This window comes from Streptomyces sp. NPDC006733 (assembly GCF_040636125.1).
In the GTDB taxonomy this organism is placed as follows: domain Bacteria; phylum Actinomycetota; class Actinomycetes; order Streptomycetales; family Streptomycetaceae; genus Actinacidiphila.
Map to the genome: position 1 here is coordinate 56263 of NZ_JBEYJD010000034.1, position 56563 is coordinate 112825.

52 protein-coding genes and 1 pseudogene (1 of these 53 cut by a window edge) are annotated in these 56563 nt (G+C 71.8%); 34 read left to right on the plus strand and 19 right to left on the minus strand.

The window, feature by feature from the left end:
* Positions 1–22, minus strand: the 5' portion of a protein-coding gene (gene msrA, locus ABZ721_RS27635) for a peptide-methionine (S)-S-oxide reductase MsrA (protein WP_358791427.1). It extends 674 nt beyond the left edge of the window; the window shows 22 of its 696 coding nt (coding positions 1–22); the start codon lies at positions 20–22; the stop codon falls past the left edge of the window.
* A gap of 188 nt (positions 23–210) precedes the next feature.
* On the opposite strand from msrA, the gene ABZ721_RS27640 reads away from it, so the two are divergent.
* Positions 211–1374 carry a cystathionine gamma-synthase gene (locus ABZ721_RS27640; protein ID WP_358791428.1) on the plus strand — a complete coding sequence of 388 codons (1164 nt, stop codon included), beginning with the start codon at positions 211–213 and terminating at the stop codon, positions 1372–1374.
* 32 nt (positions 1375–1406) lie between these two features.
* Here the strand turns inward: ABZ721_RS27640 and ABZ721_RS27645 are convergent, their stop codons facing one another.
* The 3 genes from ABZ721_RS27645 to ABZ721_RS27655 all read right to left on the minus strand — a co-directional run bounded on the left by ABZ721_RS27645 (position 1407) and on the right by ABZ721_RS27655 (position 2939).
* A complete protein-coding gene (locus tag ABZ721_RS27645; RefSeq protein WP_358791429.1) occupies positions 1407–1655 on the minus strand; it encodes a hypothetical protein in 249 nt (82 codons plus the stop codon).
* Complete coding sequence (locus ABZ721_RS27650) at positions 1652–2233, minus strand: sigma factor-like helix-turn-helix DNA-binding protein (RefSeq protein ID WP_358791430.1); 582 nt, start codon at positions 2231–2233, stop codon at positions 1652–1654. The genes ABZ721_RS27645 and ABZ721_RS27650 overlap by 4 nt, the downstream gene beginning before the upstream one ends.
* A 184-nt stretch (positions 2234–2417) precedes the next feature.
* A complete protein-coding gene (locus ABZ721_RS27655; RefSeq protein ID WP_358791431.1) occupies positions 2418–2939 on the minus strand; it encodes a MarR family transcriptional regulator in 522 nt (173 codons plus the stop codon).
* 132 nt (positions 2940–3071) lie between these two features.
* On the opposite strand from ABZ721_RS27655, the gene ilvA reads away from it, so the two are divergent.
* The 3 genes from ilvA to ABZ721_RS27670 all read left to right on the plus strand — a co-directional run bounded on the left by ilvA (position 3072) and on the right by ABZ721_RS27670 (position 6341).
* Entirely contained in the window at positions 3072–4298 is a 1227-nt protein-coding gene (gene ilvA / locus ABZ721_RS27660; protein WP_358791432.1) for a threonine ammonia-lyase, read from the plus strand.
* 220 nt (positions 4299–4518) lie between these two features.
* A complete protein-coding gene (locus tag ABZ721_RS27665; protein ID WP_358791433.1) occupies positions 4519–5487 on the plus strand; it encodes an ATP-binding cassette domain-containing protein in 969 nt (322 codons plus the stop codon).
* Between the two features lie 59 nt (positions 5488–5546).
* A complete protein-coding gene (locus ABZ721_RS27670; RefSeq protein ID WP_358791477.1) occupies positions 5547–6341 on the plus strand; it encodes an ABC transporter permease in 795 nt (264 codons plus the stop codon).
* Positions 6342–6424: 83 nt separating this feature from the next.
* On the opposite strand, the gene greA is transcribed toward ABZ721_RS27670, so the two are convergent.
* Positions 6425–6922 carry a transcription elongation factor GreA gene (gene greA, locus ABZ721_RS27675; protein ID WP_358791434.1) on the minus strand — a complete coding sequence of 166 codons (498 nt, stop codon included), beginning with the start codon at positions 6920–6922 and terminating at the stop codon, positions 6425–6427.
* Positions 6923–7064: 142 nt separating this feature from the next.
* Complete coding sequence (locus ABZ721_RS27680) at positions 7065–7475, minus strand: DUF4307 domain-containing protein (protein ID WP_358791435.1); 411 nt, start codon at positions 7473–7475, stop codon at positions 7065–7067.
* 115 nt (positions 7476–7590) lie between these two features.
* On the opposite strand from ABZ721_RS27680, the gene mca reads away from it, so the two are divergent.
* Together mca and ABZ721_RS27690 are read left to right on the plus strand one after the other, a co-directional pair.
* Positions 7591–8463, plus strand: coding sequence for a mycothiol conjugate amidase Mca (mca, locus tag ABZ721_RS27685; protein WP_358791436.1), 873 nt, complete (start codon positions 7591–7593; stop codon positions 8461–8463).
* A gap of 14 nt (positions 8464–8477) precedes the next feature.
* Complete coding sequence (locus ABZ721_RS27690) at positions 8478–8759, plus strand: hypothetical protein (RefSeq protein WP_358791437.1); 282 nt, start codon at positions 8478–8480, stop codon at positions 8757–8759.
* A 138-nt stretch (positions 8760–8897) separates the two neighbouring features.
* Here the strand turns inward: ABZ721_RS27690 and ABZ721_RS27695 are convergent, their stop codons facing one another.
* Positions 8898–12149 carry a tetratricopeptide repeat protein gene (locus tag ABZ721_RS27695; protein ID WP_358791438.1) on the minus strand — a complete coding sequence of 1084 codons (3252 nt, stop codon included), beginning with the start codon at positions 12147–12149 and terminating at the stop codon, positions 8898–8900.
* A gap of 83 nt (positions 12150–12232) precedes the next feature.
* On the opposite strand from ABZ721_RS27695, the gene ABZ721_RS27700 reads away from it, so the two are divergent.
* Entirely contained in the window at positions 12233–14335 is a 2103-nt protein-coding gene (locus ABZ721_RS27700; protein WP_358791439.1) for a thioredoxin domain-containing protein, read from the plus strand.
* Here ABZ721_RS27700 and ABZ721_RS27705 read toward each other — a convergent pair.
* The 3 genes from ABZ721_RS27705 to ABZ721_RS27715 form a co-directional block, all read right to left on the minus strand.
* A complete protein-coding gene (locus tag ABZ721_RS27705; protein WP_358791440.1) occupies positions 14325–15020 on the minus strand; it encodes a TetR family transcriptional regulator in 696 nt (231 codons plus the stop codon). The genes ABZ721_RS27700 and ABZ721_RS27705 overlap by 11 nt on opposite strands.
* A 5-nt stretch (positions 15021–15025) precedes the next feature.
* Complete coding sequence (locus ABZ721_RS27710; RefSeq protein WP_358791441.1) at positions 15026–16582, minus strand: MFS transporter; 1557 nt, start codon at positions 16580–16582, stop codon at positions 15026–15028.
* 233 nt (positions 16583–16815) lie between these two features.
* On the minus strand, positions 16816–17514 hold the full coding sequence (locus tag ABZ721_RS27715; RefSeq protein ID WP_358791442.1) for a hemolysin III family protein: 699 nt from the start codon (positions 17512–17514) through the stop codon (positions 16816–16818).
* Between the two features lie 273 nt (positions 17515–17787).
* Here ABZ721_RS27715 and ABZ721_RS27720 point away from each other — a divergent pair, with 273 nt between their 5' ends.
* On the plus strand, positions 17788–19599 hold the full coding sequence (locus ABZ721_RS27720) for a phosphoenolpyruvate carboxykinase (GTP) (RefSeq protein ID WP_358791443.1): 1812 nt from the start codon (positions 17788–17790) through the stop codon (positions 19597–19599).
* A gap of 258 nt (positions 19600–19857) precedes the next feature.
* Here ABZ721_RS27720 and ABZ721_RS27725 read toward each other — a convergent pair whose 3' ends face one another.
* On the minus strand, positions 19858–21072 hold the full coding sequence (locus ABZ721_RS27725; RefSeq protein ID WP_358791444.1) for a pyridoxal phosphate-dependent aminotransferase: 1215 nt from the start codon (positions 21070–21072) through the stop codon (positions 19858–19860).
* A 90-nt stretch (positions 21073–21162) separates the two neighbouring features.
* Here ABZ721_RS27725 and ABZ721_RS27730 point away from each other — a divergent pair.
* Together ABZ721_RS27730 and ABZ721_RS27735 are read left to right on the plus strand one after the other, a co-directional pair.
* Positions 21163–22059 (plus strand): annotated as a pseudogene (locus ABZ721_RS27730) (P-loop NTPase fold protein); the annotation flags it as partial.
* Positions 22060–22405: 346 nt separating this feature from the next.
* The gene (locus tag ABZ721_RS27735; RefSeq protein ID WP_358791481.1) at positions 22406–23161 is read left to right on the plus strand and encodes a hypothetical protein; all 756 of its coding nucleotides are present in this window, start codon (positions 22406–22408) and stop codon (positions 23159–23161) included.
* Positions 23162–23176: 15 nt separating this feature from the next.
* Here the strand turns inward: ABZ721_RS27735 and ABZ721_RS27740 are convergent, their stop codons facing one another.
* On the minus strand, positions 23177–24796 hold the full coding sequence (locus ABZ721_RS27740) for a D-aminoacylase (RefSeq protein ID WP_358791445.1): 1620 nt from the start codon (positions 24794–24796) through the stop codon (positions 23177–23179).
* Between the two features lie 44 nt (positions 24797–24840).
* On the minus strand, positions 24841–26124 hold the full coding sequence (locus ABZ721_RS27745; RefSeq protein ID WP_358791446.1) for an amino acid deaminase: 1284 nt from the start codon (positions 26122–26124) through the stop codon (positions 24841–24843).
* A 175-nt stretch (positions 26125–26299) separates the two neighbouring features.
* Here ABZ721_RS27745 and ABZ721_RS27750 point away from each other — a divergent pair, with 175 nt between their 5' ends.
* From ABZ721_RS27750 to ABZ721_RS27765, 4 genes are all read left to right on the plus strand, one after another.
* A complete protein-coding gene (locus ABZ721_RS27750) occupies positions 26300–27316 on the plus strand; it encodes a sugar kinase (protein ID WP_358791447.1) in 1017 nt (338 codons plus the stop codon).
* On the plus strand, positions 27313–28074 hold the full coding sequence (locus ABZ721_RS27755) for an IclR family transcriptional regulator (RefSeq protein ID WP_358791448.1): 762 nt from the start codon (positions 27313–27315) through the stop codon (positions 28072–28074). Before ABZ721_RS27750 ends, ABZ721_RS27755 begins: the two co-directional genes overlap by 4 nt.
* Positions 28071–28487 carry a RidA family protein gene (locus ABZ721_RS27760; protein WP_358791449.1) on the plus strand — a complete coding sequence of 139 codons (417 nt, stop codon included), beginning with the start codon at positions 28071–28073 and terminating at the stop codon, positions 28485–28487. The genes ABZ721_RS27755 and ABZ721_RS27760 overlap by 4 nt, the downstream gene beginning before the upstream one ends.
* A 118-nt stretch (positions 28488–28605) precedes the next feature.
* The gene (locus ABZ721_RS27765; protein WP_358791450.1) at positions 28606–30090 is read left to right on the plus strand and encodes a gluconate:H+ symporter; all 1485 of its coding nucleotides are present in this window, start codon (positions 28606–28608) and stop codon (positions 30088–30090) included.
* Between the two features lie 62 nt (positions 30091–30152).
* Here the strand turns inward: ABZ721_RS27765 and ABZ721_RS27770 are convergent, their stop codons facing one another.
* Genes ABZ721_RS27770 through ABZ721_RS27780 form a run of 3 tightly spaced genes read right to left on the minus strand, consistent with a single transcriptional unit; the run spans position 30153 to position 32512 of the window.
* The gene (locus ABZ721_RS27770; protein WP_358791451.1) at positions 30153–30800 is read right to left on the minus strand and encodes a hypothetical protein; all 648 of its coding nucleotides are present in this window, start codon (positions 30798–30800) and stop codon (positions 30153–30155) included.
* Positions 30797–32200: a hypothetical protein gene (locus ABZ721_RS27775; protein WP_358791452.1), complete on the minus strand. Its 1404-nt coding sequence runs from the start codon at positions 32198–32200 to the stop codon at positions 30797–30799. Before ABZ721_RS27775 ends, ABZ721_RS27770 begins: the two co-directional genes overlap by 4 nt.
* Before the next feature lie 9 nt (positions 32201–32209).
* Positions 32210–32512 carry a hypothetical protein gene (locus ABZ721_RS27780; protein ID WP_358791453.1) on the minus strand — a complete coding sequence of 101 codons (303 nt, stop codon included), beginning with the start codon at positions 32510–32512 and terminating at the stop codon, positions 32210–32212.
* Positions 32513–32594: 82 nt separating this feature from the next.
* On the opposite strand from ABZ721_RS27780, the gene ABZ721_RS27785 reads away from it, so the two are divergent.
* The 3 genes from ABZ721_RS27785 to ABZ721_RS27795 all read left to right on the plus strand — a co-directional run bounded on the left by ABZ721_RS27785 (position 32595) and on the right by ABZ721_RS27795 (position 37052).
* Positions 32595–33089 carry a hypothetical protein gene (locus ABZ721_RS27785; protein ID WP_358791454.1) on the plus strand — a complete coding sequence of 165 codons (495 nt, stop codon included), beginning with the start codon at positions 32595–32597 and terminating at the stop codon, positions 33087–33089.
* Between the two features lie 25 nt (positions 33090–33114).
* On the plus strand, positions 33115–34275 hold the full coding sequence (locus ABZ721_RS27790; protein ID WP_358791455.1) for an epoxide hydrolase family protein: 1161 nt from the start codon (positions 33115–33117) through the stop codon (positions 34273–34275).
* A 110-nt stretch (positions 34276–34385) separates the two neighbouring features.
* Positions 34386–37052, plus strand: a complete 2667-nt coding sequence (locus ABZ721_RS27795; protein ID WP_358791456.1) for a YfhO family protein — start codon at positions 34386–34388, stop codon at positions 37050–37052.
* Positions 37053–37125: 73 nt separating this feature from the next.
* Here ABZ721_RS27795 and ABZ721_RS27800 read toward each other — a convergent pair whose 3' ends face one another.
* Entirely contained in the window at positions 37126–38595 is a 1470-nt protein-coding gene (locus ABZ721_RS27800; RefSeq protein ID WP_358791478.1) for a glycosyl hydrolase family 18 protein, read from the minus strand.
* A 339-nt stretch (positions 38596–38934) separates the two neighbouring features.
* Here ABZ721_RS27800 and ABZ721_RS27805 point away from each other — a divergent pair, with 339 nt between their 5' ends.
* From ABZ721_RS27805 to ABZ721_RS27860, 12 genes are all read left to right on the plus strand, one after another.
* On the plus strand, positions 38935–39867 hold the full coding sequence (locus tag ABZ721_RS27805; RefSeq protein ID WP_358791457.1) for a hypothetical protein: 933 nt from the start codon (positions 38935–38937) through the stop codon (positions 39865–39867).
* 12 nt (positions 39868–39879) lie between these two features.
* Entirely contained in the window at positions 39880–40596 is a 717-nt protein-coding gene (cpaB, locus tag ABZ721_RS27810; RefSeq protein WP_358791458.1) for a Flp pilus assembly protein CpaB, read from the plus strand.
* A gap of 91 nt (positions 40597–40687) precedes the next feature.
* On the plus strand, positions 40688–42250 hold the full coding sequence (locus ABZ721_RS27815; RefSeq protein ID WP_358791459.1) for an AAA family ATPase: 1563 nt from the start codon (positions 40688–40690) through the stop codon (positions 42248–42250).
* The gene (locus ABZ721_RS27820; protein WP_358791460.1) at positions 42247–42642 is read left to right on the plus strand and encodes a TadE family protein; all 396 of its coding nucleotides are present in this window, start codon (positions 42247–42249) and stop codon (positions 42640–42642) included. Before ABZ721_RS27815 ends, ABZ721_RS27820 begins: the two co-directional genes overlap by 4 nt.
* Positions 42639–43976: a CpaF family protein gene (locus ABZ721_RS27825; protein ID WP_358791461.1), complete on the plus strand. Its 1338-nt coding sequence runs from the start codon at positions 42639–42641 to the stop codon at positions 43974–43976. Before ABZ721_RS27820 ends, ABZ721_RS27825 begins: the two co-directional genes overlap by 4 nt.
* Complete coding sequence (locus ABZ721_RS27830) at positions 43973–44908, plus strand: type II secretion system F family protein (RefSeq protein WP_358791462.1); 936 nt, start codon at positions 43973–43975, stop codon at positions 44906–44908. Before ABZ721_RS27825 ends, ABZ721_RS27830 begins: the two co-directional genes overlap by 4 nt.
* 16 nt (positions 44909–44924) lie before the next feature.
* Positions 44925–45824: a DUF5936 domain-containing protein gene (locus ABZ721_RS27835; RefSeq protein WP_358791479.1), complete on the plus strand. Its 900-nt coding sequence runs from the start codon at positions 44925–44927 to the stop codon at positions 45822–45824.
* A gap of 305 nt (positions 45825–46129) precedes the next feature.
* Entirely contained in the window at positions 46130–46315 is a 186-nt protein-coding gene (locus ABZ721_RS27840; RefSeq protein ID WP_358791463.1) for a hypothetical protein, read from the plus strand.
* Between the two features lie 50 nt (positions 46316–46365).
* A complete protein-coding gene (locus ABZ721_RS27845; protein ID WP_358791464.1) occupies positions 46366–46893 on the plus strand; it encodes a pilus assembly protein TadG-related protein in 528 nt (175 codons plus the stop codon).
* 34 nt (positions 46894–46927) lie between these two features.
* On the plus strand, positions 46928–47521 hold the full coding sequence (locus tag ABZ721_RS27850; RefSeq protein ID WP_358791465.1) for a hypothetical protein: 594 nt from the start codon (positions 46928–46930) through the stop codon (positions 47519–47521).
* A gap of 42 nt (positions 47522–47563) precedes the next feature.
* A complete protein-coding gene (locus tag ABZ721_RS27855) occupies positions 47564–48172 on the plus strand; it encodes an OmpA family protein (RefSeq protein WP_358791480.1) in 609 nt (202 codons plus the stop codon).
* A gap of 214 nt (positions 48173–48386) precedes the next feature.
* Entirely contained in the window at positions 48387–48860 is a 474-nt protein-coding gene (locus ABZ721_RS27860) for a hypothetical protein (protein WP_358791466.1), read from the plus strand.
* A 60-nt stretch (positions 48861–48920) separates the two neighbouring features.
* On the opposite strand, the gene ABZ721_RS27865 is transcribed toward ABZ721_RS27860, so the two are convergent.
* Positions 48921–49316: a DUF192 domain-containing protein gene (locus ABZ721_RS27865; protein WP_358791467.1), complete on the minus strand. Its 396-nt coding sequence runs from the start codon at positions 49314–49316 to the stop codon at positions 48921–48923.
* A 75-nt stretch (positions 49317–49391) separates the two neighbouring features.
* Between ABZ721_RS27865 and ABZ721_RS27870 the strand changes: the two genes are divergently transcribed.
* Complete coding sequence (locus ABZ721_RS27870; protein WP_358791468.1) at positions 49392–50099, plus strand: A24 family peptidase; 708 nt, start codon at positions 49392–49394, stop codon at positions 50097–50099.
* A gap of 43 nt (positions 50100–50142) precedes the next feature.
* Here the strand turns inward: ABZ721_RS27870 and mgrA are convergent, their stop codons facing one another.
* The gene (mgrA, locus tag ABZ721_RS27875) at positions 50143–51186 is read right to left on the minus strand and encodes an L-glyceraldehyde 3-phosphate reductase (RefSeq protein ID WP_358791469.1); all 1044 of its coding nucleotides are present in this window, start codon (positions 51184–51186) and stop codon (positions 50143–50145) included.
* 127 nt (positions 51187–51313) lie between these two features.
* Between mgrA and ABZ721_RS27880 the strand changes: the two genes are divergently transcribed.
* The 4 genes from ABZ721_RS27880 to ABZ721_RS27895 all read left to right on the plus strand — a co-directional run bounded on the left by ABZ721_RS27880 (position 51314) and on the right by ABZ721_RS27895 (position 56476).
* A complete protein-coding gene (locus tag ABZ721_RS27880) occupies positions 51314–52075 on the plus strand; it encodes an isoprenyl transferase (protein WP_358791470.1) in 762 nt (253 codons plus the stop codon).
* Between the two features lie 381 nt (positions 52076–52456).
* Positions 52457–53776, plus strand: a complete 1320-nt coding sequence (locus ABZ721_RS27885; RefSeq protein WP_358791471.1) for a PhoH family protein — start codon at positions 52457–52459, stop codon at positions 53774–53776.
* A 425-nt stretch (positions 53777–54201) separates the two neighbouring features.
* Positions 54202–54882, plus strand: coding sequence for a transglycosylase SLT domain-containing protein (locus ABZ721_RS27890; RefSeq protein ID WP_358791472.1), 681 nt, complete (start codon positions 54202–54204; stop codon positions 54880–54882).
* A gap of 232 nt (positions 54883–55114) precedes the next feature.
* A complete protein-coding gene (locus ABZ721_RS27895; protein WP_358791473.1) occupies positions 55115–56476 on the plus strand; it encodes an AI-2E family transporter in 1362 nt (453 codons plus the stop codon).
* The last annotated feature ends 87 nt before the right edge of the window (positions 56477–56563 follow it).

Genomic DNA, 56563 nt, shown 5'->3' on the forward strand with positions numbered 1-56563 from the left:
TCTTGTGGCGGTTCAGGAACATGGGGGTTACTCCTCCGGGATCGACTCGCTACCAGGGAACGTCCGAGCGGCCCGGGGGATTCCGTACGGGTTCATCCCGCCCGCCGGAGCGGCTTGCGGATCGCCTGCTCCCGGGTGGCGACGAAGTACTCCGCGGGATCCGCCTGGCAGCGCCAGGGGAAGGCGTCGATGGCGACTACGCTCGGGGGAATGAGCGACCACGACCAGCAGCACCAGAATTTTGAAACCCTCGCGATCCACGCCGGTCAGGCTGCCGATGCCCAGACCGGCGCCGTGGTGACGCCGATCTACCAGGTGTCGACGTACAAGCAGGACGGCGTGGGCGGGCTGCGCGGCGGCTATGAGTACAGCCGCTCCGCCAACCCGACCCGGTCCGCGCTGGAGGAGAACCTCGCGGCGCTGGAGGGCGGGCGGCGCGGGCTCGCGTTCGCGTCCGGGCTGGCGGCGGAGGACTGCCTGCTGCGCACCATCCTGTCGCCCGGCGATCACGTGGTGATCCCGAACGACGCGTACGGCGGCACGTTCCGCCTCTTCGCCAAGGTCGTCGAGCGCTGGGGTGTCCAGTGGTCGGTGGCCGACACGTCGGACCCGGCGGCCGTGCGGGCGCAGCTGAGGCCGAACACCAAGGCGATCTGGGTCGAGACCCCGTCGAACCCGCTGCTCGGGATCACGGACATCGCGGCGCTGGCGGAGATCGCCCGCAGCTCCGGCACCGGCGTGCGGCTGGTGGTGGACAACACGTTCGCGAGCCCGTACCTGCAGCAGCCGCTCGCGCTCGGCGCGGACGTCGTCCTGCACTCCACGACGAAGTACATGGGCGGGCACTCCGACGTCGTCGGCGGCGCGCTGGTGGCGGCCGACGCGGCGCTCGGCGAGGAGCTGGCCTACCACCAGAACGCGATGGGCGCGATCGCCGGCCCGTTCGACGCCTGGCTGGTGATGCGCGGCGTCAAGACGCTGGCGGTGCGCATGGACCGGCACAGCTCCAACGCCACCCGCATCGCGGAGATGCTGCAGTCGCACCCGAAGGTGTCGCGGGTGCTCTACCCGGGGCTGCCCGAGCACCCGGGGCACGAGATCGCGGCGAAGCAGATGAAGGCGTTCGGCGGCATGATCTCGTTCCAGGTGACCGGCGGCGAGGAGGCGGCCGTCGCGGTGTGCAACCGCGCGGGCCTGTTCACGCTGGGTGAGTCGCTGGGCGGCGTCGAGTCGCTGATCGAGCACCCGGGCCGGATGACGCACGCCTCGGTGGCGGGCTCCGCCCTGGAGGTCCCGTCGGACCTCGTCCGGCTCTCGGTCGGCATCGAGTCGGTCGACGACCTGCTCGCGGACCTGACGCAGGCGCTCGGCTAGCGGTCCATCGCCGGGGACACCTGGTGGCGCCGCTACCAGGTGTCCACCGGCGGCGTCGTGCCGAGCGGCTGCGGGTCGGGCCACCGCAGCACCGCGAGCACCACGCCCGCCACGATCGCCGCGAGCAGCAGCAGCCACAGCAGCCGGTGCAGGGCGCGCCGCCGCCGCAGGATGCGGCGGCCGCGCGCGGCGGCCCGCTCGGCCAGCTCGGCGGGGACGTACGGGTGCGGGGTGTCGAGGATCCGGCGGACCTCCTCCTCCTTGCGGTCCGGGGGCATCATGACGCCGCTCCCTGGATCTCGTCCGCGGGGGCCGGATCGCCGCCGGGCGGGGCCTGCGGGGGCTGCGGAAGGCTCCCCGTGGGGGTCTGCGGGGGCCTCGCGCGTGCCCGCTCCGCCGCCGCGCGGGCCTCGGCCACCGAGCGGGCGGGCGGCGGCGCGGGGCGGCTGCGCAGGGTGGCCGTGGCGCGGTTGCAGATGGACCGTACGCGCTCGACGGGCAGGCCCAGCTGCGCGGCGGCCTGCTCCTCGGCGACGCCCTCGAACAGCCGCAGGACGACCACCAGCCGCTCCTGGGCGGTGAGCCGGTCCAGCGCCCCGCCGCGCGGCCGGCGCCACCACGGCCGGTACGCGAAGCGCCGTACGAGCTCGGTGCGGGCCTGGTCGTACGGGTCGTCGGAGCGCATCCGGAACCAGTTCGCGTACGTGTGGGCGAGGACGTTCTCCAGCAGTTTCTCCGCGGCGGCCGGGTCGCCGGTGAGCAGGGTGGCGGCGTGCAGCAGCCGTCCCGCCGCTCCTGCGGTGAACGCCTGGAACTCGACGTCCCGTTGGTACTCCGCTGCCGCCCGGCGCGTGCCCACGCCGCCAGTGGACGCCCGACAGGCGCCTCAGGTCAAGAGTCCGGTCAGGTCAAGCGCCCGCCGGGCCGACAGCCCCGGCCGGCGGATCCGGTCGGCGGCCCCGGCCGGCAGCCCCCGCCAGGAGTGCAGGAGCCCAGGAGCCCAGGAGTCCCGGGCCCCGCCGGCACCGGCGCCCGCGTCCGGCCTACTCCTCCGACGGACCCGCCTGCACCGTCGTCGCGTGCCACTCCGACAGCGCCAGGTTGAAGCGACCCAGCAGGTCGCAGAACATCTCCCGCTCGTGCTCGCTCCAGCCCTCCGTCACCTGCGCCATCAGCTGCTTGCGCGAGGTGCGCACCTCTTCGAGCCGTCCGAGGCCGCGCGGCGAGAGGGCGAGCACGACGGCGCGGCCGTCCTCCGGGTGCGAGGTGCGCTTGACCAGGCCCGAGTCGACCAGCGGTGCGACCTGGCGGGTGACGGTGGAGGAGTCGATGCCCATGCCCTCCGCGAGCGCCTTCACGCCCATCGGGCCTTCGCGGTCGAGCCGGTTGAGCAGCAGGTACGCGGCCCGGTCCATGGAGTTGCGGGCCTTGCCCACGCCGCCGAGCCGGGTCTGTTCGGCGCGCCGGGCGAAGAGGGCAACCTGGTGCTGGAGTCGCTCGAAGAGTTCGGTGGAACCCTCCTCGTCGAGGGGGGCGGAGGAGGGCGTCTCCGATGGATTGGGCATGGCCGGAAGCTCGCGTTCTGTCGGTCTCGCGGAGGTTGGGAGAAGAGTACGCGGACCGGGTCACCATGAGACCCATCCCGCACAAACCAGGGTCCGGCGGTGATGCGGGGCGGGAGCTGGAAGACTGGGCGCATGGACAGAGCGGCGCCCGCAGTACACCACCCGATCACGCTCGACGACGTGCGCGGGGCGCACAAGATGCTCTCCGGGGTGGCCCGGGTGACCCCGATGGAGGGCAGCCGGTACCTGACGGGCCTGGTCGGCTCCCCGGTCCACCTCAAGTGCGAGAACCTGCAGCGCACGGGCTCGTTCAAGGTGCGTGGCGCGTATGTGCGCATCGCCGGCCTGTCGCAGGAGGAACGTTCCGCCGGTGTCGTCGCGGCGAGCGCCGGCAACCATGCGCAGGGGGTCGCGCTGGCCGCGTCGCTGCTCGGTGTGCGCTCCACGGTCTTCATGCCGGTGGGCGCACCGCTGCCGAAGATCGCGGCGACCCGCGACTACGGGGCGGAAGTGCGGATGCACGGACAGGTGGTGGACGAGACGCTGCGCGCCGCCAAGGCGTACGCGGAGGAGACCGGCGCGGTCTTCATCCACCCCTTCGACCACCCGGACATCATCGCGGGCCAGGGCACGGTGGGCCTGGAGATCCTGGAGCAGTGCCCCGAGGTGCGGACGATCCTCGTCGGCATCGGCGGCGGCGGCTTCGCCGCGGGGGTGGCGCTGGCGGTGAAGGCGCTGCGTCCCGACGTGAAGGTGATCGGCGTGCAGGCGGCGGGCGCGGCGGCGTACCCGCCCTCGCTGGCGGCCGGTGAGCCGGTGGCGCTGGGCTCGGTGGCGACGATGGCCGACGGGATCATGGTCGGCAGGCCGGGGGACATCCCCTTCAAAATCATTCGCGAACTGGTCGACGAAGTCCGTACGGTTTCCGAGGACGCCCTCTCCAGCGCGCTCCTGCTGTGCCTGGAGCGGGCCAAGATGGTCGTGGAGCCGGCCGGCGCGAGCCCGGTGGCGGCGCTGCTGTCGGATCCGGAGTCCTTCGAGGGCCCGGTGGTGGCGGTGCTGTCCGGCGGGAACGTGGACCCGCTGCTGATGCAGCGGATCCTGCGGCACGGCATGGCGGCGGCGGGCCGCTACCTGTCGCTGCGGCTGCGGGTGACGGACCGTCCGGGCGCGCTCGCGACGCTTCTGGCCGTGTTGTCAGAGGCGGACGCTAACGTCCTGGACGTGAGCCACGTACGGACCGATCCCCGGCTCGGGCTCACGGAGGCGGAGGTCGAGCTGCATCTGGAGACGAAGGGGCCGGAGCACTGCGAGGCGGTCGAGGCCGCGTTGCTGGGTGCTGGATACGTGGTCATCTGACGCCTGCTTCGAGCCGCTGCCCGAACGGTTCGGGGGCGGCGCCCGAAGATTCCGGGGGTCCTGGGCTTGACGCGATATATCGCATACGCCATGCTCGCGATGTGTCGCGTTTGGGCGCCCTGTGCACGGGCTCCGAACGTCGGCCATTCGGGTCGCGGACGGCCGCGAACCCCGCGATCATCGACACACGAAGACCTATCCCCGGATTGGGAGTAGTCACATGCCAGGCGCGATCTACGCCGAAGGTCTGGTCAAGACCTTCGGTGACGTACGGGCATTGGACGGAGTGGATTTCGACGTCCCGGAAGGCACGGTCCTGGGACTGCTGGGCCCGAACGGCGCCGGCAAGACCACTGCCGTAAGGGTGCTCACCACCCTGCTCAAGCCGGACAGCGGCAGTGCCGTGGTGGCCGGTATCGACGTGCTCAAGCACCCGAACGAAGTCCGCCACCACATTGGCCTGTCCGGCCAGTTCGCGGCGGTCGACGAGTACCTGACCGGCCGCGAGAACCTGCAGATGGTCGGCCAGCTCTACCAGATGAAGAGCCGCGACGCGAAGCTGCGGGCTGACGAGCTGCTGGAGCGCTTCAACCTCGCGGAGGCGGCCGACCGACCGGCCAAGACGTACTCCGGCGGCATGCGCCGCCGCCTGGACCTCGCCGCCGCGCTCGTCGTCAAGCCGCCCGTGATGTTCATGGACGAGCCGACGACCGGTCTGGACCCGCGCAACCGGCAGGTCATGTGGGAGGTCATCCAGGACCTGGTGGCCGGCGGGACGACGCTGCTGCTCACCACCCAGTACCTCGAAGAGGCCGACCAGCTCGCGCACGACATCTGCGTGATCGACCACGGCAAGGTCATCGCCCGCGGCACCTCCGACCAGCTCAAGGCGCAGACCGGCGGCGAGCGCGTCGAGGTCGTCGTCCACGAGCGGGACCGGCTCGCCGAGGCGCGGGAGGCCCTGCGCGGCTTCGGCAAGGGAGACACCAAGACCGAGGAGCACACCCGCCGGATCACCGTCCCGGTCGACGGCGGCGCCAAGCTGCTCGCCGAGGTCATCCGCGATCTCGACGCCCGCGGCATCGAGATCGACGACATCGGCCTGCGCCGTCCGACGCTGGACGATGTGTTCCTCTCGCTGACCGGCCACGAGGCCGAGGTCGCCGCACCGGAAGACGAGGTCAAGTGATGGCAACCACCGAAGCGACCGCCACGACCACGCTGGTGCCCCGGGCCGGCGGCGGAGCCATGCAGGGCGTCCGGGACTCGCTGGTCATCGCCAAGCGCAACCTGATCCGGATGACCCGGATCCCGGAGATGATCATCTTCGGGCTGATCCAGCCGATCATGTTCGTGGTGCTCTTCACCTACGTCTTCGGCGGCTCCATGAAGGTCGGCGGCAGCACCGACGCCAACACGTACAAGGAATTCCTGATGGCGGGCATCTTCGCCCAGACCGTCACCTTCGCCACGGCCGGTGCCGGCGCGGGCATCGCCGACGACATGAACAAGGGCCTCATCGACCGCTTCCGGTCGCTGCCCATGGCGCGCGGCGCGGTCCTCACCGGCCGCACCCTCGCCGACCTGGTGCAGACGACGCTGACCGTCGTCGTGCTGGCCGTCGTCGCCCTGATCGTCGGCTGGCGCGTGCACGAGGGCATCCCCAAGATGCTCGGCGCCTTCGGGCTGCTGCTCCTGCTGGGGTACGCCTTCTCCTGGATCGGCGCGCTGATCGGCCTGTCGGTCCGCACCCCGGAGGCGGCCACCTCCGGCGGCCTGATCTGGCTGTTCCCGGTGACGTTCATCTCCAACGCCTTCGCGGACACCAGCAACATGACGCCGTGGCTGCGCCACATCGCCGAGTGGAACCCGTTCAGCGCCACCGTGCAGGCCTGCCGCGAGCTGTTCGGCAACCCGGGCGTCTCGCAGTCCGGCGCCTGGCCGATGCAGCACCCGGTGTGGGCGTCGCTGATCTGGTCCGTGCTGATCCTCGTGGTCTTCCGGACCCTGGCGGTGCGCAAGTACCGCTCCGCGACCGCCTGAGCCGGTAGCCGGCCCATGACAACGGGCTCCCCGCCGTACCCACGGCGGGGAGCCCGTTGTCGTCCGCGCGTCCGTCGCGTCGGTCAGCCCCGGTGCGGGGTGACCGAGAGGACCTTCACGGTGGACTTCTTGCCGTTCGGCAGCTCGTAGACGGCGTCCTCGCCGGCCCGCTTGCCGCTCACGCCCTTGCCCAGCGGCGACTGCGGCGAGAAGGTCTCCAGGGTGTCGCTCACGTACTCGCGCGAGCCCACCAGGAAGGTCATCGTGTCGTCCGGGTCGCCGTCGAAGGCGATCGTGACGACCATGCCGGGCGCGACCACGCCGGTGTCCTCCGGCGCCTCGCCGACCTTGGCGCGCTCCAGCAGCTGGGTCAGCTGGCGGACCCGCAGCTCCTGCTTGCCCTGGTCCTCGCGCGCCGCGTGGTAGCCGGCGTTCTCCTTGAGGTCGCCCTCCTGCCGGGCCTCCTCGATCTTGGCGATGATCAGAGCGCGCGCCGGACCCGTCAGGTACTCCAGCTCGGCCTTGAGCTGGTCGTACGCCTCCTGGGTCAGCCAGGTGACGCTCTCGCTGGTCTGGGTCACGGGTGCTCCTCGTAGGTACATGGGACTGCGTAAAAGCGCCTTGCCATCGCGTGGCGGGGCGAAACCTGGAGCCTAACAATTCCGGCAGCCACAGGGGAGCGCGAAATCGTCAGTGGGTCGGACGGTCTTTCGTCGCGGCAGGTCAGCCCTGGTCCGCGGGCTTGCAGCCGAGCAGCTCGGCCGTCTCCCCGCGGTGGGTGGTGCGCATGGTGACGACGGTGTCGATCTGCTTCCTGTGGTCGCGCAGCACCACGTCCATGCGCCCCACCTCGGTGTGGTCCTCGTCCACCGAGCGCAGGGTGCACACGGCGACCGTCCCGGCGTCCTTGCGGACCTCCAGGTGGATCTCCACCGCCTGCTCGGAGACCGCGCGCGACTTGATGACCTCGCCGCTCACCTCCGTGCCCGCGACCGAGTGCCAGCCGAACCAGCCGATCCCGCCCAGCGCCAGCACGCCCAGCACCAGGCCGATGACCTTCAGCCGCCGGTCGGACCGCGCGTCGGCGCCGCGTCCGTAGCGCCCTTCGGGCAGCCCCTCGCGCACCGCAGCCATGATCGTTCCTTCCGGTGGGGGACATGGAATTAATTGCCCCCTCGCTTCGGTCACTATAGGAGGCGCCCTTTACATGGAACGAGGGGGCCACTACCGATGACTAGAGGATCCAGCCTTGACTGAGCAGCTGCGACTGATGGCCGTCCACGCCCACCCCGACGACGAGTCGAGCAAGGGTGCGGCCACCATGGCCAAGTACGTGTCCGAGGGGGTGGACGTACTGGTCGCCACCTGCACCGGCGGTGAACGCGGTTCGGTGCTCAACCCCAAGCTCCAGGGTGACCCCTATATCGAGGAGCACATCCACGAGGTCCGCGCCAAGGAGATGGACGAGGCCCGCGAGATCCTGGGCGTCAAGCAGTCCTGGCTCGGCTTTGTCGACTCCGGCCTCCCCGAGGGCGACCCGCTGCCCCCGCTGCCCGAGGGCTGCTTCGCGGTGCAGGACGTGGAGGAGGCCGCCGGGGCCCTGGTGAAGCTGATCCGCGAGTTCAAGCCACAGGTGATCACCACCTACGACGAGAACGGCGGCTACCCGCACCCCGACCACATCATGACCCACAAGATCACCATGGTCGCCTTCGAGGCGGCGGGCGACCCGGAGCGCTACCCCGAGGCCGGCGAGCCGTGGACGCCGCAGAAGCTCTACTACAACCAGGGCTTCAACCGGGCCCGCACCGTCGCCATGCACGAGGCGCTGCTCGCCCGCGGGCTGGAGTCCCCGTACGCGGAGTGGCTGGAGCGCTGGAAGCAGTTCGACCGCCCCGAGCGGCAGATCAGCACCCACGTGCCCTGCGCGGACTTCTTCGAGATCCGTGACAAGGCGCTGCTCGCGCACGCCACCCAGATCGACCCGGACGGCGCCTGGTTCCACGTCCCCATGGAGATCCAGCAGGAGGTCTGGCCGACCGAGGACTACGAGCTGGCACGCTCCCTCGTGGACACCTCGCTGCCCGAGGACGACCTCTTCGCGGGCATCCGCACCCCCTAGCGCACAATGGGTGGGTGATTGCCTCCCACGCACTGACCCAGTACGTCCCGCTCGCCGCTCAGGAGCTGGACAACAACAAGGTGACGCCCGGCCTCATCGGCTTCGTGATCTTCGCGGCGATCGCGTTGTCGCTGTGGGCCCTGATGAAGAACATGGGCAAGCAGTTCAGGAAGATCGACTTCGAGGAGGCGCCGGACCCGGCCGGCGCGTCGGCCCCGCGGAAGCCTTCGCGGGGCCTGCGGGCGCACCGCGAGGCGCAGGCCGCCGCGGCGGCCCGGGAGGACCAGGCCCCGTAGCGCGGCCCGGCCCGTAGCGCGGCCAGGCCCATGGCGAGCCCTGCCCCGCGGCGGGCCCAGGCCCCGTAGCGCCCGCGCGCCGTGCGGGCCGGCCGTACACCGGCCCGCCCGGTCCTGCGGCCTGCCCCCGCCCCGTCCTCAGGGCGTGATCGGCGGCAGGTCCATGACCATGCGCGCGGAGCGCCGCGGCAGCATGCCGAGCCGCCATGCCTCCCAGCTGCCGCCGGGGGCGGCCGTGCCGCGCTCCAGCAGCACCGCGTAGGCCTCGGCGAACTCCTCCAGGTCCGGGTCCCGGCCCGGGTGGTCCTCGGCCAGCAGGGCGCGCAGCTCGTCGGCGGCGCGCCCGGCACCCTCCTCCGACAGCAGCGGCAGCACCGTGCAGCGCAGGAAGACCGCCCAGTCGTGGCCGCGCCGGTCGCCGAGGCCGGCGAAGAGCTCGCGGGCCTCGTCCAGCAGCGCCAGGGCCTCGACGAAGCGGTTGTTGCCCGCGTCGATCACCGCGAGCTCCACGCAGGACCACGCCTCGCCGTGCTCGACGCCGATCCGCCGGAAGTCCTGCCGGGCGTCCTGGAGCAGCTGGCGGGCGAAGCCGCTGTTGCGGAGGTTGCCGGTGCGCACCGAGCGCTGGTCGCGGGTGACCCGGGCCGAGTGGTGGCGGGCGCAGGCGAGCCCGTACACGTCCCGCATCCGGCTGAACATGGAGCGGGCCCGCTCCAGGGTGCGCAGCGCCTGGTCGCTGTCGCCCGACTCCTCCAGCGCGTGCCCCAGGTAGTACAGCGTCCAGGCCTCGCCGCGGGCGTCCTCGCAGGCCCGGTGGCGGACGAGCGCCTCGTCCAGCTCGCGGGCGGCGCCCTGGGCGTCACCGCGCTGCAGGGTGGCGCGGGCGAGCTGGGTGCGCGTCCAGGCGGCGCCGCGCGGGTCGCGGGTCAGCGCGTAGCACTGGCCCGCGCTGCGCAGCTCGGCCTCGCCCTCGTCGACCGCTCCGAGCCGCAGGTAGACCTGCCCGAGCTGCAGGTGCGCCCACGCCTGGCCGCTGACGCTCTCGTTCTGCCGGTGCAGCTCCAGGGATTCCAGGAGCAGCGGCAGGGCCGCGCCGAGCCGCCCCATGTCGCGCAGCACGGCCGCCAGCGCGTGCTGCGTCCAGGCCCGGTCCTCGCCCAGCTCCGGGGCGGCCTGCAGCTCCAGGGCCTCGCGGAGCTTGCTCTCCGCCTCCCGCAGATTGCCCTGGTGGTGCAGGGTGATGCCGAGGCTGCCCAGCGCGCGGGCGGCACCCGCCGGGTGCTGCGCCTCGAAGTACAGGTCGACGACGGAGCTGAGGGTGGAGCGCGCCTTGTCGAGTTCGCCGAGCTGCCGGGCCGCGATGCCGGTGCGCCACTGCACCGAGCGCACCAGGATGTTCTGCTCCTCGTCCGGGGCGGCCTTGGACGCCTGCGCCAGCTCGCTGATCTCCCCGAGCCGGTACAGGTCGCCGCGCAGCAGGCAGTAGTCGCACAGCGCGCCCAGCAGGGCCTGGACGACGGTGCGGTCCACGCCCTCGGCGTGCCGCAGCGCCGCGGTGATGAAGCTCGACTCGTCGTCCAGCCAGCGCAGCGCCGATTCGAGGGAGGCGAAGCCGTGCGCGCCGAAGCGCCCGGCCCGGGTGGACGTCTTGCCCTCGACGAGGCGGATGACGGCGTTGGCCAGCTGCGCGTAGCTGCGGATCAGCCGCTCGTGGGCGGCGGCGCGCTCGGCCGGCTCCTCCTCGTCCAGCAGCCGCGCCTGGGCGAAGCGGCGGACCAGGTCGTGCGGCCGGTAGCGGCTGCCGCGGATGTGCTCGATCAGCCCGGCCCGCGCCAGGTCGTCCAGCCGGCGGCCGGCCTCCTGCTCGTCGGTGGCGAGCAGCGCGGCGGCGGCCGCCGCGCCGAAGCTGGTCCGCCCGGCGAGCGCGAGCCGCCGCAGCAGCCGCCGGGACGGCTCCGACTGGTCGCGGTAGCGCAGCGCCAGGATCCGCTCGACGGCCTCCTGCGGACCGTACGCGTCCAGGTCGGCGGCGAGCCCGGCGGCCGTGCCGTGGTCCGGCAGGGCCGCCCCCGCTATCCGCAGCGCGATCGGCAGGCCCTCGCACAGCTCGCGCAGCCGCTCGGACTCCACCGTGGTCGGCTCGGGCGCCTTCGCGGCCCTGGCCAGCTCGCTCAGCAGCTCGTGGGCGTCCTCGGCGCCGAGCGGGCCGACCGGCAGGCTGTGCACCCACGCGTTCGGCAGGTCCAGGGAGAGCGGCTCGCGGGAGGTGACGAGCACCAGCGTCTCGGACCGCTCGGGGACCAGCATCCGCACCTGCTCGGCGTCGGAGGCGTCGTCGAGCACGATCGTCACCGGCGTGCCCGTCAGATGCTTCTGGTACTGGTCGGCGAGGCGCCGCAGGTGCTGCTCGTGGTTGGGGCGCTCGCGGAACAGCAGCTGCTCGCGGGGCGCGCCGAGCCGGTTGAGCAGGTGCAGCAGCGCGTCCCGGGTCGGCAGCGGGGGCTCGTCCAGCGCCCCGCCCCGCAGGTCGACCACGCACGAGCCGCGGAACTGGTCGCGCAGCTGGTGGGTGGCGCGCACCGCGAGGGTGGTCGCCCCGGCGCCGGCCGGGCCGTGCAGCACCACGACGGTCGGCTTGGTCTCGGTGGAGACCCGCGCCTGGTGCACCCACTGGGTGATCTGCGCGAGCTGCTTGCGCCGCCCGGCGAACGGGCCGTCCGCCGACGGGAGCTGACCGAACGACTGCTCCAGCACCGACCGGGTCCTGGCGGCGGCGCTGCGGTCGGTCCTGCGCGGCGACGGGACCTGGTGCCGGTTGTTCGCCGCCGCGGGGGCGGCGCCCCGGGAGGCGGCGGACTCCGCCGTCGCCCGGCTCCGGTGCTGTTCCAGGAAGGGCCGGATGCCGCGCTGCTCCACCGCCTCCAGCCAGCGCAGCCGGTAGGGGGCCGGGTCGCCGGCCGCCGCGGTGCCGGCCGCGTCCCGGCGCGGGGCCCGGAGCCCCACGGCCACCGCCCCGACCGCCCCCGCGGCCAGCCCGGTGGAGAGGGACGCGCCCGCCGACAGGTTCTGGCCGATCACGTCCACGGCGAACGCCGTCACCCCGACCGCCCCCGCGGTGATCGCGGCGGTGGTCACCGTCTCGCGGTCGAACCGCCCGGCGAACCCGCCCCGTGCGTCCTGCCCGGCCCCCGCGGCCTGCGCGTAGAGCGCGTACTCCGCGGCGGCCTGCGCCATGATCTCGTCCAGCGACGCCAGCGCCCGGCGCAGCAGCCGCTCGGCGTCCGCCGCCGTGCTGCCGCGCGACTCCTCGACCACGGCCAGCTTCACCCGGCCCTCGACCTCCGCCCGGTCCCTCCCGGACGGCCTCGCCGGCTCCGGCGCTTCCTTCAACGTAGCTCCCCCTCGGTCGCCCGCCCGCCCCAAGTGTCCTGCCGTACGCGCCGCAGGGCGACACCGTGTGTGAGGGTGGGTACATGGCCAATCGACTCAGCCGTTCCACCTCTCCCTACCTCCTCCAGCACGCCGACAACCCTGTCGACTGGTGGCCATGGGGTGCCGAGGCGTTCGCCGAGGCCCGCGAACGCGGGGTGCCGGTGCTGCTCAGCGTGGGTTACAGCAGTTGCCACTGGTGCCATGTGATGGCACACGAATCGTTCGAGGACGAGGGCGTCGCCGCCCACCTCAACGAGCGCTTCGTGCCGGTGAAGGTGGACCGCGAGGAGCGGCCGGACGTCGACGCCGTCTACATGGAGGCCGTGCAGGCGGCGACCGGGCAGGGCGGCTGGCCCATGACGGTGTTCCTGACCCCGGACGCCGAGCCGTTCTACTTCGGCACGTACTTCCCGCCCGAGCCGCGCCACGGCATGCCCTCGTTCCGGCAGGTGCTGGACGGGGTGAGCGCGGCGTGGCGGGACCGCCGGGACGAGGTGGACGAGGTCGCCGCGCGCATCGTCAAGGACCTCGGCGAGCGGCAGAGCGCGTACGGGGCTTCGGTGACGCCCGGCGCGAAGGAGCTGGACGCGGCGGTGCTCGCGCTGGCCCGGGAGTACGACGCGGACCACGGCGGGTTCGGCGGGGCGCCGAAGTTCCCGGCGTCCATGGCCGTGGAGTTCCTGCTCCGCCACCACGCCCGCACCGGCTCCGAGGACGCCCTGCGGATGGCGGCCGACAGCTGCGAGGCGATGGCCCGCGGCGGCATCTACGACCAGCTGGGCGGCGGCTTCGCCCGGTACGCGGTGGACCGCACGTGGACGGTGCCGCACTTCGAGAAGATGCTCTACGACAACGCGCTGCTGTGCCGCGTCTACGCGCACCTGTGGCGCTCCACCGGCTCGGAGTTCGCGCGCCGCGTCGCGCTGGAGACCGCCGACTTCATGGTGCGCGAACTGCGCACGAGCGAGGGCGGGTTCGCCTCCGCGCTGGACGCCGACAGCGACCGTAAGGAGGAAGGGGCGCGTGAAGCGCATCCGCAGAAGGGTGGTGGTGGGCGACGGGAGGGCGGAAGCCACGCCGAAGGCGCGTTCTACGCCTGGACGCCCGAGGAGCTGCGCGACGTGCTCGGCGAGCAGGACGCGGCGTTCGCCGCGGCGCTCTTCGGGGTGACGCGCGAGGGCACCTTCGAGGAGGGCGCCTCCGTGCTGCAACTGGCGGCGGACGCCGCGCCCGCCGACGCGGACCGGGCGGCGTCGGTCCGCGAGCGGCTGCTCGCGGCGCGCGAGGAGCGGCCGCGCCCCGGCCGCGACGACAAGGTCGTCGCCGCGTGGAACGGCCTGGCCATCGCGGCGCTCGCCGAGACCGGCGCGTACTTCGACCGCCCGGACCTGGTCCGGGCCGCGCTGGACGCGGCCGACGTGCTGGTGCGGGTCCACATGGACCAGGCAGGCCGCCTCGCCCGCACCTCGCGCGACGGGGTCGCCGGGGCCAACTCCGGGGTGCTGGAGGACTACGCGGACGTCGCCGAGGGCTTCCTCGCGCTCGCCGGGGTGACCGGCGAGGGCGTCTGGCTGGACTTCGCGGGGCTGTTCCTCGACTCGGTGCTGCACCACTTCGTCGCCGCCGACGGCACGCTCTACGACACCGCGGACGACGCCGAGGAGCTCATCCGCCGCCCGCAGGATCCGACCGACAACGCCACCCCGTCCGGCTGGACGGCCGCCGCCGGCGCGCTGCTGTCCTACGCGGCCCACACCGGGTCGAGCGCCCACCGCGAGGCGGCGGAGCGCGCGCTGGGCGTCGTCGGGGCGCTGGCGCCGCGCGCGCCGCGCTTCATCGGCTGGGGGCTCGCCGTCGCCGAGGCCGCGCTCGACGGCCCCCGGGAGATCGCGGTCGTGGGAGCCCCCGACGACCCGGCCACCGCGGCCCTGCACCGGGCGGCGCTGCTGGCCACCGCCCCCGGCGCCGTGGTGGCGCCGGGCGCGCCCGGCAGCGACGAGTTCCCGCTGCTGCACGAGCGGCCGCTCGTCAGGGACCGCCCGGCGGCCTACGTCTGCCGGCACTTCGTGTGCGACGCGCCGACGACCGATCCGGCCGCGCTGGCCCGGAGCGTGCAGGGCGTACAGGCGTCGCTCAGAGAGTGAGGCCGCGCTCCAGGACGTCCAGGGTGCGTTCGATGACGTCCAGGAGGTCGCCGCGCTGGTCGTGCTCGGCCCAGTGCATGGTGGCCTCCTGGAAGGCGCCGAGCACCGCCCCGGTGAAGATCCGCAGTTCCAGGTCGTCCGCCGGGCGGCCGGTGCGCTCGGCGATGACGCGGGCGAGCATCCGGCCGGTCAGCGACATGCTCTCCATGGAGCGGGCGCGGACGGCCGGCACGTCCCGCAGCAGCCGCGTCCGCGCGCCGAGGTCCGCGCGTTCCTGCGGGTCCTGGTAGAGGGCGCGCAGCGCCTCCACGATCGCGTACCGGATCGCCTGGAGCGGGGACTCGCCGGCCGGGCGGGACCGGATCGCCGCCTCGATCAGCGGGTCGTACTCGTCCGTGAGGACGATGTCCTCCTTGGTGGGGAAGTACCGGAAGACGGTGCTGGGCGAGACGTCGGCGGCCTCGGCGATCCGGTCGACGGGCGTCGCGTCGTACCCCTGCTCCTCGAAGAGCCGGTACGCGGCCCGGCGGATCGCCTGCCGGGTCCGGATCTTCTTCCGCTCCCGCAGCCCGGCCTTCGGCGGACCGGCCTTCGGCGTGCCGGACGGACCGGCTGTACCGGCTGGACCGGGCTCGGGCGTGTCGAGCGGATCGCTGGCGGTGGCGGCCGTCGTGCGTGCTGGCATGCCCGTCATTGTCCGGCATCGGCGGGCAGCGCGGCCACCGGCGGCACGGCCTCGGAGCCGTCGCCCGCCGGGCCCCCGGAGCCGCCCGCCGGGGCGGCGCCGTCCTTGGGCAGCAGCGTCCCGGTCAGCAGCGCCGCTACGAGGGCGATGGCGCCGCAGACCAGCAGGACCGTCGACATGCCGTGCACGTAGGCGGCGTCCGCCGCCGACGCCAGCCGGGCGTCGCCGAGTCGGTCGGCCACCACGTGGGCGGCGACGACGGAGTCGGAGGCCGCCGCCGGCGCCCCGGACGGCAGCCGGTCGGCGTAGGCGCCGACCAGCAGCGAACCGAGCAGCGCGATCCCGATCGCGGCGCCCACCTGCCGTACGGTGCTCAGCAGTCCCGAGCCGCTGCCCGCCCGGTCGCCGGGCAGCGCGCTGAGCGCCGCCGTCATGGCGGGGACCACGGCGAAGCCGAAGCCGAAGCCGACGACGGACAGCCACAGGGCGGTGAAGCCGTAGCCGCTGTCGACGGTGGTGCGGCTGCCGAGGAGGGCCGCGAGCGCGAGCACCACCAGCCCGCCGCTGATCACCGCGCGGGCGCCGAACCGCTGGATGACGGCGCCGCTGCCCTTGGCGGCGAACATCACGCCGCCCATCATCGGCAGCAGCCGCAGGCCGGTGCCGAAGGCGTCGTTGCCGAGCACCGCCGTCAGGTACGGCGGGAGGACGAACATCAGCCCGGAGAAGATGAACATGCCGAGCGTCGCGGCGAGCGTGTTGAGCAGGAACGGGCGGTGGCCGAGCAGGGTCATGTCCAGCATCGGCCGGTCCATCCGGCGTTCGCGCACGACGAGGGCGGCGATCAGCGCGGCGGCCCCGGCCAGCATGCCCAGCACGACCGGGTCGGTCCAGCCGCGGGTCGGCGCCTCGATGATCCCGTAGATCAGCGCGCCGAGCCCGGCGGCGGTGAGCGCGGTGGAGGCCGCGTCGACCCTGGGCGACGCCGGGTCGCGGGTCTCGGGCAGCAGGAAGACGCAGGCGACGATCCCGAGGGCGGCCATCGGGACGTTGATCAGGAAGACCGACCCCCACCAGAAGTGGTTGAGCAGGAAGCCGCCGATGATCGGGCCGAGCGGCATGCCGAGCGCCGAGGCGGCGGTGACGATGCCGACCGCCTTGGCGCGCTCGTCCGGCGCGAAGAGCGAGGGCAGCACGGCGAGGGCGAGCGGCATCACCAGCGCGCCCCCGATGCCCATGACCGCGCGGGCGGCGATGACCGGTTCGACGCTGGTGGCCAGCGAGCCGACGAGCGAGCCGACGAGGAAGATGCCCAGGCCCCCCACCAGCATCCTGCGGCGGCCGAAGCGGTCGCCGAGCAGCCCCGCGGGGAGCATCAGGGCGGCGAAGACGACGACGTAGGCGTCCGCCATCCACTGCTGCTCGCCGGTGGTGGCGCCGAGCTGCCCGGCCATCGTCGGGAGCGCCACGTTCAGGATCGTCATGTCGAAGCCGAGCACGAGCATGCTCGCGACCATGGCGCCGAGCGCCCACCAGCGCCTGGGGTCGAGCTGTGCCGTCATGGCACCCCTCCGTCACATCGTCAAGAGCTAACCTAAGAGCTACCTTCAATTGAGAGTAACTCGCAAAAGATTGAGCCTGTCAATATTTGGCTGTGCGGCGGGTGCGTGCGGGCGCCCGGAAACGCGGAAGCGCCCGCGACCGATCGGTCGCGGGCGCCTGTGCCGAGTCTGCGGCGGGCCGTTGGGTGGTGCCTTGAGCGGGGCATGAGCGGGAGTCCAGGCCCCCGCGGCCGTCACGCGTGCTGGTACGCGACCAGCGAGATCCCGACGTAGTGGATGACGAAGGCCGCCAGCGTCAGGGTGTGGAACACCTCGTGGAAGCCGAACCAGCGGGGCGACGGGTTGGGCCGCTTGAGGCCGTAGATGACGCCGCCCGCGCTGTAGAGGAGGCCGCCGGCGACCACCAGGACCAGCACCGCCATGCCGCCGGTGCGCAGGAAGTCCGGCAGGAAGAAGACCGCCGCCCAGCCGAGCGCGATGTAGCAGGGGGTGTAGAGCCAGCGCGGGGCGCCGACCCAGAAGACCCGGAAGGCGATGCCGGCCAGCGCGCCCGCCCAGACGAACCACAGCAGCGGCGTCGCCTTGCTCGGCGGGAGCAGCAGGATCGCCAGCGGCGTGTAGCTGCCCGCGATGATCAGGAAGATGTTGGAGTGGTCCAGGCGGCGCAGGATCGCCTCGCCCCGCGGACCCCAGGTTCCCCGGTGGTACAGCCCGCTCACGCCGAACAGCGCGCAGGCCGTCACGGTGAAGACGCCGCACGCGATGCGGCCGCGCGTGCTCTCCGCGAAGGCGGTCAGCACCACTCCGGCGATCAGTACCGCAGGGAACATTCCGGCATGAATCCACCCTCTGAGCAGGGGCTTCAGCAGGGCGGGCGGGTCGACCTCTTCTACGGCTTGGGACACAGCGGAAGTCTCCTCGACGGGGTCCATAGCGTCAATCCTACCTACGGCACCGTAGGTTACGGCACCGTAGGTATAGCAGGTGGAAGTGGCGATGCTCACCCTTCGCGCCCTGGACAGATCGGGTTTTCTCCCCTGACACTCATATGAGTGCAGTCGGCACCGGATGAGCGGCCACGTGGCGTCCGGGTCGCAGCCCCCAAGGGGCCGAGGTAGTTCCACCATGCGGACAGCAGGACTAGAGTCCGCAAAACCCTCAAATCTGACGCCGGATCTGTGCAAATTCGGCGGGACGGAGCGATCGTGGCGCGCGAAATTGCGGCTCCCACCAATCACAAGGACCTGATCGCCTGGGTCGGCGAAATCGCCGAGATCACCCAGCCGGACCGGATCGTGTGGTGCGACGGCTCCGAGGCCGAGTACCAGCGCCTGTGTGACGGGCTCGTGGAGAACGGCACCTTCAAGCAGCTCGACCCCGGTAAGCGCCCGAACTCCTACTACGCCGCCTCCGACCCCACCGACGTCGCCCGGGTCGAGGACCGTACGTTCATCTGCTCCGAGCGGGAGCAGGACGCCGGCCCGACCAACCGCTGGAAGGCCCCGGCGGAGATGCACGAGATCTTCTCGGGCGAGCAGGGCCTGTTCCGCGGCGCCATGCGCGGCCGCACCATGTACGTCGTCCCGTTCTGCATGGGCCCGGTCGGCTCCCCGCTCTCCGCCAACGGCGTCGAGATCACCGACTCCGCGTACGTGGCCGTCGCCATGCGCACCATGACCCGCATGGGCAAGGCCGTCCTGGACGACCTCGGCGACGACGGCTTCTTCGTCAAGGCCGTCCACACCCTCGGCGCGCCGCTCGCCGAGGGCGAGGCCGACGTGCCGTGGCCCTGCAACACCACCAAGTACATCTCGCACTTCCCCGAGACCCGCGAGATCTGGTCCTACGGCTCCGGCTACGGCGGCAACGCCCTGCTGGGCAAGAAGTGCTACGCGCTGCGCATCGCGTCCGTCATGGCCCGCGACGAGGGCTGGCTCGCCGAGCACATGCTGATCCTCAAGCTGACCCCGCCGACCGGCGAGGCCAAGTACATCGCGGCCGCGTTCCCCTCGGCCTGCGGCAAGACCAACCTCGCGATGCTGCAGCCGACCATCCCCGGCTGGACCGTCGAGACCGTCGGCGACGACATCGCGTGGATGCGCTTCGGCGAGGACGGCCAGCTGTACGCGATCAACCCCGAGGCCGGCTTCTTCGGCGTCGCGCCCGGCACCGGCGACGACACCAACGCCAACGCCATGAAGACCATGTACGCCAACACGGTCTTCACCAACGTCGCCCTGACCGACGACGGCGACGTCTGGTGGGAGGGCATGACGGAGGAGCCGCCGGCCCACCTCATCGACTGGAAGGGCAACGACTGGACGCCGGAGTCCGGCACCCCGGCCGCGCACCCCAACGCCCGGTTCGCCGTCCCGGCCTCGCAGTGCCCGACCATCGCGCCCGAGTGGGAGGACCCCAAGGGCGTGCCGATCTCCGCGATCCTCTTCGGCGGCCGCCGCGCCAGCGCGGTGCCGCTGGTCACGGAGTCCTTCGACTGGCAGCACGGCGTCTTCATCGGCTCCAACATCGCCTCGGAGAAGACCGCCGCCGCCGAGGGCAAGGTCGGCGAGCTGCGCCGCGACCCGTTCGCCATGCTGCCGTTCTGCGGCTACAACATGGGCGACTACTTCGGCCACTGGATCAAGATCGGCCAGCAGGCGGACGCCGCCAAGCTGCCGAAGATCTACTACGTCAACTGGTTCCGCAAGGACGCCGGCGGCCGCTTCGTGTGGCCGGGCTTCGGCGAGAACAGCCGGGTCCTGAAGTGGATCGTCGAGCGCCTGAACGGTGAGGGCGAGGGCGTCGAGACCCCCATCGGCATCCTGCCGGCCCCGGGCGCCCTCGACACCGACGGGCTCGACATCTCGCAGGAGGACCTGGACCTGCTGCTCTCCGTCGACCTGGAGGTCTGGCGCGACGAGGCCGGCCTGATCCCCGCCCACCTGGAGACCTTCGGCGAGCACACGCCGAAGGAGCTGTGGGACGAGTACCGCGCGCTGGTCGCCCGCCTGGGCTGACCCGCCGCGATCTCCACGAGAACTCGGGCGGACCACCCGCATGTGCGATGCGGGTGGCCCGCCCGGTGGCGCGGCGCGGCCGCCCGGCGGACACCCCGACCAAGACCGTCCGCCGGACGGACCGATGCCAACCCTCACGCCGAGGGCCGGGTCACGACTCACGTCGTGACCCGGCCCTCGGGCGTTTTCGGCAGGGCGGGCGGGAAGCAGACGGGGGTCGACGGCCGCCGCTGTCACACCGCTCGCGAGCGGTGGGCGTTACGGCTGGCTGTAGCCGTCCAGGAAGCGGGCGATGCGCGCGACGGCCTCCGTCAGGTCGTCGGCGTACGGCAGCGTCACGATGCGGAAGTGGTCCGGCTCGTGCCAGTTGAAGCCGGTGCCGTGCACGACCATGATCTTCTCGGCGCGCAGCAGGTCGAGGACCATCTGCCGGTCGTCCTTGATCTTGTAGACGCTCGGGTCGAGCCGGGGGAAGAGGTAGAGCGCCCCCTTCGGCTTGACGCAGGTGACGCCCGGGATCTGGGTGAGCGCGTCGTACGCGGCGTCGCGCTGCGCCAGCAGCCGGCCGCCCGGCAGGATCAGGCTGTTGATCGACTGATGGCCGCCGAGCGCGGTGGCGATCGCGTGCTGGGCGGGCATGTTGGCGCACAGCCGCATGTTCGCCAGGATCGTCAGACCCTCGATGTAGCTGGAGGCGTGGGACTTGGGCCCGCACACCGCCATCCAGCCGCTGCGGTATCCCGCCACCCGGTACGCCTTGGAGAGCCCGTTGAACGTCAGCGTCAGCAGGTCCGGGGCGATGGCCGCGGTCGGGGTGTGGGTGGCGCCGTCGTACAGGATCTTGTCGTAGATCTCGTCCGAGCAGACGATCAGCTTGTGGCGGCGGGCGATGTCCGTCAGCCCGCGCAGCATCTCGTCGTCGTAGACGGCGCCCGTCGGGTTGTTCGGGTTGATGATGACGATGGCCTTGGTGCGGTCGGTGACCTTGCGCTCGATGTCGGCGAGGTCCGGCATCCAGTCGGCCTGCTCGTCGCAGCGGTAGTGCACGGCCGTGCCGCCGGCCAGCGAGACCGACGCCGTCCACAGCGGGTAGTCCGGCGCGGGGACCAGCACCTCGTCGCCGTCGTCGAGCAGCGCCTGCATCGACATCTGGATGAGCTCCGAGACACCGTTGCCGAGGTAGACGTCGTCGACCTCCAGCGGGATGCCCTTGGTCTGGTAGTGCTGCATCACCGCCCGCCGCGCCGAGAGCAGGCCCTTCGCGTCGCCGTACCCGTGGGCGCTGCCCAGGGTGCGGAGCATGTCCTCGAGGATCTCGGGCGGGCACTCGAAACCGAAGGGCGCCGGATTGCCGGTGTTGAGCTTGAGGATGCGGTGACCCGCCGCCTCGAGCCGCATCGCCTCTTCGAGGACCGGGCCCCGGATCTCGTAACAGACATTCGCGAGCTTCGTGGACTGGATCACCTGCTGCATGCCCGTCACCTTACGGGCGAGTACGCCCGCCCGCCCGGTGTTTTTCGCCACGTCGGCCTGGGGCGCCGGCCGCGCTGGCAGACTGAGCCGATGGCGTCGACCTCCCTTCCCCCGCCCCCTCCGGTCCGCGCCGCCTCCTCCGCGTCCGCCGCGTGGCGGCTGTTCTCGTTGCTCAACGACGAGCCGGTGTCCGCCACCGGTGGGGATCTGCTGGGCGCGGGGCGGGTCGCGGAACAGCTCGCGGGACTGCTGGTGGCCTCCCGGCGGTCCACCCCGTTCACCCTGGCGGTGGACGCCGGGTGGGGGATGGGCAAGAGCAGCCTGATGCGGCTGGTCGACGCCGAACTGCGCGAGGCGCCCGGCGTGAGCACCGTCTGGTACAACGCCTGGACCGCCTCGGGGGACGACGCCCTCGAAGGGCTCATCAAGTCGGTCCTCACCAACTTCGACAGACGGGTGCTGCGCCGCGCGCTGCACCGGATCTCCCGGCCGGGGCCGCTGGCCGGGGTGCTGCGCGTGCTGAGCCTGCTCGTCGCCGGCCCGCTGGGCATCGGCGCGATCGCCGACCAGCTGTGGAACTCGCTGAACCTCGACGCGAAGACGCGCAACGACATGCGCGGGGAGATCGGGGCCCTGGTCAGGGACTGGGCGGACAGCGATCCGGAACTCTCCGAGCAGCGGATGCTCGTGGTCTTCATCGACGACCTCGACCGCTGCTCCGAGGAGACCGTCCTCGCGATCTGCGAGGCGACCAAGATGTACCTCGACGTTCCCGGCCTCGCCTTCGTCATCGGCTGCGACCGGTCGGCCCTGGCACCGAACGGGCTGCTGCGCGATCTGTCGCCCGCCGCGTCCGCCTTCATGGAGAAGATCTTCCAGACCAGCTACCGCGTCCCGGCGCCGGACTACGCCGGGATCCAGGAGTACGTCCGCCGATGCGCGGACACCGCGGGCATCAGCCAGTTCCTCGACAGCGCCCTGGCCGACCTCCTCATCGAGCGCTCCGGACGCAACCCCCGCCGTATCAAGCGGCTCGTCAACGGGTTCGTCCTCGAAGCCACCCTCAACCCCGTGTGGCGGGACTTCGGACCGGAAGCGGTCATCAGGACGCTGCTCGTCCAGTACCTCTATCCCGACTTCTACCGGATGATGACCCTGCCCTCGCCGGCCGGGGTCGGCGACGTGGTCACCGAGTTCCGGGCCTACCCGCGACATCCGGCGCGCCCTCCAGGGCCCGGCCGACGGTGTCACCCCGGGGGAGCTCGCACGGATCGACCTGTTCCTCGCCGCCCACGGGCTGCGCACGCAGACGCCGCAGAACTGGGGGGAGCCGGTGCTGGCCGCCCTGGAACGGCAACTGCCCGTCGACTTCCCCCGGCTGGCCGCCGATGCCGCGTTCACCTCGCTGATCGGCGAGCTGATGGAACTCGCGGAATCCGAGGACCTGGTGCGACGCCTGCGGCTGGGAGCGCTGCGCACCACGGAGCGGCGGGCGAGGCGGGCGCCGGGGCGCGACGAGCGGGTCGACGACGACGCGGAGTACGGCGAGGCGGACTTCGACGACGATTTCACCGTCGACTACACCCCGCCGGCCTGGTACACGCAGAGCGGCGTTCCCGGAGCGGGCTCTCCCGCTTCCGTACGGCCGGCGCCGGCGTCGGCGGCGACGGCGGACGCGCGGCGCCAGGCCCGCCGGTTGCAGCCGTTCGCCGGGGTGGACATCCTCTGGCTGGACGACCACCCGGAGAACAACGTGCAGGAGGTCGACTGGCTGACGGCGTCGGGAGCGGTCATCCGGACCGTGCGGGACGACAACGCGGCCGACCGGGAAATCGCGCTCCGCCCACCGACGTTGCTGATCTCCGACCTCGGCCGGGGAGCGAACGAAAGAGCCGGGCTCGACTACCTCGCCCGGCTGCGCGGCCAGGGCACCTACGACGGGCCGGCCGTCTTCTTCACGTCCCGGGTCACTCCCGCCCTGAGGGACGAGGCGCTGACTATGGGCGCCCTCGACGCCACGGCCAGCTTCTCGGAGCTCCGGCAGGCCGTCCACACCGTGGCCGGCCGGCAGGTACGCCCGCCCCGCTGACCGGCCGCGGCGCGGCTAGCGGCGCCGTGCCGGCGCGCGGCGGATCGAGCGGCCGGCCAGGACGTCCGTGCGGCGGCCGTCCTCCATGACGAAGCGGCCGTCGATGAGGACGTGCGGGATGCCGGTCGGGAGGGTGCGGGGGGCGGCGAAGGTGGAGCCGGCCGCCACCGTCGCCGGGTCGAAGAGGACCAGGTCGGCGCGGAAGCCCTCGCGGACCAGGCCGCGGTCGGGCAGGCGCAGCCGGGCGGCCGGGCGGGAGGTGAGGTGGGCGACGCACTCCTCCAGGGAGAGGATGCCCAGCTCGCGCACGTACTTCCCCAGGTACTCGGGGAAGGTGCCGTACGCGCGCGGGTGCGGCTTGTAGCCCATCAGGATGCCGTCGCTGCCGCCGGTGTGGACCCGGTGCCGCATGATGGCGCGGACGTTCTCCTCGTGGCCGACGTGCTGCAGGATCGTCGTCCCCAGCCGGTCGGCGATCAGCAGCCGCCGTGCCGTGGTGAACGGCTCCTCGCCGCGCTCGGCCGCGCTGCGCGCGACCGTCCTGCCGACGCAGCCGGCGAGCCCGGGGTCGCTGACCCCGGAGATCTCGATCGTCGCCCAGTCCATCGGCACGCCGTGGCAGCCGTCCGCCCCGTCGACCTCCATCACGTGGCGGATCCGCTCCGCCGTCGCGTCGTCGCGCAGCCGCGCGAGCGTCGCCTCCGGGCCGCCCTCCGTCGCCCAGCTCGGGAGCATCGCGGCGAGGGTCGTGCAGCCGGGGAGGTAGGGGTACGTGTCGAGCGAGATGTCGGAGCCGGCGTCCAGGGCGCGGTCCAGCAGCGCCAGCAGGTCGGGCGCCTTGCCCTTGTTGACGCCGAAGTTCATGGTGGCGTGCGCCAGGTGCAGGGCGCAGCCGGCGTCCCGGGTCAGCGCCACCATCTCCTCGTACGCCCGCAGCGCGCCGGCCCCGTACGAGCGGTGGTGCGGGCAGTAGTAGCCGTCGTACGCGGCCACCACCCGGCACAGCTCGGTGAGTTCGGCGTCCGAGGCGTACATCCCCGGCGTGTACGTCAGCCCGGACGACAGCCCGACGGCGCCCTGTTCCAGCCCCTCCGCCACCAGTCGCTTCATCCGCTCGACCTCGGCCGCCGTCGCCGGGCGGTCCTCCCAGCCCAGCGCCAGCATCCGTACGGTGCCCTGCGGGACGAGGTAGGCGGCGTTCACCGCGATGCCCCGGTCGAGCCGGTCCAGGTACCCGCCGACGCTGCGCCAGTCGAAGTCGATGTCCGAGCCGTCGCCGTTCCAGCCGGTGATCTGCGCGCGGACCTCGGCGAGGGTGCGGTCGTCGACGGGCGCGTAGGACAGCCCGTCCTGCCCCAGCACCTCCAGCGTCACGCCCTGGGCCGCCTTCGCGGAGTGGTCGGGGTCCCGCAGCAGGGCCAGATCGCTGTGCGCGTGCATGTCGATGAACCCGGGCGCGAGCGCCAGGCCGCCCGCCTCGACGACGCGGGCGGCCGACATCCGCACGCCCCCGAAGCGTGCCTCGTCCTCACGCCGGATCTCGGCGATCCGGCCCGCGTCGATACCGACGTCGGCCCGGTAGGCGGCCTCCCCGCTCCCGTCGATGACGCTCACGTCGCGGAACACGAGATCCATGCCGGTGCCTTTCCTCTGCTCGCTTGCTCGTTCGGTGGGGAGGGTCAGAAGTACGTGCGGATGTACTCCGTGACCGTGCCGTCCGCCTCGACCAGCGGCAGCAGCTTCCACTTGTCGAAGGCCGTGCAGGGGTGGGAGAGGCCGAGGCCGACCCATTCGCCGATCTCCAGGCCGGAGCCGGGCGCGATGGCGACGAACGCGTGCTGGTCGGAGAGGGCCGTCACCGTCAGGCCGGCGGCCGGGCGCAGCACGCCGTCCGTGCCGCGGACGACCTGCGGTTCGGGCAGCCCGAGGTCGAAGGAGGCGTCGCGCTTGCCCGCGTTGAGGAACGCGAGCGCGGTCTCCGGCTTCGAGACGACCTGGGCCCAGAGCCGGAACGCGGGCTGGAGGGCGCCCTCCTGCGGGATGCGGTCGTGGAACGGGGTGATCTCGCGGTAGTGGCCGTCGTCGTGGGTGATGTACGCGCCCGACCGGAGCAGTTTGAGCAGCGGCTTCGAGAAGTCCGCGGCGTCCACCGGCTGGAACACCTCGGCGACGGCGTCGAACCAGCCGCTGCCGCCCGCGCTGAGGACGATCTCGTCGGCGTCGGCGAAGCGGCCGGCGGCGTCGAAGTCGCGGGCCAGGGCGACGAGCCGGTTCAGCCAGTCGCGGACGGTCTCCGGGGTCTTGACGGGGATCTCGCCCTCGTACCCGGCGACCCCGACCAGCCGCAGGTGGCGGGCGGCGCCGACGGCGTCGGCGACCTCGGCCGCCGCCGCGGCACCGCGCACACCGGTCCGGCCGCCCTGCTCGCCGAGCTCCACGACGACGTCGACGGGGCGGCTGCCGCCCGCTCCGGCGAGCGCCGCGTCCATCAGCTCCACGCCGCGCACGGAGTCGGCGTAGCAGGCGAAGCGGAACTCCGGGTCGGCGGCGAGTTCGGCGGCGAGCCAGCGCAGCGCGGCCGCGTCGACCAGCTCGTTGGCGAGGAAGATCCGCTGGACGCCGTGGGCGCGGTAGACCCGCACCTGGGTGGGGACGGCCGCCGTGATGCCCCAGGCCCCGCGGGCGAGCTGCCGGGCGAAGAGCTGCGGGGCCATGGACGTCTTGCCGTGCGGGGCGAAGGCGAGGCCGTACTTCTCGGAGTAGCTCTCCATCAGCGCGAGGTTGTGCTCCAGGGACTCGGCGGACAGCGTGAGCACCGGGGTGGTGAAGCCGCCGTCGAAGAGCGAGCGCCGCTCGGCCGCCAGCTCGCCGAGGGTCAGCTCCGCGGCGTCCGGCGGCAGGCCCTTGAAGCGGAAGCCGACCCGCTCCTCGTGCAGCCGCTCGGTCGTCTTCGCGACGTCCATGGAACCTCCTGGAGAATCTCTGCGCGGACCTTTACGTTGCATCATGTGCAACGTGCATTGCATGTCGTGCTTTGAGCTGTCTAACATCCCGGCAAGCACCGGGTCAACGGTGTGTGAAGCACCGGCCAGAGCCCGCAGGGGCCGGACCCCGACACGATGAGGAGCGAGAGCGACCGTGACCGCAGTCCCGAGCGGCCCGCAGTTCGACGTAGCGTGCCTTGGCGAATCCATGGTCACCTTCGTGCCCTCGCAGCCCGGCAGCCTCGCCGACGTGCCCTCCTTCCACCGCGGGATCGGCGGCGCCGAGTCCAACGTCGCCTGCGCGCTCGCCCGCTCCGGCCACAGCGCCCGCTGGATCAGCCGCGTCGGCGGCGACGGCTTCGGCGACCACCTGATCCAGGCCGTCGCCGCGACCGGCGTCGACGTCACCGCCGTGCAGCGCGACGCCGACCGCCCCACCGGCATCTACTTCAAGGAGCAGCTGGCGGACCGCACCGCCGTGCTCTACTACCGCGCCGGCTCCGCGGCCGCCGCCATGTCGCCGGAGACCGTGCACCGCCGCGACGCCTGGTCCGGGCGCATCCTGCACCTGTCCGGCATCACCGCCGCGCTGTCGCCCGAGTGCCGCGCTCTGATGCGCTCGCTGGTCGCCCGCGAACCGGGCCGGCCCCTCGTCTCGTACGACGTGAACTTCCGCCCGGCCCTGTGGCGCACCGGCGACGACCCCTGGCTGCTCGCCGAACTCGCCCGGGGCTGCGACATCGTCTTCGTCGGCGAGGACGAGGCGCAGGACGCCTGGGGGCTGGCCGACGCGGCCGCCGTCCGCACCGCGCTCCCCGAGCCCGCCGTCCTCGTCGTCAAGCAGGGCAGCACCGGCGCCACCGCCTTCACCGGCGACACCGCGACCTTCGTCCCAGCCCTGGCCGTCGACGTCGTCGAGCCGGTCGGCGCGGGCGACGCGTTCGCCGCCGGCTTCCTCTCCGCGACCCTGCGCGGACTGCCCCTCGCCGACCGGCTCCGCCACGGACACGTGATGGCCGCCGCCGCCCTCACCGTCCCCGGCGACCTCGGCACCCCGCCCGCACGCGCCCACGCCGACGCGCTTGTCGCCCTCGGCGACGAGGCGTGGGGGACACTGCGGCTGGGCCCTGGATGGACGGATCGGGCCGGATGGACGGAGAAGGACAGATGAGCCAAACAGTCGACCGCGCGCTGCGCATCCTGCCGCTGCTCGCGGAGGGACCCGCCAACCTCGAACAGGTCGCCACCCGCCTCGACGTCCACAAGTCCACGGCGCTCCGGCTGCTGCGCACCCTGCACGAACACGGCATGGTCTACCGCCAGGAGGACCAGCGCTACCGGCTCGGCGCCCGGCTCTTCGCCCTCGCCCAGCAGGCCATGGAGACCCTGGACGTCCGGGAGATCGCCCACCCGCACCTCCTCGCGCTCAACGAGAAGATCGGCCACACCGTCCACCTCGCGGTCTACGAGGAGGGCGAGGTCGTCTACATCGACAAGGTCGAGAGCCGGTACCCCGTACGGATGTACTCGCGGATCGGCAAGCCCGTCGCGATCACCGTGGCCGCCGTCGCCAAGCTGCTCCTGTCCGACCTCCCCGAGGCCGAGCGCCGCTCCATCGCCGAGCGCCTCGAATACCCCAAGTACACGGCCAGGTCGACCCCCGACGCGGCCGCATTCCTCACCGAACTGCTGCGCGTGCGCGAGCAGGGCTGGGCCACCGACCTCGGCGGCCACGAGGAATCCATCAACTGCGTCGGCGCCCCCATCAGGGGCGCCGACGGCAGGATCGCCGCGGCGATGTCCGTCTCCGCGCCGAACGTCGTCGTCACCGCCGACGAACTGCTCAAACTGCGCCCGCTGATCCTCCGTACCGCGGAGGCCATCAGCCGGGAGTACTCAGGAAACACCGTTTCGAAGGACACCCCATGAGCGACACGACCGCCACCAAGACCGCCATCACCCCGGCGACCCACACCACCCCGCCCGCGAAGTTCTCGCACGGCGTGCGCAAGGGCAACCTGCTGCAGGTCGCCGGCCAGGTCGGCTTCCTTCCCGCGGTGGAGGGCCAGGCGCCCACCCCCGCGGGACCGACGCTGCGCGAGCAGACCCTCCAGACGTTCGCCAACGTCAAGGCGATCCTCGAAGAGGGCGGCTCCTCCTGGGAGGACGTCATCATGACGCGCGTCTACCTCACCGACACCGCGCACTTCGCCGAGTTCAACGAGATCTACAACGAGTACTTCGCCGGCCTGAAGGAAGCCCCGTCGGCCCGCACCACCGTCTACGTCGGCCTCCCCGCCGGCCTGCTGATCGAGATCGACGCGCTGGCCGTCCTCGGCTGACCGTCCCTCCCTTGCAGCACCGCACCACCCACCCCCAGCCGCCGCACGGCACGGCGCCCGCGCCACGGGCGCCGTGCCGCGGTCCCCCCTGCCCGCAGACCGAATACGGAGTCCCCACGTGTTCTCACCGCTCACCACCCTCGCCGCGGACCCACCACCACCCGTGCCGCACACCGGCGGCCTCCTCCTGCTCATCCACGGCACGGCCGGACTGCTCACCGTCGCCGCCCTCGGCATCGGCCTGCTGCTCCTGCTCATCATCAAGGCGCGCGTCCAGCCGTTCGTCGCGCTGCTCGGCGTCTCCATAGCCGTCGGCCTCGCCGCGGGCCTGTCCGTCACCGAACTCTTCGGCACGGTGCAGAAGTCCAGCGCCACGTCGCTCATCGAGACCGGCATGGGCGGCACCCTCGGCCACATCGCGATCATCATCGCGCTGGGCACGATGCTCGGCGCGATCCTGGAGATATCCGGCGGCGCCGAAGCCCTCTCGGCCCGGCTGCTCAGCGCCTTCGGCGAGAAGCGGGCCCCCATCGCGATGGGCCTGACCGGCCTCATCTTCGGCATCCCGGTCTTCTTCGACGTCGGCATCTTCGTCCTCGCGCCGATCGTCTACGCCGCCGCCAAGCGCAACGGCAAGTCGATGGTCCTCTACGCGATGCCGCTGCTCGCGGGCCTCTCCATGACCCACGCGTTCCTGCCCCCGCACCCGGGTCCGGTCGCCGCCGCCGGCCTGCTGCACGTCCAGCTCGGCTGGGTCATCCTGATGGGCGCCGCCGTCGGCATCCCGTCCGTCATCGCCGCCTGGGTCTACGCCGCCTGGATCGGCAACCGCATCTTCGTCCCGGTGCCGCAGGACATGGTCGACGCCGCCGACGAGGCGAAGGCGGCGGTCGCCGCCGAGCAGCAGGCCGCGGGCGTCACCCCGGTCGAGACCCCCGTCTCGCTCGGCACGGTCCTCGCCATCATCGGCACCCCGCTGTTCCTGATCCTGTGCGCGACGTTCTCCTCCATCGCCCTGGACCCGAGCACCGGCCGCTCGGTCATCGAGTTCTTCGGCCACCCCTTCGTGGCCCTGATGATCGCCCTCTTCCTCGCGTACTACCTGCTCGGCATCCGCCGTGGCTGGTCCCGCAAGTCCCTCGAGACCGTCTCGACGGCCTCGCTCAAGCCGGTCGGCAACATCCTGCTGGTGGTCGGCGCGGGCGGCGTCTTCGGCGCCGTCCTCAAGGGCAGCGGGGTCGCTCAGGCGCTCGCCGACGCCTTCGACAGCGCGGGCCTGCCGATCATCGTCCTGGCCTGGCTGATCTCGGTCGTCCTGCGCGTGGCACAGGGCTCCGCGACGGTCGCGATCGTCACCACGGCCGGCATCGTCGCCCCCATGCTTTCCGCGGGCGACTTCTCCCAGGCCCACCTGGCCCTGGTCATCATGGCGATCTCCGCGGGCTCCATCTTCGCCTCGCATGTGAACGACGGCGGCTTCTGGATGGTCTCCAAGTACTTCGGCATCTCCGAACGCGACACCCTCAAGTCCTGGACGGTCCTGGAGTCCGTGCTGTCGGTGACGGGCTTCGCGGTGGCCGCGGTGCTCAGCCTTGTTATCTAGGCCGAGGGGGGATGGCCGGCCCCGGCCATCCCCCCTCCTGCGTGGTCACCGCGTTCAGCCGTTCAGCCCTCGACGTCGGAGGGAATGTCATCGGCGACCCCGGCCCACCACCCGTCCTCGTCATCCGCCCGCACTTTGATGCCGTGCACGAGGGCATCGATGTCGGGCATGAGGTGGTTGAGGCGCACCAGATCGCCTGTCGAGGCGAAGACGACGACGTCCAGGGCGTGGGTTTCCTCGCGGAAGGCGTACCAGAGGTTGGCGACGATCTCGTTGTCGTCGAGGACGACGTGCCCGAGGGCTTTTAGGCCCTCGCCGAGGTGGCCGGCGTGAAAGGTTTCGAGGTGGGGCGGGCGGAGGAGGTCGGGGTCGTCAGCGCGGGCTAGGCGTCTGAGCGCGCGGGTTCGATCACCCTCCGCGGGACCGTACGAGACGGTGACAGGTAGGAATTGCTGCCGCAGGTCTCCCAGGTGGATGTAGGTGTGCTTGCCGAGCGGCCGCCTAGCGTAGACGTCGTAGGCCTGCAGAAGTCGTTTGGCCAGGTGTCGGTTCGCGAGCCAGCGATGCGGTTGTCCGCGCAGCAGCAGAACTGTTTCGGCCGTCGACCGGGCCCACATGTCCCGCGTGCCCCAGGAAGTGTCCGGCCACACGATAGGTGGCGTGATGTCAGCCCACCGGTCCAACGAGTAGTAGGTATCGACCCAGCTCATGCTTTCGCTCCTGAGGTGGTCATCGGTCCGACGTCGGGATCGAGCCAGCCGGTATGGAACTGGAAGGTGCTCTTTGCGTCGTCGTAGGCCGTCAAGCTGGGCTTCTCTTCGAAGATTCCGCTGCTACCGCTGCTCTTGTCGGCGAGGTCGGCTGTTGAACCGAGGGCAAACGCCCTCCGATTTCTCACTGCGTGGCCTTCGACCCGCTGGGTTGCCACTTGCACCGCCGAGTTATCGGCATGCTTGGCGAGTTCATGCGCGTTGATCTTTCGAGAGATCGCGGACTCGCGTGAGCCTCCTGCATTGAATACATCCGCAGCTGAAACTTCCGGTTCATGCTGCGACGGGTATTTCGCCGCCGCGCGGGCCCGCGCGTCCATGAGTTTCAGCTGGCGTTGCAGGAATTGCCGTCGTGGTTTCGAAATGCCCTTCTTCTGGAGCTCGCGCGCGATCTCGCCGCGCGCCACGCTCTGTTGTGACCTCGCCGCCGACACGGCGTCCTTCGCCGCCTGCCGCGAGGCAGCCCTCGTCGCGTCGACGCCTGCCGTCACCCCCTGTTCCGCCGCCTTGCCCATCCGCAGCGTCAGGATGGCGACGATGTCGAGGCCGACGTCGGCCCACGTGCCGTTGCCGGTGGTGGCTTGGGCGGTGTGGATGAGGGCGGTGCCGTAGGTGGCGGCTTCTGCGCCGGCGATGGCCCAGGACGCGGCCAGGGCGAGCCATGCCGGGGCGGTGGGGGCGCAGGCGATGAGGACGGCGGCGATCGCCACGGCTGTGGCGATCCAGCCGATGATCTCCAGTGCCTCGTTGATCCAGGCGGCGTTGCGTTCGAGGAGGTTGGAGGTCCAGCTCCAGTAGGAGTCCTCCAGCGAGTCGTCGAGGAGGCCCTCGATCGCGCCGGAGATGCGGCGGGCGTCGGACTCGTAGTCCAGCACCGCGCCGTCGAAGGCGGCCTGCGCTCGGATGAGTGATGCGCGGGCGTGGTCGAGGTCGCTCTTTTGGGTGGGGGTCAGATCCTCCGCGGGGAGGGCGTCGAGGGGGGTGATGATGTCGTGCGCGGCGGTGGCCGCGCGATGGGCGTCGGTGGTCTGGTGCTGGGCGTCGTCGACGGCTTCGGCCCAGGCCGCGACCTTGACGGCGACCCTCTCGTAGCGGTCGGCGACCTTGCCGAGCTTGTCGCGCAGGCGCTCCGCGCCGTCCTGGAGGGCTTCCGCGTACTCGCCCTTGAGGCCGGTGCCGTCGGACAGGGCGCGGAGCCGGGCGATCTGGGTGCGGATCTCGATGGCGGTGTCGGTCAGGGTCCGGCGGCCGGTGCGGATGTCGGCGGGGGAGCCGGGGGTGGGGTCGGCGTAGCGGTCCTCGGTGCGCAGGGGGTGCCAGTCGCGGGGGCGGCGGGGCATCGGGTGGGCTCAGCCCTTCGCTCGGGCGGCCAGTTCGCGGTCGACGGCGGCGAAGGCCGCCTTCGTCTCGCGGATCAGGTTGAGGACCTGGCCGAGGTTCCAGAGGGTCTCCTTGCGGTTGTCCTTCCAGTTGTCCGAGAAGGTGTGCATGACGTCGGCCATGCGCCGTTCCCCGACGGCGTGGGCGAGGGCGTCCTGCGTCGCGGGGCAGCGCTGCAGGGCGGTTCGGATGGAGGCGAGGGAGTGTTCCGAGGCGTCGAGGAGACGGCCGTCGACCTTCAAGTCAGCAGCATTGGCGCATGTGTTGGACATTTGTCCGGACTCCTGTGGGGTTGTGTTCTTGTGGAACGATCTGTTCTGGCATAGGTCACAGACATAAAAAAAGGGAGCGGTTGTGACGGTTGTCGGGTACCGGCTGGTGCTGCCTCCCGGCTGGGGGCGGATCCCGCTGCGGGCGGGGACCGAGGACGCGATCCGGGGGATCGTGGCGGCGGCCTTCGACGGTTCGCGCGGGGACGCGGTGGCGCGGCTGCGGGTCCGGTTGGAGGGGCGGCTGCGGGAGCTGGCGGTGCGGGCGCGGCGGGACGGCGCCGGGATCGACCTCTACCTCCCCGTCCGGCCGCGGGGCGCGGCCGCACCGCCGCCGGCGTCGTTCGTCGTGTCGGAGCTGGCGATCGGCGGCCGGAGGGAGCGGCGTGAGTACGTCCTGGGCGAGGCCCGGCGGGTGGACTACGTGCTGCCGCTGCCCGACGCCCCCGGCCGCTGCCTGGCCGCCGCCTTCTCGACGCCGACCGCCGGGGCGGAACCCCGGCTCGCCGATCTGATGGTGGAGCTGTTCGACGCCGTCATGGGGACTTTCCGGTGGACCGCGGACGCGGACCCTCGCTGACCGCATCGCTTCGTACCGTGCCGGTATGAAGCAGCAGAGGACGATCCACCCGAAGATCCACCCCTACCGTGTCGACTTCCCGCAGGCCGACCTCGACGACCTGAACGAGCGGCTGTCCCGCACCCGCTGGCCCGACGAGCTGACGTCCTTCAACGCGCACTGGGACTACGGCGTCCCCGTCGCCTGGGTGCGCGAGCTCGTCGCGTACTGGCGGACCGGCTTCGACTGGCGCGCCCAGGAGGCGCGGCTGAACGCGCACCCGCAGTTCGTCACCCGGATCGACGGCACCGACGTGCACTTCCTGCACGTCACGTCCCCCGAGTCCGACGCGCTGCCGCTGGTGCTGACGCACGGCTGGCCGGGCTCGGTCTTCGAGTTCCTCGACCTGATCGGCCCGCTGACCGATCCCCGCGCGCACGGCGCCGACCCGGCCGACGCGTTCCACGTCGTCGTGCCGTCGCTGCCCGGCTTCGGGCTGTCCGGGCCGACCCGTGAGCCCGGCTGGGACCGGACCCGGGTCGCCCGCGCCTGGATCGAGCTGGTGGACCGCCTCGGGTACGGCGGGCGCTGGGGCGCCCACGGCGGTGACGTCGGCTCGCTCGTCGGGCGGGAGCTGGGGGTGCTGCGTCCCGACGGGCTCGTCGGGACGCACGTCACGCAGGTCTTCGCGTTCCCCGGCGGGGACGAGAAGGAGCTCGCGGAGCTGACGCCCGAGGAGCACCGGCGGCTCGGCGTGCTGGGGACGTTCAGGACCCGCGACGGCTACCAGGCGATCCAGTCCACCCGGCCGCAGACCCTCGCGTACGGGCTGACCGACTCGCCCGCCGGGCAGCTCGCCTGGAACGCGGAGCTGTTCAACAACTTCGGCGACGTCGTGGACATGGTCGACCGCGACGCCTTCCTGGCCAACGTCGCCCTGTACTGGCTGACCGGGACGGCTGGCTCCGCCGCGCGGATCTACTACGAGGACAGCCGCTCGGGCGCGTGGGAGCGGGAGGAGCCGAACACCGTGCCGACCGGGGTCGCGGTCTTCCCCGACGACTTCCTGTCCATCCGGCGCTTCGCGGAGCGGGCGAACAACATCACGCACTGGACGGAGTTCCGGGAAGGGGGCCATTTCGCGGCGCTCGAGGTGCCCGAACTGCTGGTGGGAGACATTCGGCGGTTCTTCGGTTCCCTGCGCTGACGGAACGCGCGATGAACACCCGTTGAAGCGGGAGCGTCGGCTCAGCGGGCATTCGGGTCCCGGGGGGAATCCGGGCTTTCGGCACGTTAGCGTCCCCTTCGGAGGAAGCCATGCCGACGAAGGAAGCCGCCTCGCAAGAGGCCGGTGACAGCGCCACCAGCGACACCATGAGCAGCACGAGTAGCAGCACGAGTAGCAGCACCAGCGCCACCGCCCCGGAGACCGCCCCGCGCATCCGCCGCCGTGCCGCCGCCCTGGCCGCGTCGATCACCGCGCTGGCGTTCTGCGTCGGCGACGCCGTCGCGACGACCTTCCCGTTCGGGCGGCACAGCCGGAGCGTCAGCGACCTGGGCAACCAGTTCGTGCCGTTCCACGCCCACCTGTGGGACCTGCTGCACGGCAGGGCCGACGGCGGGCTGCTCGTCAACTGGCAGTCCGGGTACGGCTCCAGCTTCCTCCCCGACCTCGGCACGTACCTGAGCAGCCCCTTCGCGCTGCTGGTCGCCCTCTTCCCCCGGGACGAGATCGACCTGGCGGTGTACGTGATCACCGTCCTGAAGATGGCGTCGGCGGGCGCCGCGATGGCGTTCCTGCTGCTGACGCTGCGCGGCGGCCGCTGGTGGACGGCCGGGGCGCTCGGCGCCTCGTACGCGCTCTGCGGCTGGTCGATGGCCGAGGCGTCGTACAACCTGATGTGGCTCGACGGGCTCATCGCGTTCCCGCTGCTGTGCCTGGTCGGGGAGTGGGCGCTGACGAACCGGCGCCCGGTGCTCGGGCCGCTGGTCGTCGCGCTCGCCTGGACGGCCAACTTCTACACGGCGTACATGGCGACGATCGGCGCCGCGCTCGTCCTGCTGCTGCGGCTGCTGCTCGGCCGGGAGGACGTGCGGCGCAGGCTCGCCGTGCTCGGGCGGGCCGTGCCGACGGTGCTGCTCGGCATCGGGCTGGCGGCACCGCTGATCCTCGTCGTCTTCAAGGCGACGAAGCTCGCGCACCCCGGCCGCGTCAACACCTTCGCGCCCGCCGCCGTGCCCGACGTGCTGGCGCGGCTGCTGCCGGGCACGTACACCTTCGAGACGCCCGCCGTCTGGGTCGGCACGGCCGCGCTGCTGCTCGCGCTGACCCTGCCGTTCAACACGGCGGTCGCCCGGCGCGAGCGGGCCGGGTGGAGCGCGCTGGTGGTGCTGGTGCTGCTCTCCATGCAGTGGAAGCCCACGCACCTGGCCTGGCACGCGTTCGCGACGCCCAACGGCAGCTCGTACCGGCAGACGTTCGTGCTCTGCGGGCTGCTGGTCATCGCCGGCTGGCTCTCCCTCGCGCAGGGCGTCCCCGGGTGGCGGCCGCTGCTGGGCGGGGCCGGGCTGCTCGCGGTGGTGGCCGCCGTCGGCGGCACCAGCGTGGTCGCGGAGTCCTGGACGGTGCCGCTGCTGGCGCTCTCCCTCGCGCTGGTGCTGGGCAGCCTCGTCCTCCTGCGGACGGCCGAGGCGCGGCGGCGCACCGCCCGCTGGGTGCCGGTGCTGGCCGCGGTGCTGCTGGTGGGCGCGCAGGTGGGGGAGTCCGCGGTCGCGGAGGCGGCGTACGACAAGGCGCGGCTGGGGCGGCTCGACGACTACGGGCCGTGGGGCCAGCGCCAGGACGTGCAGAGCGCCGCGGTCGCCCGGTCCGACGGCTGGCCCGCGTACCGGACGGACCCCGGCATCTGGCAGACGGTCGGCAACGACCCGCTGGTCGTCGGCGGGCAGGGCGCGCAGTACTACAGCAGCCTCACCTCGGAGGTCTGGGCGAGCACGCTGACCGCGCTCGGCGGCGGCTACTCCTCGCGCGGCCGGTCGCCGCGCAGCATCGACGGGCCGGTCACGGACGCGATCTTCTCGGTCGGCGCCCGGCTGCACTCCGACCAGGACCCGTTCCGGCACCCGCTGCGCGGCCCGTACACGACGACGGTGACGGTCTCGCGGATGGACGTCCCGCCGCTGGTGACCGTCCGCCCGGCCGGCGGGCCGCAGTCGTACGGCGACAACACGTTCCGCAACCAGGAGGCGCTGCTCGGCGCCCCCGTCTACACCATCCCCGAGGTCGAGGTGCGGGAAGCCGACGGCACCGTGCCGCGGCTGACGCTGACCGGCCAGTACGGGGTCAGGGCGCGCGAGGCGGGCAAGTGGGGGCCCACGCAGGTGCTGCGGGCCCACTGCCCGGCGGGCAGCGAGGTGTTCCTGTCCGTGCCGGACTTCGCCGGGGTGGGCGGGCTGCACGGGGTGTCGGCCGGGGTGCGCTTCGACGCCCGCCCGCCGCAGAACCGCGCGACCGTCCAGCCGATGGGGGCGGCGCCGGCCTCCGGCGACGTCCGGGTGGAGCTGACGGCTCTGGGGGCCGGAGCGCTGCCGCGGGAGCCGGTCGGCTGTCTCGACCGGGCCAAGCTCGCCGCCCGGGTGGCGCAGTTGAAGGCGACCGGTGCCACACGGGTCTCGGTGTCCGGTATCCACCTGAGCGCGCAGCTGCCGCCCGGCAGCACCGGCATCGCCCTGATCGCCGCCCCGGCGATCGAGGGGTGGAGCTGCTCGACGGGCGGCGGCGGCGCCCGGCCGGCCGGCAACCACCTGGGCCTGCTGTCGGTCCCGCTGGACGGCACGTCGCGCACCGTCAGCTGCGACTTCACCCCGCCGGGGCTGAAGGCCGGGTCCGCGGTGGGCGGCGCCGCGGCGCTGGGGATGCTGGCACTGGCCGGGTACCGGTGGTGGTCGCGCAGGCGCCGGCACGGTGCCGGGGCGGCGACATGACACCGCGCCCGCCGGGAGGCTGTGAGCCGTCCCGGGGGGCGCGGTGAGCAGGTGCGGACGGATCCGCGGGGGGTTACGGCAGGGCGTGCACGTGCGGGCCGACCGTGTTCGACCACTGGTTGCCGTTGGAGGCGTCCCAGTTGGTCGACCAGGTCATCGCGCCGCGCAGCGTCGGCCACTTGGTGGCCGGCTTGAAGGTGCCGCAGCCGGTGCCCTTGGTCAGGCAGTCGATCGCGTTGTTGACGACCGTCGGGGAGACGTAGCCGGAGCCCGCGCCGCTGGTCGAGGCCGGGAGGCCGAGGCCGACCTGGGACGGGTCGAGCCCGCCCTGGATGACCGTGCAGGCCTGCGTGGTGATGAAGTCCACGGTGCCCTGCGAGTAGACGCCGCCGTCACAACCGTTCATCGAACCGCTGTTGTAGTACTGGGTGTTGACGACGGTCAGGATGTCCTTGATCTTCAGCGCGGTGGCGAAGTAGCCGCTCGACGGGGAGAGCATGTCGATCGTCTGCGGCGCCATCGTGATGATGAGCCCCGAGCCCGCCTTGCTGCTCAGGCTGCGCAGCGCCTGCGACATGTAGGTGGAGTTGAGCCCGTTCTCCAGGTCGATGTCGACGCCGCTGAACCCGTACGTCTGCATCAGCGAGTAGACGCTGTTGGCGAAGTTCGTCGCGGAGGCCGAGTCGTTGATCGACACGGTGCCGTTCTGGCCGCCGATGGAGATGATGACGCGCTTGCCGGCCGCCTGCTTCGCCGCGATGTCCGCCTTGAACTGGGCGACGGAGTAGTTCAGCGCCGGGTCCAGGTTGAAGGTGACCGCGCCGGGCGTGGTGGTGGCGTCGGCGAACGAGACGGCGATGATGTCGTACTGGCTCTGCACCTGGGCGATGGTCTGGACCGTCGCGCCGTTGTTGAAGTTCTGCCAGTACCCGGTGAGCAGGTGCTTGGGCAGGCTGCCGGTCGGGGGAGTCGTCGGCGGCGTGGTGGGCGGCGTGGTCGGCGGTGTCGTGGGGGGAGTGGTGGGCGGTGTCGTCGGCGGCGTGGTGGGTGGCGTCGTGGGCGGGGTCGTCGGGGGCGTCGTCGGAGTGCCGCCGGGACCGGTCAGGACGACGTCGTCCGCGAAGTACGCGGGCTGCGCGTACCAGCCGTTGAGGTAGACGGTGACCGAGGTGGTGCTCGCGCCCGTCGTGAACTTCGTGCTCAGCTGCTGGTACGAGCCGGCGGACGGGGTCCAGGTCGAGACGTCCGAGGTGCCGGTGCCGCTGGCGCCGAGGTAGACGTACGAGCCCTGCACCCAGGCGCTCAGCGAGTACGCGGAGTTGGGCTTGACGCTGACGGTCTGCGAACACTTCGCGTTGTCGGAGCCGCTCGGGCTGGCCTTGAGGGCCGAGGACCCGCCGTGCGTGGGGGTGGAGACGGCAGCACCGCTGCCCGCCGTGCACGTCCAGCCGGAGAGCCCGCTCTCGAAGCCGGAGTTGCTGATGAGGTTGGTGTCGGCCGCCTGGGCGGTCCCGACGTTGGCTATCGCGAAGCCCGCGGCCACCAGCGAGGCGGCTCCTACGGTGGCGAGTGCCGTACGCGTGACTTTCGGTCTCCGATAGGCATGAGATGCACGTTCCACGACTGCCTCCTGGGGGCAAGGAGTTGGGGGGTGGTGGGGAATGCACGAGAGAGTTGGGCGACGCGCCCTGCGTGGGACCAAGCTGGTCCAGACCAATGGGGTTGTCAAGACCTTTGGCCTTCACCAGTCGTTCATGCGGGGCATCCACGCGTTTACCGATCCTGATCCGCGACTTTCCGCACTCATTCCGCTACACATCGATAGGCTGGCGCACGCGATCCGGCTGGTGAACGGTCCTTGCGCAGGACAGGAGGGCTGCGGATGTCGAGCGTCATAACGGTCACGGCGGATGATCTCGCCGTTCCGCTCGAGCAGCATGTCGCGCGCACCTCCGCCGCGCTCGACGCCCACGGGCACCTCATCGCCCTCGCCTCGCCCGATCCGGCCGACGCCGGGCGCCGCCGGCTGCACACCGTGCGCGCCGCGCTCGAGGCGGACCGGATGGCGATCGTCCCCGTCGACCTGCCGCCGCTCGCCACCGCGCTCCTGACGGAGCAGCTCCGCCAGCTGGCCGGAACCGACCTGGGCCCCGGCGTGCTCGCGGGCGCGGCCCGGCTGCTCTCGTACTACCTGTACTCCGGCGCGCTGCTCGGCTCGGTCAGCAAGCTCGACCGGGTGCCGGTCACGGTCGGCAAGCACTTCAAGTCGCTCGTCCCCGGACGGCACTTCGCCGTCATGGCGCACCCGGAGCCGGGGCTGTTCGAGATCGGCACCGACGCGCCCCCGGCGGGCCCCGGGTTCCTCACCCAGCTCGCGGTCGCCGGCCACGGGCTCGACGCGGGATGGGTCACCGGCACGCTCGCCCCGACCTGGCGCTCGCAGCACATCCGCGAGGTCCCGCTGCCGGAGGGGTCGACGCGCTGGTGGGGAACCGGCAGGCTCGTCGAGTTCACCGCGTACATCGCGGACATCGGCATCCTGTACCAGCTGGTCACGTCGGTCCGCCGGGACGCCTGCCCGTGGTGCGGCCTGGAGGTGATCGGCGACCAGTGCCTGTTCTGCTCGACGCGGATCGGCCGCCCGGAGGGCGCGCACCGCTCCGACCGCACCGACACGTCCGGCGGCTCCGTCGGCTCCGGTGGCCGCCCGCGGCAGGTGACGGCGGGCGCGGAGCAGCCGTTACGCCGGCCGCCGCAGCACCAGCGCCCGCTGCCGAACCCCACCCGCCCCCAGCTCGAACCCCATAAGCGATAGGTCTTCCTGCCGATGAACTCACGTCAGCGACGCGGTGTCGTCCTCCTGGTGGTCTCCGTGGTGTGCGCGGTGGCGGCCTTCGCGGGGGTCGTCACGGTCATCGGCAACGCACGGTCGGAGGTCGGCCCCAAGGTCACGGCGTACCAGCTGACCAAGGACGTGCCGGCCTACCAGGCGGTGACCGCCGGGCAGTTGGAGAAGGTGCGGATACCGGAGAAGTGGCTGCCCGACACCGCCGTGCGCGACCTCGCCACCGTCCAGGGGATGGTGGCGGCGATCCCGCTGAAGCGCGGCTCGCTGCTGGAGTCGGGCATGGTCGCGGCCAGGCCGGCGCTGCAGCCGGGCCAGATGGAGATCGCCATCATGATCGACGCGGAGACCGGGGTCGCCGGCAAGATCACCCCGGGGGCGAAGGTCAACATCTTCGCGACCTTCGCGGGCAAGAAGGACACCGACCCGGACGTCTCGAAGATCATCGTCACCGGCGCGCGGGTCATCGACGTCGGGGAGATCAGGGCGTTCGACAAGAGCCAGGACTCCCAGCGGCAGGCCGCCCAGGGCGTGCCGATCACCTTCGCCCTGGACGCGGGCGACGCGCAGCGCGTCGCGTTCTCCGAATCCTTCGCCCGGCACGTCCGGCTGGCGCTGATCGCCCCGGGCGACGACCGCGCCCCGGCCGAGAGCGACCGCACGTACACGCTGGCGGGCGACGCGGGGCCCAAGCGATGACGGGGTATGAGGGTCATCGCCGGCGCGCCGCCTCGACGACGCCGTTCCAGGCCGTCCCCGTGGCGGCCGCCACCCACTCGGGAGGCCGTCCGTGATCGTGAGGATCCTGTCCGGCACCGGTGACCCGGATGCCGCCCGCGCGCTGGCCGGGCTGCTGCACCAGCTGCCCGGTGCGGAGCCCGGCCCCGCGCTGCCCGACTCGACGCTGCTGCTCGACACCCTGGCCCGCGCGGCCGAGACGGGGATCGACGAGCTGCCCGAAGTCGTCATCGTGCACGACGGCATCACCCCGACGCCCGCGCTGGAACTGATACGGGAGGTCGCGCTCCGCTTCCCGGCCGTCGGCGTCGTGCTGCTCACCGCCGACCCGAGCCCGGCCGTGCTCTCCGCCGCGATGGACTCCGGCGCGCGCGGCGTCATCGGGCTGCCGCTGTCGTACGACGAGCTGGCCGCCCGCGTCGAGGCGGCCGCCGCCTGGGCGGGCGGCGTCCGCCGCCACCTCAGCCCGCAGCGCGCCCTGCCCGCCGTGGCCGGCGGCACCCTCGTCGCCGTCGCCGGCGCGAAGGGCGGCGTCGGCACCACCGTCACCGCCATCCAGCTCGCGCTGGCCGCGCACGCCGCCGGACGGTCCACCGCGCTGGTCGACCTGGACCTGCAGGGCGGCGACATCGCCTCGTACCTCGACGTCCAGTTCCGCCGCTCGATGGCCGACCTCGCCGACATCGCCGACATCTCGTCCCGCGTCCTGCACGACGCGATGTACCTCCACGAGTCCGGGCCCGCCCTGCTGCTCGCCCCGGGCGAGGGCGAGCGCGGCGAGGACGTCACGGACCGCTCGGTGCGGCTGGTGCTGCACGCGCTGCGGCAGCGGTACGAGGTCGTCGTGGTGGACTGCGGGACGCAGCTGACCACGGCGAACGCCGTCGCCGTCGAGACCGCCGACACGGCGCTGCTGGTGACCACCCCGGACGTCGTGGCGGTCCGGGCCGCCAAGCGCATGGTCCGGATGTGGGACCGGCTGCAGATCCGCAAGCCGCAGGACACCACGGCCGTCGTCAACCGCTACACCCGCTCCACGGAGATCCAGCCGTCCCTGATCGCCCGCATCACCGGCACCAAGGTCGCGGGCTCGGTCGTGCCGGCCGCGTTCAAGGAGCTCCAGTCCGTCATCGACGCCGGACGCCTGCACGACCTCGACAACCGCTCCACCGTCAAGCAGGGGCTGTGGGCGCTGGCGGCCGAACTCGGCCTCGCCGTCGGCGGGCCGCAGCCCAAGGCGGCCCGGCGCGGCAGGCGGGCCGCGCTGCGGGAGGACCGCGGCCAGGTGATCCTGGAGACGCTCGGCATGACGCCGATCATCCTCATCACCCTGATCCTGGTCTGGCAGGCGGTGCTCGCGGGCTACACGTACACGCTCGCCGGCCACGCGGCGGACGAGGCGGCGCGGGCGGCGGCGGTGGGGCAGGACGCGGCCGCGGCGGCGCAGCGCGACCTGCCGGGCGCGTGGGACGGCAGCACGGCCGTCGAACGGGGCGGCGGGAAGGTCACCGTCACCGTGAGCCTCAAGGTGCCCGTGCTCTTCCCGGGCGCCATCGACTTCCCGCTGACGGTGCGGGGCCACGCGTCCACGGTGGACGAGGAGGCGAAGAGATGACCAGTGTCCGGATGACCGGTTCCCGCAAGCGGCGGGAACGCGGCTCGGCGTCCCTGGAGTTCCTCGGGGTCCTGCCGATCCTGCTGCTCATCGCGATGGCCGGGATCCAGCTCGGCTTCGTCGCCTACGCCGCCAACCAGGCGGGCACGGCCGCCCGCACCGCCGCCCGCACCGCGGCGCTGCGCGCCCCGCACCCGGACGCCGCGGAGGCGGGCCGCAACGCGGTGAGCGACTGGCTGCGCGACGGCACCACCATCGCGGCCCCCTCGGAGGACGGCGACTCCGTCACCGCGACGGCCGTCATCAACATCCCGTCCGTCATACCCGGCGTGAGCATCTTCGGTCCGGTGCGGCGCAGCGCGACCATGCCGAAGGAAGACACCACCCCATGAGCCTGCGCGCCCGTCTCGCCGTCACGGAAGAGGCCACCCCCCAGACCCAAGAGGGCCACATGGTGGCCGTCTACCGCACCAAGCTGCTCCAGGAGATCGACCTCGCCGAGATGTCGGCGCTCGCCACCGCCGAGCGGCGGGCCCGGCTGGAGCGGGTGCTCGGGCACATCATCAGCCGCGAGGGCCCGGTCCTGTCGACGAAGGAGCGGGCGGGCATCATCCGCCGCGTCGTGGACGAGGCGCTCGGTCTCGGCATCCTGGAGCCGCTGCTGGAGGACCCGACCGTCACCGAGATCATGGTCAATGGTCCGGACAAGATCTACGTCGAGCGGGGCGGCCGGGTCGAGCAGGTCGCCGCCCGCTTCTCGTCCGCCGAGCAGCTGCTGCAGACCATCGAGCGCATCGTGTCGACCGTCAACCGCCGGGTGGACGAGTCCAACCCGATGGTCGACGCGCGGCTGCCGAGCGGTGAGCGCGTCAACGTCATCATCCCGCCGCTCTCGCTGAGCGGCCCGACGCTCACCATCCGGCGCTTCCCGCGCGCCTACACGCTGCGCGAACTGATCGAGCTCGGCACCCTCGACGAGCACATGCTGATGCTGCTGTCGTCGCTGGTCCGCGCCAAGTGCAACATCATCGTCAGCGGGGGCACCGGCTCCGGCAAGACGACGCTGCTCAACGCGCTGTCCGGGCTGATCCCGGACGGCGAGCGCATCATCACCGTCGAGGACGCCGCCGAGCTGCAGCTGCAGCAGGACCACGTGATCCGGCTGGAGACCCGGCCGCCGAACGTCGAGGGCGAGGGCCGCATCACCATCCGCGACCTCGTCCGCAACTCGCTGCGCATGCGCCCCGACCGCATCATCGTCGGCGAGGTCCGCGGCGGCGAGACCCTGGACATGCTCCAGGCGATGTCGACCGGCCACGACGGCTCGCTCGCGACCGTGCACGCCAACTCCGCCGAGGACGCGGTGCTGCGGCTGCAGACGCTGGCCTCGATGAGCGAGGTCAAGATCCCCTTCGAGGCGCTGCGCGACCAGATCAACAGCGCCGTGGACGTCCTCGTGCAGCTCACCCGGCACGTCGACGGCACCCGCCGCATCGTGGAGATCGCGATGCTCTCGTCGCGCGGCCGCGACGTCTTCCGCCTCACCAGCGCCACCCGCTTCCGCGCCGAGCCGCTGGGCGCGGACCGCATCGTCCGCGGCTGGTACGAGCACCACCCCCTGCCGCGCGAGCTGGCGGAGCGCCTGTACCTGGCCGGCGAGCACGTCCCGGCTGCGTTCGGGGTCGGCGCCACCGAACTGGAACTCGACATCAGGGAGGCCAAGTGAGCGCCCAGCTCCCGCTGATCGTCATCGGCGCCACCCTGATCGCCCTGACGCTGGGCGTCTGGGGCCTGCACGCCTGGGCCGGCGGGCGCGCGGAGCGCGCGGCCCTCGTCGAGCGCCTCGCGGGCGAGCCGGGCGACACCGGCCGCCACGTCCCCTTCGCTTCCCTCGACCGCCGGGTGCGCGCCACCGGCTGGGGCAAGCGCCTCGCCGGCCGCCTCGCGGCCACCGGCACCGACCTCACCCCCGGCCAGTTCACCGCGGCGGCCATCGGCGTGGTCGGCGGCGCCTGGCTCGTCGCCGACGTCGTCCTGGCCCCGTTCTTCGGCCCGATCGCCGCGGTCCTCGCGTTCTGGTCCGCGTACTCCTTCCTGGAGTGGCGCCGCCGGGTGCGCACCGAGCGCTTCATCGCCCAGCTCCCCGAACTCGCCCGCGTCCTGGCCAACGCCACCCAGGCCGGCCTCGCGCTGCGCACGGCGGTCGGCATGGCGGCGGACGAGCTGGAGGCCCCGGCGGGCGAGGAGCTGAAGAAGGTCGCCGACGCGATGGCGATGGGCCACTCCGTCGAGGACTCCCTGGCCGAACTGCAGGAACGCCTGCCCAGCCGCGAACTCATCGTCCTGGTCTCCACGCTCGTGCTGTCGAGCCGCGCCGGCGGCTCCGTCGTCGAGTCGCTGCGCAACCTGACGGTCACGCTGGAGGAGCGCAAGGAGACGCGGCGGGAGATCCGCACCCAGATGTCCCAGGTCACGGTGACCGCGTACGCCGTCCCCGTCATCGGCATCGGCTCGTTGTTCCTGCTGAACCAGATCATGCCGGGGTCGCTGAGCGCGATGACCGGCTCGAACATCGGGCGCATCTGCGTGCTGATCTCGCTGAGCCTGTACGTGGTGGGCTTCTGGATGATCCGCCGGATGTCGAGGATCGACGTATGAGAGGGGGTGGTTGCTGATGCTGCTGATCGGTCTGGCCCTGGCCGCCGCCATGGCGCTGTGCGCGGTGGGCGTCGTCCACGCGGTGGCCCTCCTGCGCTCCGACGCCAAACTCCCCGACGACCTGATGCTGGCCCTGGAAGTAGGCCGCACCCGCACCACCCGCACCGGCAACGCCGTCGACCAGCTCGGCATGCGCTGGTCCCCGATGGTGATGCGCTGGATGGGCCCCACCCGCGTAGCGAAGATGCGCATGAGGATCGACCACGCGGGCCACCCCCACGGGTTGACGGTGGAACGGTACGCGGCGCGGAGGGCGGTCTATGGGGCGCTGGGGGGGCTGGCGGCGCTGGTCCTGGTGACCAAGGGGCACTGGGTACTGGCCCTGGTGCTGGCCGGCTACGCCTGGGGCTGGGCAGATCTGGGGATCTGGCTCGCCGTTCGCAAACGCCGCGACGATATTGAGCGCACGCTCCCCGACTTCCTGGACGTACTGGCGGTGGTGGTGAGCGCGGGACTCGGCTTCCGACAGGCCCTGGAGCGCGTCAACACCGTCTACAAAGGCCCGTGGTCGGACGAGATCCGCATCGCGCTACGGCAGATGGATGTCGGGGTAAGTCGCCGCGACGCTTTCGATCAATTGCGGAGTCGAAATCGAAGTGAGCAGGTAAGCCAGTTCGTGAGCACTTTGCAGCAAGGCGAAGAGCTGGGCGCACCGATCGCCCGGACCCTGCTGCAGATTGCTCAGGACATGCGCAGAACCGAAGCCCAGAACGCCCGCCGTCGCGCGGCGAGGGCAGTACCCAAAGCCACTGGCGTGATCACCACGCTCCTCGTGCCCGCCACCATGATCCTGCTGCTCACCGGCACGATCATGGGTTCCCAGATCAACTTCAACCAGATCATGGGGAATGGGTGATTCCGCACATGTGTCATGTACGGAACCGCCATATTGGATGCGCCAGTTGGCGCGTAAAGGGATGCGGTTGCACGGGGTTCGGGTGTACCTTTGCAGACGCAACCATATTTGCACCTGCAATCGAGAACGGATCACTACGGACCGGACTGGTGAGAGGCGGTGCGCCGTGATGGGTGGCGTCGAAGTCTGCGGTCGTAGTGAGCGTGAAAACGAGGGATCGGTCGTCGCATCGGGCACGGCCGACGTTCGTCAGGTGACAAAGGATGGGGCGATCAGACATGAGCAGGTGGGCAGTAAAGCGGCTCGTGGCCACGCAGATCTGGATGCGCGAGAAGGCGACGGACCGAGGGCAGACGTCGTTCGAGTACCTCGGCATCGCGGTTGTGATCGCAGTGATTATCGGCGCGTTGGCGACGACGGACATCGGAACCACGATCCGTACGGCCATCATCAACGCGATCGGGAAGATCGCGGGCGGCAACGGCAAGTAAGGAGCCGCGGCCACGACGAGGGGCAGACCTTCGGCATCTACATCGTTGCCGTGGCGGCTCTGTTCTTCCTGGCGTTCGCGTTCTTCGCGGTGGGCCAGGCGTCCACCAAGCGCAATGGTGCCCAGACCGCCGCTGACGCGGCGGCTCTGGCCGCCGCGCGCGAGACGCGTGACGAGGTGAAGGAGTCCTTCGGGGACGCCCTGATCGCGGGGGACCTGGTGAAGCTGGGCCAGTTGCTCGAAGGCTTGGGCATGCACAGGGGTCTCTGCACCGACGCGCAAGCCTTTGCGGCGAAGAACGACGCCGCCGCCACCTGCGTGTCCTCGGGAGAGCTGCCCGGTTCGACCGTCACGGTCATCACCAATGGGACCGTGGGCAAGTCGGTGATCGACGGCACGGAGGGCATCCACGCAAAGGCAACCGCCACGGGGGTCGTTGAGGCGCGTTGCGTCGTGGACGGCAAGGATGGAAAGGCCGTCAAGTTCAAGTGCAACGGGGAGGATCTCAGCGTCGACGCGACGGAGAGCGGATTCGTCCTGGATCTGTCGATGTTCTTCACTGTGCACCTCAGCGCATGATGGCCCAGCGAGCGATGATCGGGGAGCAATGGGAATGCAACGCAGCACGGTAGGCCGCCGGGCGGCGGTGGCGGTGGCTCTCGCGGCCGGCGTCGCCTTGACACTGGCCGGCTGCGGCGGAGGGGGAGACGGCAAACCCTCTGACAACAAGGCTTCGACCAAGTCCGCGGCTCCCTCGGGGGGCTCCTCGTCCGGCGGCAGCTCGGCCACCCCGTCACCCGAGAGCACCCAGGTGCTCGCGCAGATCAAGGGTGAGAAGAACATCGTCGTGACCATCAACTCGGCCGTTCGGGACACGGGAGGATTCGTCACCGTCTCGGGCACGGTCACCAACAACGGCGACGAGGTGTTCACGGCCGGGAGTTGGCAGGGACCCGAGGTGGCCCTCGTCTCCTCCGGGTCCTCCGTTGCCGGAGCGGTGCTTGTCGATCAAGTGGGCAAGAAGCGGTACTACGTGCTTCGGGACACGGAGGGGAAGTGTCTCTGCACAATGGGGCTCAACCTGATCCAGCCCAAGGAGACCCGTCCTATCTTCGCCCAGTTCCCCGCCCCGCCCACCTCCACCACCTCCGTGGAATTCCAACTGCCCACCATGCCGCCCGCCAAGATTCAGATTTCGGAGGGGTGATCGGTCGTGGAGCGAACCAAGCGGCGTGCTGCCGGTGTGGTGATGGTCGTGGTTGCGGTGGTCTCGGTGGGGGTCGGGGGGACTGCTGTTGCTGATGGGGGGCCTTCGCCTTCTACCGCGGCGCCTTCGGCGCCTGTGAAGGTCGATCCGACCTCGCCGCGGCTCAAGTTGCCCGAGGGGGCGACCCTCGCTCCGGCGAAGGTGCTGGACATCGTGGCCGTCACGGACCAGTCGTCGACCAAGGCGAGCCAGCCGGAGCAGCGGCACGAGGAGTCCAACACCTCGATCACGTACGCCCTGCAGGCGGACGTGCTGTTCGGCAAGGACAGTGCCGCGCTGTCGCCGGCCGCGACATCGCGGATCAAGGCCATCGCGGGGGACATCAACGCGAAGAAGGTCTCGTCACCCATCCGGGTCTTCGGGTTCACCGACGACCTGGGCAGTGAGGAGCACGGTGACGTGCTGTCGAAGCAGCGCGCCGACGCCGTCTACGGGGTGCTGTCCAGCGCGCTCGGCTCCGCGGGTGGCACGACCCACAGTTTCCAGGTGCGCGGGTACGGCGAGGACTATCCCATTGCGGATAATTCCACCGAAGTCGGGCGCCGACAGAACCGCCGGGTGGAGATTACGTTCACTCCGTCCGCCGCGTGAGGTACTGAGCACCCGCTTATAAGCGGTACGGTGTAACTCCCCCCCTCGGGCCGGTTCGCTCTCCCCCCCTGCGAACCGGCCCGTTTTTTGTTGCCCGCGTCCGGGCGTCCGACGGGGCCTCAGGATCGGCAGCCGCCCGTCGCGTTGGTGACCGGCGGCCTTCGCGCGGCGCGCTGGCCGGCTGTGTACCGCACGGTGACCCTAGATTGGCGCCATGTGGACAAAAGGGATTAATTGCCTCCTCGCGCTCGGTGTGGCCGGTGCCGTCGGCGGGCTCGCCGGGTGTTCCGTCGGGGCCGGTGCGCCCGAGGGGTGGAAGGTGATGCGGGGCGGCTCGGTGGTCGTCGCCCATCCGAAGGTCTGGGAGGAGCTGCATCCCACCGGCGTCGGCGCGCAGGCCTCCGCCGTGCTCCGCGGCGAGGGCGGCCGTCCCGTCGGCGAGATCACGGTGTGGCCGGGCGGCGCCACCCGGCCCGGCGTCCGCCCCCGGGCCATGACGATCGGCGGCCGTCCGGCGGCGCAGGTGGGGTACGTGGAGCGGACGGCGGACGGCGGCAGGAACCGGGTCGCCGAGGTCACCACGACCGACAGCCGCGGCCGCCCCGTGCTCGTCCGCGTGATCGGGCCCGACGTCGACGGCTGGCCCACCGAACTGCGGAAGATCGTCAACAGCATCGACGTCGACTGACGTGTACCGAGGTGTACCGACGCGTACTGACGCGTCAGCCTGCCTGGTCGGCCTGCCGGGTCAGCTCTCCTCGATCTCCACCCGCACCCCCCGGCGCACCCCCCAGCGCTCCATCGCGCCCGCCTCCGCCTCCAGCACGTGCCGCGCGCGCAGCCGCGGCCGCCCCAGGCGGCCGGGGGGCATGGTGCGCACCGCCAGGACGCGGAGGCGGCGGTCCAGGTAGGCGACGTCGATCGCGAAGCGCATCCGGACGGTGTGCACGCTCGTCGCGGGCGTGAGCAGCAGCGCTCCGTCCAGCCCGTCCCGTCCGAGCAGGCCGCGGGTCCTGGCCCGGTAGGACGCCGCTACCTCCAGGGGGATGGGCGGAGGCCCGTCCACAGCCCCCTCCGGAAGCACCTCCGGCGGCGTGACGCGCAGCGTGGCCCCGCCGTCCCGCCAGCGACCCGTCCGACCCATCCGACCAGCACCTCCGTGTAGCCTCGGCCCCCGAAGCCACCCACCCCGCAGGGCCCGCGCCCGGGAGGACACCGGATGTCTGTCTACCTCACCGCGGTCGCCGCCGTCTGGGGAATCGCGGCGGGTCTCGCCCTGCCGCGCGCCGCCCACCGGCTCGCGGTCCCCTCCGGGGAGCCGGTGCGCGCGGACGGCGAGGACGGTCGGCCCTACCCCGGCGGCCCGCGCGGCTGGATCGGCGGCACGGGGGCGGCGCAGCGGCCCTACGGCACCGTGCTGCTCTGCGTGACGGCCTGCGCCGCGCTCGCCGCGCTCGTCGGGGCGCGTCCCGAACTGGTCGTCTGGCTGCTGCTCGTGCCGCTCGGCGTGCTGCTGGCCCGGATCGACCTGGCCGTCTTCCGGCTGCCCGACGTGCTGACGCTCCCCGCGACGGCCGCCACGGCCGCCCTGCTGGGCGCCGCGGCCCTGTTCCCGGGGCACGAGGGCTCCTGGCCGCGGGCGTTGCTCGGCGGGGTGGTGCTGGGGGCCGTCTACTTCCTGCTGTTCCTCATCAACCCGGCCGGCATGGGCTTCGGCGACGTGAAGCTCGCCCCGACGCTCGGCCTCGCCCTCGGCTGGTACGGCTGGCCGACGCTCTTCGCGGGCACCTTCGCGGGCTTCGTCCTCGGCGCGGTCGCCGGGCTCGTCCTGCTGGCCACCCGCCGGGCGAACCGCAAGACGCCCCTGCCCTTCGGGCCGTTCATGCTGATCGGGGCGCTGGGCGGGGTGCTGCTGGCGGCCGTCTGACCGTCGGCGGCACCCCGTCCCCAGCACCCCCACTCAACAAGGCTTACGCCTCGCTGCTCACCGACCAGAGGTTCACGCCCTCCGGCTCCACCGCGTACTTGTCGATCTCCGCCAGCTCCTCCGTCGTGAGCTTCGGCGCGCCCACCGCCGCCACGTTGGCCTCCAGCTGCTGGACCGACGAGGCGCCGATGAGCGCCGACGTGACGCGCTCGTCACGCAGCACCCAGCTCAGCGCCAGCTGGGCGAGGGACTGGCCGCGGCTCTGCGCGATGTCGTTGAGGGCCCGCAGCCGCGTGACCGTCTCGTCGTTGACCAGGCCCGGGTCGAGGGACTTGCCCTGCGCCGCGCGGGAGTCGTCGGGGATGCCGCCGAGGTACTTGTCCGTCAGCAGGCCCTGGGCGAGCGGCACGAAGCCGATGCAGCCCATGCCCTCCTCCTCGAGGACGTCGAGGAGGCCGTCGTCCTCGATCCAGCGGTTGATCATCGAGTACGAGGGCTGGTGGATGAGCGCCGGGACGCCCATCTCCCGCAGGATGCGGGCCGCCTCGCGGGTGCGCTCGGGGCTGTACGAGGAGATGCCGACGTAGAGCGCCTTGCCCTGCTGGACGGCGGAGGCCAGGGCGCCCATCGTCTCCTCGAGCGGGGTCTCCGGGTCGAAGCGGTGCGAGTAGAAGATGTCGACGTAGTCGAGGCCCATGCGGGACAGCGACTGGTCGAGCGAGGCGAGCAGGTACTTGCGGGAACCGGCGTCGCCGTACGGGCCCGGCCACATGTCCCAGCCGGCCTTGCTGGAGATGACCAGCTCGTCGCGGTACGGGCGGAAGTCCTGGGCCAGGATCGTCCCGAAGTTGGACTCGGCGGCGCCGTAGGGCGGGCCGTAGTTGTTGGCCAGGTCGAAGTGGGTGACGCCCAGGTCGAAGGCGCGGCGCAGGATCGCGCGCTGCGAGTCGAGGGTGCGGTCGTCACCGAAGTTGTGCCACAGGCCCAGCGAGATGGCGGGGAGTTTGAGGCCGCTGCGGCCGGTGCGGCGGTACTCCATGGAGTCGTAGCGCTCGTCGGCGGCGCGGTAGAGGGAACGGTTATTCATGGGCCCTCCCTATCACGCCTCCGGGCTGCGTGATCAGAAGCGGAAGCCGGGCACCCGGTTCGTGCGCCCGCCGTCGCGCGCAGTACTGTGGCGATCGGGTGACGAGCGCTGGAGGGGCTGGTACGCGATGAATCTGCGCGACCTGGTGTACGGGCTGTATGCCCGCCGAGTGGAGCACCGCCTCGACCTGGCGCAGGGCCCCAAGCACATCGGCGTGATCCTGGACGGCAACCGGCGCTGGGCGAAGGCCGCGGGCGGTACGACGGAGCAGGGCCACCGGGCCGGCGCCGACAAGATCGCCGAGATGCTGGGCTGGTGCGAGGAGACCGGGGTCAAGGTCGTCACCCTCTGGCTGCTGTCCACCGACAACCTGGACCGTCCCGCCGAGGAGCTCGTCCCGCTGCTGGGCATCATCGAGGGCGCCGTGAGCGGGCTGGCAGAGACCGGCCGCTGGCGCGTCCACCACGTCGGCACGATGGACATGCTGCCCGCGCGCACCCAGTCGGTGCTGAAGGAGGCCGAGCAGGCCACCAGCGCCGTCGAGGGCATCCTGGTGAACGTCGCGGTCGGCTACGGCGGCCGCCAGGAGATCGCGGACGCCGTCCGCTCGCTGCTGCACGAGCACGCGGGGCGCGGCACGTCGATCGAGGACCTCGCCGAGCTGCTGGACGTCGAGCACATCGCCGAGCACCTCTACACGCGCGGCCAGCCCGACCCGGACCTCGTCATCCGCACCAGCGGCGAGCAGCGGCTGTCCGGCTTCATGCTCTGGCAGAGCGCCCACTCCGAGTACTACTTCTGCGAAGTCTTCTGGCCGGCCTTCCGCAAGGTCGACTTCCTGCGCGCGCTGCGCGACTACGCGGCGCGCCACCGCCGCTACGGCTCGTAGCCGGACCGGTAGTCACCCTGGGGGCGCCGCCCCCACCACGTTCGGCCGACGCCGGACGCCGCGTCCCGCCGGCCCCGGACGGCTTCTCCGTAGCCTCCTTCGGCCATCTGCCGCAGCACCTTCCGTTCATCTGCCGCAGTTTTTTCGGGCCTGCGCCCGGATTGATGGCACAGCTGTCATATGCAGTCGCATAGGCAACCCCTTTCGAGGGCATACACCGGTCAACAGCGGACGGCACCCAGGTTCGTCCGCCCGGGAGGCCCTTTGCCCACGGACGTGCCGTTCACGGAGGGCCGCGGACTGGCCCACGCGCCCGGTCCCGGCCCAGTACAGCGCGACGTTGTCGCACCCCGACCTCTGCCCGAGGGGGTTCGTCCACACGTGGTGAAAAGCAAGAATCGCCGGGAGCACGACCGGCGCACTTACGTTCTCGACACCAGCGTCCTGCTCGCCGACCCCAACGCCCTCACCCGATTCGAAGAGCACGAGGTCGTGCTCCCGGTGGTGGTGGTCACGGAGTTGGAGGCCAAGCGGGCCCACCCCGAGCTCGGCTACTTCGCCCGTCAGGCGTTGCGGCTGCTCGACGACTTCCGGATCAAGTACGGGCGTCTCGACGCCCCGATCCCGATCGGCGAGCTGGGTGGCACGCTCCGCGTCGAACTGAATCACTCGGACCCAGGGGTGCTCCCCGTCGGGTTCCGGCTGGGTGACAACGACTCGCGCATTCTGGCGGTCGCCCGCAACCTCCAGGCCGAGGGGTACGACGTCACGGTCGTCTCCAAGGACCTGCCGCTGCGGGTGAAAGCCTCCTCCGTCGGCCTGCTGGCCGAGGAGTACCGGGCCGAACTGGCGATCACGTCGGGCTGGACCGGTATGGAGGAGCTGCTGGTCGACGCGGAGGAGGTGGACAGGCTCTACGCGGAGGACGTCATCGTCCTGCCCGAGGTGGGCGACCTGCCCGTGCACACCGGACTGGTCCTCCAGTCCGAGCGCGGCAAGGCGCTCGGCCGGGTGACCGAGGACGGCCGGGTGCGGCTGGTGCGCGGCGACCGGGAGGCCTTCGGGCTGCACGGCCGCAGCGCCGAACAGCGGGTCGCTCTCGACCTGCTGCTCGACCCGGACGTGGGGATCGTGTCGCTGGGCGGACGGGCCGGCACCGGCAAGTCGGCGCTGGCGCTGTGCGCGGGCCTGGAGGCCGTGCTGGAGCGTCAGCAGCACCGCAAGGTGATGGTCTTCCGGCCGCTGTACGCGGTCGGCGGACAGGAGCTGGGCTACCTGCCGGGCAGCGAGTCGGAGAAGATGAGCCCCTGGGCTCAGGCCGTCTTCGACACCCTGTCCGCGGTGACGTCGAAGGAGGTCATCGAGGAGGTCGTGGCGCGGGGCATGCTCGAGGTGCTGCCGCTCACCCACATCCGCGGCCGGTCGCTCCACGACGCGTTCGTGATCGTGGACGAGGCCCAGTCGCTCGAACGGAACGTCCTGCTGACCGTTCTGTCGCGGATCGGTGCCGGATCGCGGGTCGTTCTGACCCATGACGTGGCACAGCGGGACAACCTGCGGGTCGGCCGGTACGACGGTGTGGTGGCCGTCGTCGAGAAGCTCAAGGGCCACCCGCTCTTCGCGCACATCACCCTGAACCGGTCCGAACGCTCCCCGATCGCCGCATTGGTGACGGAACTGCTGGAGGACAACGGGTCATAATCGGGACATAACCGGGCCATGTCCCGGTAACCGAGCGCGAGTTGAGGCTGCTGCGCCCCCAAGGGGCGCAGCAGCCTAGCGTTGTGGGGGGCCCGACGCCGAGGGTTTTCGGACAAGAGGCGATGTGACCTTTGCCACGCAACCGAAAATTGCTTGACGGCGTTCCCTTCCCGCTAGGGTGTGACGCTGTCAGGCCCCGCTTACGGCACACCCACACCCCCAGCGGCGTGGAACCCCAGAACTGAACAGCTTTGCCGCCGTAAGCCGCCCGAGCACCACGCGGAATCCCGTGAGGGACCCGCATCGGGCCCGTGCCCCCGTGACCAGTCGGACCGCTCGCGGTCCGGAACAAGGGGAGGCCAGCGTTCAGGGGCACGATTTCGTCCGCGAGGTCACCACGCGGACGGTGCTGGAAGGACAACCGTGTGAGCCGGATCTCGGTCCGGGGATTCGCAGTGGCCTCGGCCACCGCAGTCACCACCGTGGGCGCCGTAGTCGGCGTCGCAGCAGGCGCTGACCAGGGCTCCAACCAGCCTGTCGAGGCCGCAGGCGCGACGACCGTACTCGCGGACATACCTGCTGGCCAGCAGGCTTCTCTGACGCAGCAGGCGCAGGCACAGTCCGACGCCGCGCAGGCGACGGCGAAGAAGGCCGCTGAGGACAGTGCGCGCCAGCAGGCGGCCAAGGACGCCTCCGCCAAGAAGAAGGCCGCCGACGAAGCGGCCGCCAAGGCGAAGGAAGCCCGCGAGCTCGAGGCGAAGGCGGCCGCGAGCCGTTCCGCCGAGCGCGCGACGTTCGCGGTCAAGAGCTCGTACTCCACGGCCGAGGTCAAGGCCATGGCGCTGCAGATCGTCGGCTCCAGCCAGTTCCAGTGCTTCTCCAACATCGTGGAGCACGAGAGCGGCTGGGACTACACGGCGACGAACCCGTCCTCGGGCGCGTACGGACTCGTGCAGTCGTACCCCGGCAACAAGATGGCCTCGGTCGGCGCGGACTGGCGGACCAATCCGGCCACGCAGATCAAGTGGGGCCTCAACTACATGAACAGCCGCTACGACAGCCCGTGCGGTGCCTGGTCCTACTGGCAGCAGCACCACTCGTACTAGGCCGGCAGGCCCGTACGCAGCAGCGCGGTACCTGGCGAGCTTCACGCGTGCCCCCCGACCTCCGCCGGTCGGGGGGCATTCGTGTGTTCATCGCCCGCTCACGGGGCAGGCGGCCGGAGAGGCAACCCCGGACACGGGTAACGTCGTCCTCCTCACCGGTGCCGAAGCCGGTACCGGTGCTGGAACAAAGGGGCAGGGGAACGCGATGTCGGAAAAGCGCCATTGGAGTGCGATGGCTGCCTCCAAGTTGGCCAAGCTCGCCGACCGCCTCGATGAACGACGGGCCGAGGTGACGGCCGAGCAGGACGAGCAGCCCGACGACCTGCCGCCGAAGGGCGGATCCAGGGCGCGGGCGGACGGCCGGCAGGAGGGCGGGACGGGCGCGGAGCCGCGGCCCGCGACCACGGCCGTGGCCGCGCGCAGGTCGCAGGCGCCGGTCCGCGCGCTGCCCGACCCGCTCGCCGTCGTGCCGTGGAGCATGCGGGTCGGCGCCGAGGTGGCCTGGCGGCTGCTGGTACTGGCCGGCACCGTCTGGGTGCTGATGCGGATCATCGGCGCCATACAGCTGGTCGTCCTCTCCTTCGTCGCCGCCCTCCTGATCACCGCCCTGCTGCAGCCCGTCGTCGCCCGACTCAAGCGGGCCGGCGTCCCGCGCGGCCTCGCCACCGGCATCACCTTCATCGGCGGCTTCGTCGTGATGGGCCTGGTCGGCTGGTTCGTGGTGTGGCAGGTGATGGACAACGTCGACGACCTGTCCACCAAGCTCACCGACGGCGTCGCCGAGATGAAGCGCTGGCTGCTCAACAGCCCGTTCCATGTCACCGAGGACCAGATCAACCAGATCGCCAAGAACCTCACCGACACCATCAGCACCAACACCAAGGCCGTCACCGACGCCGGACTCCAGGGCGTCACCGTCATCGTCGAGCTGCTCACCGGCGTGCTGCTGGCGATGTTCAGCACGCTCTTCCTGCTCTACGACGGCCGCAACATCTGGAACTGGACCCTCAAGCTGTTCCCCGCCGCCGCCCGCGACGGCCTGGCGGGCGCCGGGCCGCGCGCCTGGCGGACGCTGACGCTCTACGTGCGCGGCACGGTGATAGTGGCCCTCATCGACGCCGTCTTCATCGGCGTCGGCATCTGGTTCCTGAACGTGCCGATGGCGGTGCCGCTGGCCGTCGTCATCTTCGTCGCCGCCTTCGTCCCGCTGGTCGGCGCCGTCGCCTCCGGCGCGCTGGCGATGGTCGTCGCGCTCGTGACCGAGGGGCCGTTCACCGCCCTGATGGTGCTCATCGTGGTGCTCGCGGTCCAGCAGATCGAGGGCCACATCCTGCAGCCGTTCATCCTCGGCCGCGCCGTCCGCGTCCACCCGCTGGCCGTGGTGCTCTCCGTCGCCGCCGGCTCGCTGATCGCCGGCATCGGCGGCGCCGTCGTCGCGGTCCCGCTGGTCGCCGTGACGAACACCGTCGTCGGCTACCTCCGCACCCACTCGCGGGAGGTGGCCGAGGCCGCCGAGGCGGCTGAGGCGGATCCGCGCGATCTCGCGGTCGACGGCACCCCGGTGCCGGCCGGCGGCCCGGCGGACGAGGTGTAGCGGCTCCCCGCACGTACGAAGGGCCCCCGACCGATGGTCGGGGGCCCGGGGGAGGGGGGGGGGGGGGCGGGGGGGCCCCCCGCGGCC

Excerpts from the sequence above, each read along its gene's own strand:
- ABZ721_RS27655 (WP_358791431.1), bottom strand. The coding sequence starts at position 2,939 with ATGCCCAATCCATCGGAGACGCCCTCCTCCGCCCCCCTCGACGAGGAG.
- mgrA (WP_358791469.1), bottom strand. The coding sequence starts at position 51,186 with ATGAATAACCGTTCCCTCTACCGCGCCGCCGACGAGCGCTACGACTCC.
- ABZ721_RS27755 (WP_358791448.1), top strand. The coding sequence starts at position 27,313 with ATGAGCCAAACAGTCGACCGCGCGCTGCGCATCCTGCCGCTGCTCGCG.
- ABZ721_RS27680 (WP_358791435.1), bottom strand. The coding sequence starts at position 7,475 with ATGGCTGCGGTGCGCGAGGGGCTGCCCGAAGGGCGCTACGGACGCGGC.
- ABZ721_RS27790 (WP_358791455.1), top strand. The coding sequence starts at position 33,115 with ATGAAGCAGCAGAGGACGATCCACCCGAAGATCCACCCCTACCGTGTC.
- ABZ721_RS27870 (WP_358791468.1), top strand. The coding sequence starts at position 49,392 with ATGTCTGTCTACCTCACCGCGGTCGCCGCCGTCTGGGGAATCGCGGCG.
- ABZ721_RS27850 (WP_358791465.1), top strand. The coding sequence starts at position 46,928 with ATGCAACGCAGCACGGTAGGCCGCCGGGCGGCGGTGGCGGTGGCTCTC.
- ABZ721_RS27760 (WP_358791449.1), top strand. The coding sequence starts at position 28,071 with ATGAGCGACACGACCGCCACCAAGACCGCCATCACCCCGGCGACCCAC.
- ABZ721_RS27715 (WP_358791442.1), bottom strand. The coding sequence starts at position 17,514 with ATGGACCCCGTCGAGGAGACTTCCGCTGTGTCCCAAGCCGTAGAAGAG.
- ABZ721_RS27805 (WP_358791457.1), top strand. The coding sequence starts at position 38,935 with ATGTCGAGCGTCATAACGGTCACGGCGGATGATCTCGCCGTTCCGCTC.
- ABZ721_RS27725 (WP_358791444.1), bottom strand. The coding sequence starts at position 21,072 with ATGCAGCAGGTGATCCAGTCCACGAAGCTCGCGAATGTCTGTTACGAG.
- ABZ721_RS27775 (WP_358791452.1), bottom strand. The coding sequence starts at position 32,200 with ATGCCCCGCCGCCCCCGCGACTGGCACCCCCTGCGCACCGAGGACCGC.
- ABZ721_RS27645 (WP_358791429.1), bottom strand. The coding sequence starts at position 1,655 with ATGATGCCCCCGGACCGCAAGGAGGAGGAGGTCCGCCGGATCCTCGAC.
- ABZ721_RS27665 (WP_358791433.1), top strand. The coding sequence starts at position 4,519 with ATGCCAGGCGCGATCTACGCCGAAGGTCTGGTCAAGACCTTCGGTGAC.
- ABZ721_RS27780 (WP_358791453.1), bottom strand. The coding sequence starts at position 32,512 with ATGTCCAACACATGCGCCAATGCTGCTGACTTGAAGGTCGACGGCCGT.
- ABZ721_RS27820 (WP_358791460.1), top strand. The coding sequence starts at position 42,247 with ATGACCAGTGTCCGGATGACCGGTTCCCGCAAGCGGCGGGAACGCGGC.
- ABZ721_RS27795 (WP_358791456.1), top strand. The coding sequence starts at position 34,386 with ATGCCGACGAAGGAAGCCGCCTCGCAAGAGGCCGGTGACAGCGCCACC.
- ABZ721_RS27670 (WP_358791477.1), top strand. The coding sequence starts at position 5,547 with ATGCAGGGCGTCCGGGACTCGCTGGTCATCGCCAAGCGCAACCTGATC.
- ABZ721_RS27835 (WP_358791479.1), top strand. The coding sequence starts at position 44,925 with ATGCTGCTGATCGGTCTGGCCCTGGCCGCCGCCATGGCGCTGTGCGCG.
- ABZ721_RS27880 (WP_358791470.1), top strand. The coding sequence starts at position 51,314 with ATGAATCTGCGCGACCTGGTGTACGGGCTGTATGCCCGCCGAGTGGAG.
- ABZ721_RS27855 (WP_358791480.1), top strand. The coding sequence starts at position 47,564 with ATGGTCGTGGTTGCGGTGGTCTCGGTGGGGGTCGGGGGGACTGCTGTT.
- ABZ721_RS27865 (WP_358791467.1), bottom strand. The coding sequence starts at position 49,316 with ATGGGTCGGACGGGTCGCTGGCGGGACGGCGGGGCCACGCTGCGCGTC.
- ABZ721_RS27895 (WP_358791473.1), top strand. The coding sequence starts at position 55,115 with ATGGCTGCCTCCAAGTTGGCCAAGCTCGCCGACCGCCTCGATGAACGA.
- ABZ721_RS27740 (WP_358791445.1), bottom strand. The coding sequence starts at position 24,796 with ATGGATCTCGTGTTCCGCGACGTGAGCGTCATCGACGGGAGCGGGGAG.
- ABZ721_RS27825 (WP_358791461.1), top strand. The coding sequence starts at position 42,639 with ATGAGCCTGCGCGCCCGTCTCGCCGTCACGGAAGAGGCCACCCCCCAG.
- ABZ721_RS27770 (WP_358791451.1), bottom strand. The coding sequence starts at position 30,800 with ATGAGCTGGGTCGATACCTACTACTCGTTGGACCGGTGGGCTGACATC.
- ABZ721_RS27745 (WP_358791446.1), bottom strand. The coding sequence starts at position 26,124 with ATGGACGTCGCGAAGACGACCGAGCGGCTGCACGAGGAGCGGGTCGGC.
- ABZ721_RS27860 (WP_358791466.1), top strand. The coding sequence starts at position 48,387 with ATGTGGACAAAAGGGATTAATTGCCTCCTCGCGCTCGGTGTGGCCGGT.
- cpaB (WP_358791458.1), top strand. The coding sequence starts at position 39,880 with ATGAACTCACGTCAGCGACGCGGTGTCGTCCTCCTGGTGGTCTCCGTG.
- ABZ721_RS27640 (WP_358791428.1), top strand. The coding sequence starts at position 211 with ATGAGCGACCACGACCAGCAGCACCAGAATTTTGAAACCCTCGCGATC.
- ABZ721_RS27700 (WP_358791439.1), top strand. The coding sequence starts at position 12,233 with ATGGCCAATCGACTCAGCCGTTCCACCTCTCCCTACCTCCTCCAGCAC.
- ilvA (WP_358791432.1), top strand. The coding sequence starts at position 3,072 with ATGGACAGAGCGGCGCCCGCAGTACACCACCCGATCACGCTCGACGAC.
- ABZ721_RS27705 (WP_358791440.1), bottom strand. The coding sequence starts at position 15,020 with ATGCCAGCACGCACGACGGCCGCCACCGCCAGCGATCCGCTCGACACG.
- ABZ721_RS27710 (WP_358791441.1), bottom strand. The coding sequence starts at position 16,582 with ATGACGGCACAGCTCGACCCCAGGCGCTGGTGGGCGCTCGGCGCCATG.